Consider the following 56438-nt stretch of genomic DNA (forward strand, 5'->3'; position numbering starts at 1 on the left):
GTGCTGGGTTCGGGCCGCACGATGATCCACAAGACAGGCCCTAGACGTGTTCGGATGCGTGCGCTCCGTCGGTGGAGGGGCTGGGGTCGCGCTGTTCGTCGTCGAGTTCGCGCAGGTGCTCCAGGGCCGGGATCGCGGCGGCCAGGGCGGCCGCTTCGTCGGGCGGCAGTCTGTCGATGAGGTGCGCGAACGCCTCGATGTTGGCTCGGCGCCGAGCGTGGAGGTACTCCGACCCGGCGGTGGTTATGGCGACCAGTACGACGCGCCTGTCAGCCGGGTCGTTGCGGCGCTCGACGAGGCCGGCCCGCTCCAGGGTGGTGACGAGCGAGGTCACGGACGGCTGGGTGACCCCTTGGGCCATGGCCAGGTCCGTGACGCGGCGGGGACCTGTGCGGTCCAGGGTGGACAGGGTCGACACCGAGGTCAGGCTCAGGTCCCGAGGTGCGTGGCGCACCAGCGAGGAGAGCAGCCCGACCACCGCGCCGGCCGAGCGGGTCGAGCCGTCGGCGCTCCCCGTGGTGCTCCCGGAGGTGGATCGACTCATAGCCAGAAGCATAGCCGCATCTATATGAATCTCCCCCTTACTACATTGACACTCTATATAGATGCTCAATACACTTGTGCTCGCGACAGCAGACCCGCTGACCCCGGGGCCTCGGCCGGACCACTACGGCAACGCCCGCCGGGCGGACGTAGACGGACACGCTGCGGTCCTCGAAGGAGACGCCTCATGAACCGCCCCCTGGACACCCGTGCACATCCCACGCAGGCGACGCCGGAAGCGCCGGGCGTGCAGAGCCCGTTCCGCCAGCCGAAGGCCGTCTGGGCGGTGGCGTTCGCCTGCGTGATCTCCTTCATGGGCATTGGTCTGGTCGATCCCATCCTGCCGTCGCTGGCCTCCAAACTGCAGGCCAGCCCGAGCCAGGTGGAGCTGCTGTTCACCAGCTACCTCGTGGTCACGGCGTTGGCGATGCTGGTGACCGGCTGGGTGTCCAGCCGTCTCGGCGCCAAACGCACGTTGATCGTCGGCCTTGCGCTGATCGTGGTGTTCTCCGCGATCGCCGGCACCAGCGGAAGCATCGGGGAGATCGTCGGCTTCCGAGCCGGCTGGGGCCTGGGCAACGCGCTGTTCATCGCGACCTCCCTGGCGGTGATCGTCGGCTCGGCCAGCGGCGGGTTCAGCGGCGCCATCGTGCTGTACGAGACCGCGCTCGGGGTGGGCATCGCGTGCGGCCCGCTGCTGGGCGGCCTGCTGGGCAACGTCAGTTGGCGCGGACCGTTCTTCGGCGTCGCCGTCCTGATGCTCATCGCCCTGGTGGCCACCGCGATCCTGGTCCCCGCGACCCCCCGACCGGCGCAGCGCTCCTCCCTCAGCGAACCGATCAAGGCGCTCCGGCATCGCCCCCTGGCCGTCACCAGCGTCACCGGTCTGCTCTACAACTGGGCGTTCTTCACGATCCTCGGCTACGCCCCGTTCCTCATGAACCTGTCCCCCCTGAAGCTCGGCGCTGTCTTCTGCGCCTGGGGCGTGCTGGTCGCGCTGTTCGCGGTCTTCGGTGCCCCGATGCTCAAGGCCCGCTTCGGCACTGCCCGCACGCTGTACGGGAGCATGGTGCTGATGGCCCTCGACTCGCTGGTGATCGGCATATTCCCCGATCACCCGGGGGTCGTCATCGGGGCGACGATCGCCTCCGGCATCGTCATCGGCACCAACAACACCCTCGTCACCACTGCTGTCATGAGCATCGCTCCGGTTCCGCGCCCCGTCGCATCGGCCACCTACGGATTCGTACGGTTCATCGGCGGCGGACTCGCCCCGTATGCGGCGGGCAAACTGGTCGAGCACTACAACACGCACGTCCCGTTCATCCTGGGGGCGGTGACGGTCGCGGCGGCCGCCGCGGTATTGAGCACGGTGCACCGCGCGTTGAGCGAGGCCGACCGGGAGGAAGCCCACGTGGGGACCTCGCACGAGCGGATGGACGCCGAGCAGGCGGTCCGGGACGTGCCCGGCGTGCCCGAGGAGGCCATCCTCGCCGAGGTGGCGCTGACCGAGGACCGTACCCTGAGCGGCGACGCCCCGGACGGCCGCGCCGCCCATGACAGCCGGCGACCGTGAGCCGGGAGAGGCGTGGACACCAAGGGCTTCGAACTCGGCGGTGACGGGCCGTCGGTGCTCGTCGTCGGCATCGACGGTTCGGACACCTCCTGGCGCGCGATGTACTACGCGTTCGGGTTGGCCCGCCGGCAGCACAGCACCGTCATCGCCGTTTTCGTGGTCACCACCGCGGTGGCATTCGACGGCATGCCGCTGGACACCTACCAGGACGGCATCGACCTGGCCGGCGAACTCGGGCGCACCATCCGGGCCCTGGCCGGCGAGTACCGCGTCACCACCCACTTCATGTGCCTCACGGGCGACCCGGTACTCACCCTCAGTGGAATCGCCGCCGAACACCGCGCGGACGCCATCATCGTCGGAGCCAGCCAGGCGTTCGGTCACCGACTCTTCGGATCCAAAGCACTACGCGCCGTACGACGCCGCCAATGCCCGGTGACCGTCGTCCCCTAGTGCACCTCTGCACGCAGCCGAGTCCAAGGGGAGACCTTCATGGGCGAGTTGGCCACCCGCTTCGAGCGTGACGCCCTGCCACTGCTCGGTGAGCTGTACCCGGCCGCGATGAGGATGACGCGCAACCCCGCAGACGCGGAGGACCTGTTGCAGGAGACCTTCCTGAGGGCGTTCGTCGGATTCGCGTCGTTCGCCGAAGGAACGAACCTCAAGGCCTGGCTGTACAGGGTCCTGGTCAACACCCACATCAACGCTTGTCGCAAGCGAATGCGTCAGCCGCAGCAGACATCCATCGAGGGGATGACCCACCGGCAGTTGGGGCGAGCGGAAAGCCGCATGACCGGTGGCCCACGGTCGGCCGAGGCGGAGGCTCTGGGCCGGCTCCTCGACCATGACGTGAAGGCCGCACTGCAGCAGCTCCCAGCGGCGTTGCGGACCGCCGTCTACCTGGCTGACGTCGAAGGACTCACGTACCGGGAGATCACGGAGATCGTGGAGGCGCCGATGGGCACCGTGACATCCCGGTTGCACCGAGGGCGTCGGCAGCTGCGGCAGCTCCTGGGAGGCTCTAGTCGATCAGCTTCTCGAAGAGGAACTCGTGCTTGAGGAAGGACGTGTCGTACTCGTGCCCCGGGTACGGCGGGATCAGCTGGGCGGCCTGGAAGAGCCGCCAGCCGTCCTCCAGTGCGTCCAGGCCTGTCCCGTACGGCGGTTCGTCGCTGTCCCCGGTGGTGGGGCGGGAGGCGCCGGTGCCGTCGTAGCGGGACCAGCCGACCACGTCCGAGTCGAGGGCGGAGGTGGCGAGGTAGAGGACCAGGACCTGCTGCTTCATACGTGGCTCCGGAGCTTCGGGCGGTTGGTCACGCGGGTCACCCAGTACTCGACGTCGAAGGAGTCGTCGCCGGTCAGCGCCCGCCAAAGGCGGACCCGGTTGTGGACCTCGAGGCGGCCCGTGGCGGGCTCGTACCAGGGGAAGACGGCGCTGAGCTCGGCGGCGACGGCCGGGTCGGCGAGGTCGGTGGTGTCCCAGAGCCGGACCTGCGGCACGGTGGGATTGAGGCGGATCTTGAACATGTAACGGGGGATGTCGCTGTCGTTGCGCCGCCCGCCGTGCCACAGGCCGTGGTGGAGGATGACCACGGTGCCGGCCGGGCAGGTCAGCCGGGTCTGTCCGCGCAGATTCTGGTAGCGCCCGGTGTCGCTCTCGTTGGTGCGGCGCAGATGGCTGCCCGGCACGCTCAGGGTGCCGCCCATCTCGGCGGTCACCTCCTGCGGGTAGTACATGAGCTGGACGTCGAAGGCGTCGGGGCGTACGTCGATGATCGCGTCGCCGTGCAGCGGCTGCGCGTTGCCCTCGTGCGGCTCGCGGATGTGCACGAAGTGGTGGTCGACGGTCGGCCCCGGCCCGACCAGGCTCTCCAGGGCTCCGGCGACCGGCGGCAGCCCGACGAGCCGGCGGGCGAACGACCCCTCCGGATAGGCCTCGTCGACGGGCGTGCCGTACGGCACGGCGGGGATACCGGCGGACAGGACGTCGATCGCGCTCTCATTCATCTCCGGCGGCACGACCGCGTCCATACGCAGGTATCCCTGCGCGACGAAGCGGGCCATCTGGACGGATGTCAGCGGCTGTTTGCTGGTAGGCATACGACGACCGTAAAGGCGGGATCGGGCCTTGTCGTGGGTCGCATTCATCCTCTACTGGTAATTTCTCACCATGGACCGAGTAGCGCTCCGGCTCGACGAGCCGCCGCGGGTGGCCAACATCGGCGTGGGAGTGCACGGCGTCACCGGGCTGGACGACGTCTTCCGCCTCCCCGACCTGTGGCAGCTCCACCTGTACGGCTACGCGGGCGAGCTGTCCGTCGGCGGCACCACCCACCCCATCCGGCCCGGCCACGTCAGCCTCATCCCGCCGGCCACCGAGGTCCGCTACCGGTACCGCGGCCGCTCCGAGCACCTGTACGCCCACCTGTGGCTGCCCGGCACCGGCGAGCCGCGCACCGTACCGGTGATGCAGGACGCCGGCGACGAGGCACCGCTGCTGTCCGGGCTGCTGCGGCACGCCCTCACCGCGGCGCCGGGCACCCCGGCCAGGGCCGCCGCCGAGGTGTGGACGGTCCTGTGGCACGTGGCCGGCCTGGCGGCCCTCGGCCGTCCCGGACAGCCGCACGCCGTGGTGGCCGCCGCGATGGCCCACATCGAGGCCAACCTCGCCGTGCCGGTCACCGTGCCCGCCATCGCCCGCGCGGCCGGGGTCTCCCACAACCACCTCACCCGGCTCTTCCGGGCCGAGACCGGCGACACCGTGGTCGCCTACATCCGCCGCCGGCGCCTGGAACGCGCCCGCCACCTGCTGCGGGCCTCCACCCTCCCCATCCCGGCCATCGCGGCGGCGGTGGGCATCCCCGACCTGCAGGCCTTCAACAAAGCCTGCCGCCGCGAGCTGGGCGCCGCGCCCCGCCTCATCCGGGCGGCAGGCGTGCACACGGCGGAGGACGCCGCCCCTCAGCCGGGTGCCCTCATCCGTCGCAGTGCAGCACCCCGGCGGCCAGCTTCGCGGTGAGGACGCGGCGAGCGCTGTCCCGTGTCCTGTTCCGCAGCGCCGGATCGTGGCGGACGGCATCGCGCACGGCGCCGACCATCGCGGGGATGTCCGCCGTGTTCGCGGTGAGCACCAGGTCTCCGCCCGCACCGATGAACCGCAGGGCCCGTTGGGCGGGCGGCACGGAGCGGACCGCGACCGCGTCGCCCAGGTCGTCCGACACGATGACGCCCTTGAAGCCCAGATCGTTCCGGAGCATGGCGTTGAGCACGGTGGGGGAGAAGACGGCCCGTCGGTCCGGGTCGATACGGGTGTAGGTCGCCGACGAGACCATGACGAAGCCGGCGCCGGCCGCGATGCCGGATCCGAAGGCGCGGACATCGCGGTCGTAGCGGGTGAGAGTGGTGTCGGTGACCTTCGCCGTGGTGTCGGTGTTGCCGCTCACGCGCCCGAGCCCCGGGAAGTGCTTGAGGGTCGTCAACACCCCGGCCTTGCCGAACCCCTTGACGTACGCGGCGTTCTGACGGGCCACCACATCCGCCGAATAACCGAACTGACGCCCGTACTGGCCGATCGGGCCGTTGCCGGTCCCGATCTCGGGGGGTACGACATCGGCGATGGGAGCGAGGTTCAGATTGACGCCCGCCGCGTGCAGCTCGGCCGCCCACTGCGCTGCGTGGGTCTGCAGCTCGGACGCCGTCCACCTGCCCTGCGTGAGAGCCTCCGGGATGGCCGAGAAGCCGGGGCCCTTCAGGGCCTGTACCTGACCGCCCTCCTGGTCCGCGGAGACCAGCAGGCCGACGACGCCGGCCCGGTCGGTCTGCCGCAGGCCCTGCAGCCGGTCGGTAAGGCCGCGGGTCCGCCACACGCCGACCTGGCTGCGGCCCAAAAGGATCACCGACCCGACCTGGTACCGGCGCAGCACGGCCATGTCGGCGTCGGTGGTCGTGGGAACGCGCGCCGCGCCCATGAAGAGCTGGCCCACCACCTGCGTGTCCGACATGGCCGACAGGACGCGGTCGACGCATGACGGGGTGGGTACGGCCCTGCTCGCGCTCGGCGATGCGGAAGCTGAAGGGGTGCTGGTGGTGCGTGTGCCGGTGCCGCGATCCGGGGCCGGTGATCCGCCGCACCCGCCGAGGGCGAGCGCGGTGCACAGCACGGCGGCGGAAAGGCGGAGGGTGCCGGGGAGACCGGACGGCAGGACGTTCATCATCAGGCCCCCGCAGTGCTCGCCGAGGCGCCGGCCGGGTGCTGTGGCGGACGGCAGAGGGTCTTCCTGGACTCGGGCAGCGTATATACGTCCCCGAGGATGCGGGAGATCGACGCGCCGTGGCCGGGGGCGGCCTCACGGTAGGGCGCGAAGCGCCTGCGTGACGTGGTGCTCATGATCTTCCCCAGGTGCTTGAAGTCCGTTCGTGCGGTCATCCGGTTTCGATGTACGCCTGTCCACGAAAGATCGCGGGAACCGGATCCTGTTACGGCTTCACGACAAACCCCGCCGGCCTGCGGTGCGGGCGGCGGGGCGGGGCGGGACGCACGGCTTCTCAGCCGGCGCGGCGGCGCTTCTCGGGGGGCAGGACGTCGACGTCGGCGGGAGGCCCCGGCAGCTGATGCGTTCCGTGGAGCCGGCGCAGCCCCAGCGCCATGTGCAGCAGCAGCCGGTCGCGGCCGTCGTGCAGGCTCATCCCGGAGATGTGCTCGGCGCGCTCCAGCCGGTAGTCGAGCGTGGTGCGGTGCACTCGCAGTTCGCGCGCGGCGCGCTGCAGGTCCCCGGCGCAGTCGAGATATGTCTCCAGGGTGGGGACCAGCACCGCGGCCGAGGGGTCCGCCAGCAGGGCGGCCAGGCCCTCCGGCAGCAGCGCGCTCTCCCAGGCCTGCGGGACGAGTTGGGCCAGCAGCGCGTCGGCGCTCAGCGCCGGCCAGGAGGCCGCGCCGCCTTCGCCGGCCGCCGACAGCGCGACCTCGGCCTGCCGCTGGGCTTGCGGCAGGCCGTCCAGGCCCCGGACCGGGCCACTGGTACCGACCCGCCAGCACCCGGCGAGCCCCGAGCGGTCGGTGAGCTCCGCCAGCAGCGCCGCGGCGGCCTCGGCGAGCCGGCCGTCCCCGAAGCCCTGCCGGCGGGCCAGGACGACCGTCGCGCGCCGGGACCCCACGGCGGCGAGCGCGGCCTCGCCGGGGGCGGTGCGGCACAGGCGGCCCATGGACTCCGCCAGCACCGCCCGGGTGTCGGCCGGTGTGCCGTCGCCCTTGCCGGGGCGGCAGCTCACCAGCAGGACGGCCACCTGCCCGACGCTGTCGAGCAGGCCCCGGTCGAGCGCCTCTTCCCACGCCTCGCGCCGTACCACCGGGTCATGGCTGAGCAGTTGCTCAACGAGCCGCCGGCGCAGCTCCGTCTCCTCGCCGGTGGCGACCAGCCCGCGCTGCAGTGCCCGCCCCATCACCTCGGCGGCGCGGGCGGCCTCGGCGACCTGCGCTTCCGTCAGGTCACCGTACCGGTCGGTGACCCACAGGAAGCCGAGCAGCAGGCCACGGCAGCGAACCGGGACACACAGCCGCCGCCACAGCTCCAGCGCCGCGTTCTCCGGGATGTGCCCCGGGCCGGTCCAGCGCCTGATCTCCTCGTAGCGGACGTCCTCCGGCCGCGTCCTGCGGTGCAGCAGCGACCACATGCGCGCGGGATCCGCGTTCCCGTAGTCCTTGCTCGCGGCGATCAGGCGGAGGTCCTGGTCGTCCACCACGACCGCCCGCCCCAGCCGGGTGGCCAGGGCATCCACCAGAGTCTGGATCTGCTCGACGCTCATGCCTCACTGTCGGAGGCCCGTGTTACACGGGCGGCGGAAAAGTGTTACGGGTGGCGTTCCGGTCCCTGAGGAGCGGTACGCGCTCAGCTGGGGAACATCCCCGCCGTCGCGTTGACCCACGTGCCGGTGATGGTCACGCCGGCGTCCGAGGCGAGGAAGGTCGCCAGTGCGGCGATGTCGGCGATGCGCGGCGAGCGCTTGGTCATCCGCATGCTGTCGAGTTGGCCGACGAGGCCCTGCACGGCAGCCTCGTCCATGCCCGGGGCGCCGGCGGCGGCCAGTTTCTCCGGCGTCAGGGTGTCGGCGACGCCGGCGGTCCAGATCCCGCACACGCGGACGCCGGCCGGGCCGACTTCCTGGGCGAACTGGCGGATCAGCGCGTCGATCGCGCCGTCGGCGGCGGCCGTGCCGCCCAACATCGGGCTGCCGTTGCCGGACGCGCTGTCCAGGGAAAGGATCACGCCCGAGCCCTGCGCGGTCATCCGGCGCGCTGCGGCCCGGGCGGTGATGAACTGGCAGGTGATGCCCTGGACGACCGGCCGGGTGTAGTCCTCGACCGACATCTCGGTGAGCGGTACGCCCTGGAAGTCTCCTCGTGGCACCAGGTTGAACGAGATGTCGATCCGGCCGGCCCGCTCGACGACCGAGGTGGCATGGGCCTCTACGGCCGCTTCGTCACGGGCGTCGAGCACGTCGTACTCGGTGCCGATCGCGTCGGCGGCCTCCTTGAGCGTGGCCTCCGTACGGCCGGTCAGGAACACGCGGGCCCCGGCCTCGGCGTACGCCTTCGCGATACCGGCGCCCAGCGAGCCCGCGCCGCCGTAGATGACCGCGACCTTGTCCTTCAGCATGACTGCCGTCCCCTCGAGTCGGGCGCCGGGTGCGCCCGCCACCTCATAAGACGAGCCTGCCGCGGAAACTCATCGGCCACCACCGGTCACGGCCCGTGGGAAGTTGACGAGGGTACAGGTCGAGTGTCGGGGACACGGCAGCGCAGTGCGGCCCAGAGGTCGAGCCGGTCGTAGGGGCGGGGAAACCGCCGACGCCATACGCCCACTCGGCGCGCCCTGGATTACGCGTCAGGCCGTGGCCAGTGAGATCTCCGTCGACTTGATGAGGGCGACCACCTCGTCGCCGGTGGCCAGGCCGAGGTCGGTCACGGCGTCCTTGGTGATCGCGGCGGTCAGCTCCCCGCCCGGCACGGTCACCCGCACCCCGGCCATGGCGCCGCCGGTGGTGATATTGGCGACGGTGCCGGGGAGCTGGTTGCGGATGCTGAGCCCCCGCACGGGGCCGGGGCCGTTGGCCAGGGCGACCTCGGTGGACTTCGCCAGGGCTCGTACGGCGGAGCCCTCGGCGATGCCCAGGTCCTTGACGGCGTCGAGGGTGACGGCGGCGGTGATCTCCTGGCCGCCGTCGAGGAGGACCCTGACGATCGCCATGACCTCGCCGGTCGCCACGGAGACGACGGTGCCGGGGAGCTGGTTGCGGATGCTCAAGCCCATGACGGAACACTTCCTACCAGGAATGAGGTATTTGTCCTGCTGTCTCCCCGCACTTTAGCCACACTCTGCGCATCCGTTCGGCGACGCATCGCAGACGCCACGACCGGGGTCATATCGCCTGGCAAACGCTGACGGGGTTCGGTCAGTCGGCGAGTTCGGCCATGGCGGCGCCCAGCAGCCGCGCTCGCTGTACGGCGTCGGGGATGTCCCCGACGGGGAAGAGGACATGGCGTACGGTCCGCTCGGCGTCGACGATCAGGATGAGCCGTTTGAGCCGCAGCTGGCCCGCGCCCCGGAACGTCGGGAGCCGCAGTGCCGCGGCCAGCCGCAGCTCCGTGTCCGAGAGCAGGGGGTACGGCACGGCCTCCGCCCGGGCGAACGCCGCCTGCTCGTGCGTCAGTTGGGTGCTGACTCCGTGCACGGCCACGCCGGCGTCACGGAAGGACGGCCAGGCGTCCCGGAACAGCCGGCTCTCCAGGGTGCAGCCGGCCGCCCCGTCGATCGCGTCCTCCCACTGGACCCCGGTGGCCGGGTAGGTGAACAGCACGGTCGCGGAGGTGTCGGGGGCGACGACGTCGCGTACGGTGCCGTCCGCGCCCGGCAGCCGTAGATCCGGCGGGACGCGGGTGCCGACCAGAGCGTGGACGCGGGCGTGTTCGGCGCCGTCGTCCGGTGCGGTGGCGGTGGGGGTGCCGTCGCCCAGGACCCATCGGTCCGCCCAGTCCTGCATGGCCACGAGCAGCGGCAGCAGTCCGAGCCCGGAGTCGGTGAGCAGGTACTCGTAGCGCATCGGGCGGCGCTGGTAGAGGCTGCGGCGCAGTACGCCCTGTGCGACGAGCCGTCCCAGGCGTTCGGTGAGCACCTTGCGGGACAGGCCGAGCTCGCCGGCCAGCTCGTCGAACCGGACGTGACCGCGGGCGACTTCGCGCAGGATCAGCACGTTCCACCAGTCGCCCACGACCACGGCGGCCTGGGCGATGCCGCAGGTCTCGTCGGCGTTGTGCATTCTCATCCGGCCATAGTAGGTTCCCTTTCGGAACTTAGTCAGTTCCTGGTGGGAACTGACTCTCCGGACGGACCAGAATTGGGGGCACCATGACCGCCATCACCCGGATCATCGGACGCGAGATCATCGACAGCCGGGGCAATCCCACCGTCGAGGTCGACGTCGAGCTGTCGGACGGCTCGACCGGCCGCGCCGCCGTGCCGTCCGGTGCCTCCACCGGCGCCCGCGAGGCCGTGGAACTGCGGGACGACGACCCGGCCCGCTTCCACGGGAAGGGCGTCCGCCGCGCCGTCGACGCCGTGAACGACGCCATCGCGGACACCGTCGTCGGCCTCGACGCCGAGGACCAGGCCTCCGTCGACGCGGCACTCGTCGACCTGGACGGCACCGCGGACAAGGCGCGCCTCGGCGCCAACGCGATCCTGGGCGTCTCGCTCGCCACCGCCAAGGCCGCCGCTGCCGCCCACCGGCTGCCGCTGTACCGGTACATCGGCGGCGTCGACGCACGCCGGCTGCCGGTCCCGATGATGAACATCATCAACGGCGGCGCGCACGCCGACAATCCACTGGACTTCCAGGAGTTCATGATCGCCCCGATCGGCGCGGCCACCTTCGCCGAGGCCGTACGGATGGGCTCCGAGGTCTTCCACACCCTCCGCCGGGACCTCATCGCCGCCGGGCACAACACCGCTGTCGGCGACGAGGGCGGCTTCGCCCCGAATCTGCGGACCGCCGACGAGGCCCTGGACTTCGTCGTACGCGCCGTCGAGCGGACCGGCTACAAGCCCGGCGAGGACATCACCCTCGTCATGGACCCCGCCACCTCCGAGTTCTTCCACGACGGTGTCTACGACTACACGGGCGAGGGCCGCCGCCGCAGCGTCCAGGAACACGTCGACTACCTCGCGGAACTCGTCGACCGCCACCCCGTCGCCTCCATCGAGGACCCGATGGCCGAGGACGACCTCGAGGGCTGGCGGCTGCTCATGACGCGACTCGGCGACCGCTGCCAGCTCACCGGCGACGACGTCTTCTGCACCAACGAGACCCTGCTGCGGGCCGGCATCCGCGACGGCGTCGCCAACTCGATCCTGGTGAAGGTCAATCAGATCGGCACCCTCACCGAGACCCTGGCCACCATCGGCACCGCCCACCGCGCCGGCTACACCGTCGTGATGTCCCACCGCTCCGGCGAGACGGAGGACACCACCATCGCCGACCTCGCCGTGGCCACCGGCTGCGGTCAGATCAAAACCGGCTCGCTTTCCCGCTCGGACCGCACCGCCAAGTACAACCAGCTCATCCGCATCGAAGAGGAACTCGGCACCCAGGCCCGGTACGCGGGCCGGGACGCCCTCGGCCTGCGCAGGTAGGACCGTGTCAGGACCGGGAGCCCGGGACCCGGGAGCCCCGGGCGGGTTCCGCGCGCCGGCGGCCGGTTCCGGGGCAGGATGGAAGGGCCGCGCACGCACCACGGCGCACCGACACCTCACGATCGACGGAGTACCGGTATGCAGTACGTGAAACTCGGATCCACCGGCCTGGACGTCTCCCGCATCTGCCTGGGTTGCATGAGTTACGGAGACCCGAGCCGCGGAAACCACGAATGGACCCTCGACCGGGACCGGGCCCGCCCCCTGATCCGCCGTGCCGTCGAGGCCGGGGTGAACTTCTTCGACACCGCCAACGTCTACTCCGACGGCAGCAGCGAGGAGATCGTCGGCGAGGCCCTGACGGACTTCACCCGCCGCGACGAGATCGTGCTCGCCACCAAGGTCCACGGCACCATGCGCCCCGGACCCAACGGCGGAGGCCTGTCCCGCAAGGCGATCCTCAGCGAGATCGACCACAGCCTGCGGCGGCTCGGCACCGACTACGTCGACCTCTACCAGATCCACCGCTGGGACCCGAGCACGCCCATCGAGGAGACCCTCGAAGCCCTGCACGACGTGGTCAAGGCCGGCAAGGCCCGCTACATCGGGGCGAGTTCGATGTACGCCTGGCAGTTCTCCAAGGCCCTCCACACCTCCGAACGGCACGGCTGGACGAAGTTCGCCACCATGCAGAACCACTACAACCTCCTCTACCGCGAGGAGGAGCGCGAGATGCTTCCGCTCTGCGCCGATCAGGGCATCGGCGTCCTGCCCTGGAGCCCGCTGGCCCGCGGCCGCCTCACCCGCGACTGGGGCACCGACACCGCCCGCAGCCGCACCGACGAGTTCGGCAGGACGCTCTACGAGGACGCCGACCGCGAGATCGCCGACGCGGTCGCCCGCATCGCCGCCGACCGCGGCGTCTCCCGGGCCCAGGTCGCACTGGCCTGGCTGCTGCACCAGCCGACCGTCACCGCGCCCATCGTGGGTGCCACCAAGGACGTTCACCTGGACGACGCCGTCGCCGCCGTCTCGCTCCAGCTCACCGAGAAGGAGATCGACCAGCTCCAGGAGCCCTACACCCCGCACCCGATCAGCGGTCACTGAACGGAGAGGGGCCGGCGCGGCGGCGGTCCCGTGGAGCCGCGGGGGGTGAGGGCGGGAGTCGGGACCGGATGGGACGCCGGTTCGTTGCCGTCGATCACCTCGAAGAGGGTGCGGGCCACCTCGGCGCCGAAGCCGTGGACGTCGTGGCTCATCGCGGACAGGGTGGGGTGGGTGAGCCGGCACAGCTGGGAGTCGTCCCAGGCCAGGATGGAGATGTCGTCCGGTACCGAGAGCCCCATCTCGGCGGCGACGGCGGCTCCGGCGACGGCCATGATGTCGTTGTCGTAGACGATGGCGGTCGGGCGCCGGTCGGACAGCAGCAGCGAGCGGGTGGCCCGGGCGCCCTCCTCCCCGGCGAAGCCGGTGGCGACCTGCCGCCCCTCCTCCAGGCCGAGTTCGCGCAGGGTCGCCTCGAAGGCGGCGGTACGGATCGCGCTGTGTCCCAGCGTCGCCGGTCCGCCGACCCGTACGATCCGCCGGTGGCCGAGCGCCGCCAGATAGCGCACCGCTTCGCCGACCGCCGTGGCGTCGTCCGTCCACACCGAGGTGAAACCGCCGGTCAGGGAGGGATGCCCGACGGCCACCGCCGGCACGCCGAGCTCCCTGAGCGCGGGGACGCGGGGGTCGTCCTGGTGGAAGTCCACCAGGATCGAACCGCTGATCTGCCGCCCCTTCCACCAGCTCGCCTGCAGCGCGACCTCCTCCCGGGGGTCGCGTACCAGCCGCAGCAGCAGTGAGCAGGACCGCTCGGTCAGCACGCTCTCGATGCCGGAGATGAACTCCATGTAGAACGGTTCGAGCCCGAGCAGCCGCGCCGGCCGGCAGATGGCGAGCCCGACCGTGTCCACCCGCTGGTTGGACAGGCTGCGGGCGGACAGGTTGGGCTCCCAGCCCAGGTCCCGGGCGGCGGCGAAGATACGGTCGCGGGTGGCCTCGGAGACGCCCGGCTTGTTGTTGAAGGCCATGGAGACCGCGCCCTTGGAAACCCCGGCCCGGGCGGCGACGTCCTTGATGGTGACGTGCGAACGGGAGGGCGGGGACGGCGGGTTCACGGGGCCTCCACGCAGTACAGCGCGGCCCGGGCGCCGTCCGCGGCCCCATCCTCGGGTCGCCAGCCGCGTACGCCGATGCGGACGCTCTCGCCGGGCAGCAGCGTGACCAGCCCCCGGTCGGCGGAGGCGTCCGGTCCGAGCCGGTCGGCCTGCAGCAGCAGATCCCGTACCAGCGTGTACGCCGTCACCACGACGCCGACGGTGTCCTTCCCGGCGTCCTTCCCGGGGTCCGGCGGCTCCACGGTGACCTCGAAGCGCGGCGGCGGGTAGGCGAACTCCCGGTCCGGCACCGCGAAGTGGAAGGACCGCAGGCCGTCGGCCTCGGCGACCAGGAACTCCTTCGGCGAACCGGCGGGCGGCACCAGCTCTTCGGGGACGCCGACGTGGGCCACCTCGCGCGGCCCGGCGATGAGTGCGACGGACGCCTCGCGGATCACCGTGCCGTCGCTCGCCGTCCGGCGCAGGGTGAGCGTGGTCCGCCAGGCGGTGGCGCTCTGGTTGACGGCGGCGGCGACCACGCCGGAGCCCTGGGGCCGGAGGGTGAGCAGCCGGTCCGCGTAGACCCGCTTCAGCTCGTGGTAGAGCGGCTTGAGGCGGCCGTCGCCGTCGATCGCGGACCAGGAGGTGACCGGCCAGCAGTCGTTGAGCTGCCAGACGACCGTGCCGGCGCACAGCGGCCAGTGCGAGCGCCAGTGCTCGATGCCGGTGGCGACGGCGCGGGCCTGGTTGACCTGCGTCAGATAGTGCCAGCGGTCGAAGTCGCCCTCGGGCACCGCGAAGTGGGGGGCGAGTCCGCGCTCCAGCTTGCCGTTGCCGTCCTCGGCCTTCTGGTGGTGGAGCATCGCGGGGGAGTCCGGCGCGAGCTGGTCCTCGCCGATGGCGCGGCGGAGGGTGGCGTACGCGGGCGGAGCCTGCCAGCCGAACTCCGCGACGAAGCGCGGCACACTGGCGCGGTAGTCCGCGTAGTCGGTGCGGTTCCACACGTCCCAGGAGTGGTGGGTGCCGTGCGCCGGGTCGTTGGGGTGGTGGTCCCAGGAGCCCGACCAGGGACTGCCGGCCGTGTAGGGCCGGGTAGGGTCGAGCTCGGCGACGATGCGGGGGAGCAGGCCGAGGTAGTAGCCCTCGCCCCAGGAGGCGCCGGCCAGCTCCGGCTCCCAGCCCCAGTCGCGGAAGCCCCAGAGGTTCTCGTTGTTGCCGTTCCACAGCACGAGGCTGGGATGCGGCATCAGGCGTACGACGTTCTGGCGGGCCTCGGCGTCGACCTCGCCGCGCAGTGGCTGCTCCTCGGGGTAGGCGGCGCAGGCGAACAGGAAGTCCTGCCAGACCATCAGGCCCAGCTCGTCGCAGGTGTCGTAGAAGGCGTCGGCCTCGTAGATACCGCCGCCCCAGACCCGTACGAGGTCGATGTTCGCCTCGGCCGCCTGGGCGAGGCGGGCACCGTAGCGCTCGGGCGTGACCCGGGAGACGAGGGGGTCGTCGGGGATCCAGTTGATGCCCCGGGCGAAGATCCGCTCCCCGTTGACGACGAGGGTGAAGCCGGTGCCGTGCGCGTCGGGGGCACGGTCCAGCTCGACGGTACGGAAGCCGATCCGGCGCTGCCAGGCGTCGAGGGCCTGCTCACCGTCGCCCGCGGCCCCGGCGTCGTACAGCGTCACCTCGACGTCGTACAGCGGCTGCTGCCCGTAGCCGCGCGGCCACCACAGTTCGGGGTCCGCGACCTCCAGCACGACGGTGGCCTCGGCGTCCTCGAACTCCACCTCCGCCCGCGCTCCGGCGACCTCGGCCCGTGCGACGAGCCGGCGGCCGGCGCCGCTGTCGGTGCGCTGCACGTCGAGCCGCAGCTCCACGCGGCCGGCGCCCTGATCGACCGTCACCAGCGGGCGGACCCGGTCCAGTCGGGCGGTGGACCAGTGCTCCAGCCGGACCGGCTTCCAGATGCCGGCGGTGACCAGGGTCGGCCCCCAGTCCCAGCCGAAGTTGCAGGCCATCTTGCGGATGTACTGGGCGGGTTCGGGATAGGCGTTGGGGCGTTCGCCGACCCGTTCGCGTACGGCTTCCGCCTCGGTGTAGGCGGAGGTGAAGTGCACCAGCAGCTCGCCGGCCAGGCCGGTGACGTCGAAGCGGTAACCGCGGTGCATGTTGCGGGTGCTGCCGAGCGGCTGCCCCGCCAGCGTGATCCCGGCGGCGGTGTCGAGGCCGTCGAAGACCAGGTCGGTGCGCTCGTGTTCGCCCGCGTACGGGGTGAGGGCGGTGCCGTACATCCAGTCGCGGCGGCCGATCCAGGCCACGTCGGTCTCGTTCGTGCCGAGGAAGGGGTCGGGGATGAGCCCGGCGGCCAGCAGGTCGGTATGGACGCAGCCCGGGACCCGGGCGGGCAGCGGAGTCCCGTCGTGACGCAGGCTCCAGCCCTCGGCGAGCGGGGTGACGTCCTTCATGTGCGGCTCCCATCGCGCATCAAGCCCAGACCAACGGCGACGTTCAACCTAGCGGCGACGGCGTGCCGCTGTCCATAAACCGGTTAAGGCAGGCGAGTTGAACGCGTCGAGCATTGCTCACATGCTGTGAACAGGAACGATCCAGAGCTGGGGTCGAGTGCGGGTAACGATTGCGCATCGTAGCTGAAATCAGAGCTTTACCGGTTCACCAGCTCCTGACATAGTGCCGACCGACCCACCCGAAGCTTGAGCCGCTTGAAGGGAGTTGGGCACATGAGGATGCAGGCGCTGGCTGGAGCGCTGCTCACCGCCGGGATGCTGACCGTCGCGGGGTGCAGCGGCGGAAGTACGCCGTCGAACGAGACCGCGACCGCTCCCGGAAAGCCGGGAGACGTCTCCGGTGAGATCAAGGTCCTGACGCACCGGACCGACCTCGTGCAGAACGGGACGATGAACCAGTACGCCGCCGAGTTCAACAAGATCTACCCCAAGGTGAAGGTCAAGTTCGAGGCCATCACCGACTACGAGGGCGAAGTCAAGATCCGTATGAACACGGCGAACTACGGCGATGTGCTGATGATCCCCGCCGCGATCGCCAAGAACGACTACCCGAAGTTCTTCGCCCCCCTCGGCAGCGCAAAGGAACTCGGCGCCACCTACCGGTTCGCCGACAAGACCACGGTCGCCGGGAAGGTCTACGGCATCGCCACCTTCGGGACCGCCAACGGCTTCGTCTACAACAAGGCGGTGTGGAAGCAGGCCGGCATCACCGACTGGCCCACCACACCCGCCCAGTTCCTCGACGACCTCAAGGCGATCAAGTCCAAAACCGGCGCCACGCCCTACTACACCAACTTCAAGGACGGCTGGCCGCTCACCGCCTGGACCAGCGTCATCGGCTCCGTATCGTGCGACACCAAGGCCAACGACAAACTCGTCACCTCACCCAACCCCTGGGCCAAGGGCAGCGATCTGAACGTGGCCGACACCCTGCTCTACGACATCGTCCACGGCGGCCTCGCGGAGAAGGACCCGACCACCACGAACTGGGAGAACTCCAAGGGCCTGATCGCCAAGGGCGACATCGCCACGATGCAGCTCGGCTCCTGGGCGATCACGCAGATGCAGGACGCCGCGAAGAAGGCGGGCAAGGACCCGGCCGACATCGGCTTCATGCCCTTCCCCGCCCAGGTCGGCGGCAGCTACTGCTCCGTGCTGGCGTCCGACTACCAGCAGGCCGTGAACATCCACTCCAAGAACAAGACGGCGGCCCGCGCCTGGATCGACTGGTTCACCGACAAGTCCGGCGAGGCGCTGAAGGAGGGCGCGGTGTCCCCGCTGAAGGACAGCCCGCTGCCCACCACCCTCAAGCCGTACACGGACGCCGGCGTCAAGCTCATCGAGCTGTCACAGGCCAAGAACGCCCAGGTCAACATCATCGACAACGCCGCCGAGATCGGCCTGCAGAAGCCGGACTACCGGCAGAAGCTCGTCGACCTCGCCCGCGGCGCCCAAAAGGGCACCCTCCAGGGCTACTTCACGGATCTCGGCAAGCGCTGGGACGAGGCGGCGAAGACCGCCGGATGAGCGAGACGACGAGCAAGGCGCACACGCCGCGCGGGTCGGCCGCCGTCGGAAGGACGCCCTCGCGCTCCCGGGTCACCTCCGCGTCCGCCCGCCCCCGCCGGACGGCGCAGCGGCTGCGGAGGCTCACCCCCTGGCTGTTCCTCGCGGCCCCGCTGGCGCTGCTGATCACGTTCACGTACGTCCCGGTCGGGAACATGGTCTTCTACAGCTTCACCGACTGGGACGGCGTGAGCCCGGACCGGAACTTCACCGGCCTCGACAACTACGTTCAGCTGTTCACCCGTCCCGAGCTCTTCCGGGTGTTCTTCGTCAGCTTCTACTACCTGGCGGCCTCGGTCGTGCAGATTGTCGTGGCCCTCTACTTCGCGACCCTGCTCAGCTTCGACGTACGGTTCAGGAACCTCTTCAAGGGGATCCTCTTCTTCCCGTACCTGATCAACGGAGTCGCCATCGGCTTCGTCTTCCTCTACTTCTTCCAGGACGGCGGCACGCTGGATTCCGTCCTCTCCTGGTTCGGCGCCGACAGCGGCCACGCCTGGCTCGGCACACCGGGGTCGGCGAACACCTCGCTGGCGGGGGTGTCGGTATGGCGCTACATGGGCCTGAACTTCGTGCTCTTCCTCGGCGCGATCCAGTCCATCCCCGCCGAGCTGTACGAGGCCGCGCAGATCGACGGTGCCACGCGTTGGCAGCAGTTCCGGCACATCATCGCGCCGGGGATCAAGCCGGTCATCAGCCTGAGCATCATTCTGGCGATCTCCGGATCGCTGTCGGTCTTCGAGATCCCCTACATCATGACCGGCGGCGCGACGGGAACGGGGACCTTCGTCATCCAGACGGTGAAGCTCGCCTTCCAGTTCAACAAGACCGGCCTGGCCTCGGCGGCGGCCGTCGTCCTACTGCTGATCATCCTGCTCGTCACCTGGATCCAGCGCCGCCTCGTCCCCGATGAGAGGGTGGACATCGTATGAGCACCGTCACGGCTGTTCACGGCCGCCGCACGGTCAGCGCCGTCCTGACCTATCTGTCGCTCGTCGTCGCCTCCCTGGTGGTGCTTCTGCCGCTCGCCGTCGTCTTCCTGACCTCCCTGAAGACCTCGCGCGAGGTGTCGGACGGCGGTGGCGCTCTCTCCCTTCCGCACGACTGGCTCAACCTCGACAACTACGTCACGGCCTTCCGGGACGGCCGGATGCTCACCGCGTTCGGCAACACGGCCTTCATCCTGCTCTTCTCGATCACCGGCACCGTCCTGATCGGCTCCATGACCGCGTACGCCATCGACCGCTTCGCCTTCCGGGGCAGGAGGCTGGTGCTCGCGCTCTTCCTGGTGGCCACGCTGGTGCCGGGGGTGACCACACAGGTGGCGACCTTCCAGGTGATCAACAGCTTCGGGCTGTTCGACACCCGCTGGGCGCCGATCCTGCTCTACATGGGGACGGACATCGTCTCGATCTACATCTTCCTGCAGTTCATCCGGGGCATTCCGGTCTCGCTGGACGAGGCGGCCCGGCTGGACGGGGCCAACGCCTTCACCATCTATCGCAGAATCATCTTCCCGCTGCTCAAGCCCGCCGTCGCGACCGTCGTCATCATCAAGGGCATCACCGTCTACAACGACTTCTACATCCCCTTCCTCTACATGCCCTCCGAGGAGAACGGGGTCATCTCGACCGCCCTCTTCCGCTTCAAGGGCCCCTTCGGCGCGCACTGGGAGGACATCTCGGCGGGGGCGATCCTGGTCATCGTCCCCACCCTGATCGTCTTTCTGTTCCTCCAGCGGTTCATCTACAACGGCTTCGCCCAGGGCGCGACCAAGTGAGCGTGCACAGCGGATCCCTCGCGGGCCGCCACGACGGCTGGTGAAGTAGCCAGGACTCCCCGTTCATCGTTGGCCTTTCCGGCCGTCCGAGGTACTCGTGGGATGCGGGGGCACGGCGGAGCGCGATGCGGCCACCTGCACCGGTGTGCCGGCCGCGTCCGAGGCGATCGGCTCCCATTCGGGCGAGGCCTCCGAGGCGACGGTCTGCCAGCGCTGGGAGGTCGCGTCGTCACGCAGTTTGAGGACCAGGGCCGCACCGTCGCTCGGCGAGACGGGCACCACGGCCAGCCCCTGGTTCCAGCGGGGCACCAGTTCGCCCTGGACGGTGAAGTCGTACCGGACGTCGTCGGCACCCGGCCGGGAGGCGCCCGTGCACGGACCGAGCCGGATCGAGAAGCTGCTGCGTGAGTCGAGGCAGAACGCGGGGTCGGCGAGGCTGCGCAGCAGACCGTCGGTCGCGTACGACCACTGCTGGGTGGCGGCGGAGGTGCAGGATGCGAGCACCGATTCCGTGCCCTTGGCCGCCTTTCCGCCGGCGATGTCGACGCACAGCCCGGTCGCCGTGTCGCGGAGTGGGCCGCGCAGTTCCTCGGTCGGGATGCCGTTGGCCGCGGCCCAGGAGGCATGCGTACCGGACACGGTTGTGTCGGAGGAGAGGCCGGCGGCGCCGCCGTTCGGCGCGCTGTCGTCGTCGGCCGGCGAGGTGGCGATCCACAGGGCCAGCGGGACCAGGGCGCATCCGCACACCGCCAGCAGCGCCAGGGCGAGCTGCCGGCCGCTGGCGAACCGGGGACGATCGCGGTCCGCCGGCGGGCGGGAACCGGCGTGCGAGTGCCTCCTCGCCGAATGGTGAGGGCCGGGGCGGAGGCCGGGGAGTGGGCTGTCGGTCGGGTCCGGTTCTCCGTGCGTGTGCGTGTGCGGGTGCGTGTCCATGTCCGCGACCGGGGCACGGCGGCCCGGCCTGGATTCGAGGTAGGCCTGCGCCCCCCAGCCGATGACGGCCTCGGCCAGGAGGAGGGCCAACCGGCCGCCGGAGTGATCCAACTGGTAGGCCGTGTAGCGGCAGTGCTCGCACCTCGCCATGTGCCGCCGCAGGTCGGGGTCGAGATCGGTGCCACCGCGCTGGACCGAGACGTCCAGCAGACGGCTGTAGCCGCGGCACAACTCCTCGGGCGCGAGTTCGCCGTGGGCCCGCAGACAGCTCTCGCGCAGCAGCCCACGCGCCCGCTCCAGCTCAGCGGCGGCGTCGTTGGCGGTCAGGCCCAGCAGACCGGCCGGTATCTCCAGCGCCTCGGCCTCGACCTCCGTGTGCCACAGGATGCAGCGGATGGATTCCGGAAGCCGGTGGAACGCCCGCAATATCAGGCGCCTGTCGCGTGGCGGAAGGAGCCGCGCCTCGGCGCGCTCCCGGCTGTTCGACCGGGACCGCAACGCGGGGTGGAGAAGCGTTTTTCGCTGGTCCAAGTCCCATTCCTCGGCGATGCGGCGCACCGTGGCCAGTAGTTGCGGCCGCCACGCAGCCGTCGGCCCGGTCTGCCGCAGGGATTCCCCGAACAGTCTCGTGAATGCGGCAGTGGTGAGCATTCCACCGGCCTGCGCACCTTTTGTGCACAGGCTCGCGTAGTCGAAGACCGCTCCCCAGTGCCGGACCAGAAGTTCCCCGACGGGATGGTGCGCGGGCCTCTTCCCTGAGCACTTCTTCAGTTCGGATGCGAGCTGTTCATCCGTCATGTCGAAGCTCTGAGCGGGAGTTGGGGAATTCGTCGGGCCTGAATCGTTCATGTCCACGCTCCAATCAGAGATCGTGCAGGTAAAAGTCCGTACCATTGGACGCCTGGGCGTGCTGAACGTGTGTGCGAGGAATGGGAATTTTCCTTGTGTGCACTTGTCTGCACGCTGACAAGTGCACACCTTTGCATACGGCGCCGATCCGCAACAAGGGAATGCGGCTGTTTTCTATTTCGCCCGGCAGGTGAGGGGTGAATAAGCGTCGGCCCGGCCCGTTTGGTCGCAAATTCTTTCGAGGCTTCGTAATTCAGAATTCGTAGGTTACCTGGCGTACGCGCTCGATTTGCCCTGCGGTGAGGCGGTCCGCTCCCGGGTTGGCGCGGACGCTGAATGGCGCGAAAGGTGGTCCTGACGTCCTGTGTCGGCCGTGCTCCCGGCGGGCGTGGGGCGGAGCACATTGCCTCCCTGGGGTGTTACGTATAACGTGGTCAGATCGCCGCCCGCCCGACCCCCGGAGACCGCCCCAATGCCCCGCATCGCCCTGGTGACCCTCGTGGTCGACGACTACGACGAGGCGATCGCCTTCTACACCGGCGCTCTCGGCTTCGAGCTCGTCGACGACGAGCCCCGCCCCGACGGCTCCCGCTGGGTCGTCGTCCGCCCGCCCGGCGACGCCGGGAGTGGCCTGCTGCTGGCCCGCGCCAAGGACGATGCCCAGCGCGGCCGCGTGGGCGACCAGACCGGGGGCCGCGTGGGCTTCTTCCTGCACACCGAGGACTTCGCCGGCGCCTACGCCCGCATGCGCGCGGCCGGCGTCACCTTCCTCGAAGAGCCGCGCCACGAGACGTACGGCTCGGTCGTCGTCTTCCAGGACCTGTACGGCAACCGCTGGGACCTGCTGGAACCGCGGCTGTAGCCCAGGCCGTAAGGGCTCGGCCGGCTCGCCGGGCTCGTCGGGCTCGGCCGACCGTTGCGGTACCGGATTTCCCCTTTTTTGTGGGCTCGGTTCGCCTCCGCTGCGCTCAGTCATTGTCGACAGTCGATCGTGCTCGCCCGCTCGTTCCTCGCGAACTGCGCGCGTTCTCCTTTTCGACAGCGACCGCTCCGCTTCGGCTCACTCGCCCCGTGGGCGCCCTCGATCGTTGGGGCGCCCGCCCCGACTACCCCCAACTATTGCTAGGAGCAGACCGCATGACCGCCCCCGACCTCGACGCCATCCGCCGCCTGCCGAAGGCCGTGCTGCACGACCACCTGGACGGCGGGCTGCGCCCCGCGACCCTGGTCGAGCTGGCGGAGACGGTCGGCCACACCCTGCCCACCACCGATGCGGACGCGCTGGCCGCCTGGTACTTCGAGGCCGCCAACTCCGGTGACCTGGTCCGCTATATCGCGACCTTCGAGCACACCCTCGCCGTCATGCAGACCCGCGAGGGGCTGCTGCGCACCGCCGAGGAGTACGTCCTCGACCTGGCCGCCGACGGCGTCGTCTACGGCGAGGTCCGCTACGCGCCCGAGCTGATGCTCAGCGGCGGCCTGACCCTCCCCGAGGTCGTGGAGACCGTCCAGGAAGGCCTCGCCGCCGGCATGGCCAAGGCCGCGGCGGGCACCCCGGTGCGGGTCGGCACGCTGCTGTGCGCGATGCGGATGGCGGACCGCGCCCGTGAGATAGCCGACCTGGCGGTGGCCTTCCGTGACGGGGGCGTCGTGGGCTTCGACATCGCCGGCGCCGAGGACGGCTTTCCGCCCGCCGACCACCTCGAGGCCTTCGAGTACCTGCGCCGGGAGAACGTCCCCTTCACCATCCACGCCGGTGAGGCTCACGGCCTGCCCAGCATTCACCAGGCGCTCCAGGTGTGCGGCGCCCAGCGCATCGGCCACGGCGTACGCATCGCCGACGACATCGCCGATGGCAAGCTGGGCCGCCTCGCGGGCTGGGTCCGCGACCGGCGTGTCGCGCTGGAGATGTGTCCGACCTCCAATCTGCAGACCGGCGCCGCGACCTCCATCGCCGACCACCCGATCACCGCGCTGCGCGACCTCGGTTTCCGCGTCACCCTCAACACCGACAATCGGCTCGTCTCCGGCACCACGATGACCCGCGAGATGTCCCTCCTCGTCACCGAGGCCGGCTGGACGCTCGACGACCTGCGGACGGTCACCGTCAACGCCCTCAAGAGCGCCTTCATCCCCTACGACGAGCGCAACGCGATCATCCGCGACATCGTCCTGCCGGGTTACCAGGCCTGACCCCGCCGGCCCATGCGCGAGGATGGCCGGGTGCGACTCACCGCGATCACCTGGCCCCGGCTCACCGAAGTCCTCGCCGATCGCATTGTCGACCTCAAGCCCGCCGACGGCAGCCCCTGGCCGCGGATCGCGATCGACGGCGCCCCCGCCGCCCGGCCGGGGGCGCTGGCGCAGGCCCTCGCCGAGAGCCTGCGCACGCTGGGCCGCCCTGTGCTGCACGTCAGGGCGGAGACGTACTGGCGGCCCGCGTCGATCCGCTACGAGCACGGACGGCACGACCCGGACGCGTACTACGACCTGTGGCTGGACACCGGCGCCCTGTGGCGCGAGGTGTTCGGCCCGCTGGGCCCCGGCGGTGACGGCCGCGTACTGCCGTCGCTGTGGGACCCGGTGACCGACCGGGCGACCCGGGCTCCGTACGAGCAGCTGCCGCCCGGCGGGGTGCTGCTGCTGGAGGGCGCGCTGTTGCAGGGTCACGGCTTCTCGGTCGACCTGAGCGTGCATCTGCGGTTGTCGCCGGCGGCGCTGGCGCGCCGGACGCCGGAGGAGGAGCGGTGGACGCTGCCGGCCTTCGCGCGTTACGAGGACGAGATGCGGCCGGGGGAGGCAGCGGACATTCTCGTCCATACCGACGACCCGAACCGGCCTGCCTGGACGGCGCGTGGCCCGGACCGTTAGCGTCGCGGAGCACCATGACTCTCGCCACAGCGCCGCTGACCGCCGAACACATACCCGAGGCCGCCGCCCTGCTCGACCGGTGGTACAACCGGGCCCGACCCCGGCCGGCCGCGCCGCCCATCGGCGAGGAACTCATCGGCAAGATCCTCGCCGAGCCGTACGTCGAAGCGGCGTCCGCGCGCGCCGGCGGCGGCGACTTCGCGGGTTATCTGGCCGCGCTCCCGCTCGACGTCGCCGAGGACGAACCGTCGGCGCTCGACACCCACCCCCGCTCCGCCGTCGTGCCCTTCGGCGGCCACGCCCTGCGCAGCGGCCGTGAAGCGGAGGCGCTGCTCTCGCTGTACACGGCGGTCGCCGCCCGCCTGGTCGAGCAGCGCCGCCTCGTCCACTACGTCGACCTCCCGGCGGGGGAGTCGGCGGCGATGGTCTGGTTCCGCCTCGGCTTCGGCCTGGCACAGGTCCGCGGGCTCATGCCGGTCAGGCCGCGCGGCCGCCAGCCCCGGGGCGTGGACGCTCTGACCATCCGTCGCGCCGGCCCCGGCGACCTGGACCGGATCGGCCGCATGGCCGCGGAGTCCGCCCGCCAGCAGCAGCGCTCCGCCGTCTTCCTCCCCCAGCCCGACCCCGCCCTCGCCGCCCTGCGTACGCACTACTCGGGCACCCTCACCGACCCGCGCAGCGCCTCCTGGGTAGCCGCACGGCGCGGCGAGGAAATCGGCATGGTCCTGCTCACCCCGGCCCAGCCAAGCCCCGTCCTCCCCGAGCCCTGTGTCGAGCTGGCCGAGGCCTACGTCGCCCCCTCCGCCCGGGGTGAGGGGGTCAGCCGCATCCTCCTCGCCACCGCCCTGGCCTGGGCGTACGACAACGGTTACCGGCACATCACCGCCCGCTGGCACGCCGCGTCGCCCGTGGCGGCCGGGCACTGGCCGGCGGTCGGCTTCAAGCCCGTCGCGTACCGTCTCCAGCGGGTGCTCGATCCCCGGCTGCACTGATCGTTAGTTGGTGTGGTCAACAGCACAGCTGCGCACGGCCGTTGTGGTCAAGACCATTCCCGTTGCCGCCTAAACTTGAAACCGGGCTGCTGCGCTTCACGCGCCGGCCCGAACGCCCCGGCCAGATCCCCCCGTCCTGGCCGGGGCGCCTTATGTCCAGCGCTGCCCCCCCGGCTCCGGGTCGGCGGGGGCTGGGAAGCCGTTCGGGCCAGGCGCCACGTCAGCGCCTGCTTTTCGTTCCGTGCCGTTTCGGGTGGGCTCATCCAATTTCGGTGCCTGGTTATGTCGTGCTTTGGCGAACCGTTCCATGGCGTATGAGCAGCCGCCGCCGAGCGACCCCGTGTGCGTTCTGGGTGCGTCGTGAAGAGTCGGCTTCATTTGCCGTAGGTGATGGCATGTATCTTAGTCTTCCGGGGCAAGGAATGGGGAGTCCTGTCCCGTTTTGCACCCTTTGCGTGTGAAAGCGTCGGCCCATTCATAGATTTGATGCAGGTCTTCCCTTCGCAACACGCAAGTGTCATAGTGACGCGCTGTGTCAGCCAAAGAGCCTATGAATCAGATTCATTTGCCGAAGGGGACTCTCGATGTGGCACGGCGCCATCACCGGTGCCATGTCCTGTGGATGACCGTCCCGAGCATCCTCCGCTGCGAGTTGCCGGTGACGTCGGCCTCCGTGGCGCGCGGGCGCAAGGCCCTCATCCCCCCAGTTCGGTGACACGAAATGCCGTGCCGCACCGGCAGACCTCTCCACCAACGACGTCTGGAGAATCCATGCATCGACGTTCGCATCGCCCGGCCGCACTCCGAATGACCATCGGCGTACTGTCAACGCTCCTCGTAGGTACCGCCCTTGGTGTCGGCGCGGCACCCGCATCGGCCGCAGCGGCCCCCGTCGTCTACTCCGTCGCCCCCAACGGGCAGGGATCCACCTGCTCGGCCCAGGCCCCGTGCGCGCTGCTGACGGCGCAGTCCAAGGTCCGACAGGCGACCAGCACGATGACCACGGACATCGACGTCGTGCTGGCCGACGGGACGTACCGGCTCGACGGCCCCCTCTCGTTCGGCTCCGCGGCGGGCGACTCGGCGACCGGCGGCCACACCGTCAGCTACCAGGCGGCTCCCGGCGCCCATCCGGTGCTCAGCGGCGGGCAGCAGGTCACCGGGTGGACCCAGGGTTCCAGCGGCGTGTGGAGCGCGACGGTCCCGGCGGGCACCGACACCCGGCAGCTCTACGTCGACGGCGTGCGCGCGAACCGTGCGTCCGGGCCGGCGCCGACCACCTTCACCCGTACCGCCACGGGCTACACGACCTCCAACACCACCCTGGCCGGCTGGCAGAACATCTCCAACATCGAGTTCGTCTACGGCGTCGAGTGGACGCAGATGCGCTGCGGCGTCGCGTCGGTGTCGGGGACCACGGTCACGATGCAGCAGCCGTGCTTCGACAACTCCACGAAGAAGCAGTACGGCGTGAACGCCGACGTGCCGAGCTTCATCGAGAACGCCAAGGAACTGCTCAACGCCCCGGGCGAGTTCTACCTCGACAAGCCGGGCCACACCATCTACTACCTGCCGCGCGCGGGCCAGCAGATGAGCACCGCCGACGTCGAGATGGCGAGCCTGCAGAATCTGATCACCGGCAACGGCACCGCGACGAATCCGCTGCGCGGCCTGGCCATCAGCGGTATCACTGTCGCGTACGGGGGCTGGACCACCCCGAACTCGTCCGACGGCTTCTCCGAGGTGCAGGCGAACATGCGCCTCACCGGTGCGAACGCCTGGCAGAAGCAGGGCTCGTGCGACCGCTTCTCCACCACTGATCCGGGCACCTGCCCGTACGGCAACTGGACGATGACTCCGGGCAACGTGACGTTCAGCTACACCGACGGGCTGAAGCTCAGCGGCAACACGTTCCAGCATCTCGGCGCCGCCGGCCTCCAGTTGGGGCAGGGCGTCACCAACTCCTCGATCACCGGCAACGTCTTCACCGACATATCCGGCAACGGCATCGAGATCGGCAACGGCACCGACGCGAACCCCACCGACCTCTCCGTCCTGCCCACCGGCAACACCATCGCCGACAACTGGATCCACAACATCGCCGTCGAGTACACCGGCGGCGTCGGCATCTTCCAGGGCTACACCCGCAACGACACCATCACGCACAACCAGGTCAACAACGTCCCCTACAGCGGTATCAGTTCGAACTGGGGCTGGGGACGCACCGCCACCAAGACCTCGGGCAACAAGATCACCAACAACCTCGTCTACGACTACATGCAGCAGCGCTCCGACGGCGGCGGCATCTACGTCCTCGGCCAGGAAGGCACCTCGCTCGCCGACGGCCTGCAGATCAGCGGCAACGTCGTGCGCGGCGCCGGGGGTGGCGGGTTCGCCATCTACACCGACGGCGGCAGCCAGTACGTGACCATGACCGGCAACGCCGCGTACAACGCCAACAACGCTTCCATGGGCGGCTGCAAGGAGGGGACCACCACCCCCTACGGCGACTTCTCCTTCACCGGCAACTACTTCGAGAACCTCACACCCAACTGGGTCTGCGGCAACCCGAGCAACGTCAACGTCAGCGGCAACACCCAGGTCTCCGCTGCCGGCGTCGGCGTACCGGCGACCCTGCTGGCCAACGCCGGCCTCGAGTCTGCATACGCGGGCATCGCGGCACCGCCGACGGGCGTGGCGCCGACCAACCTCGCGGCCCACAAGCCGGCCACGGCGCAGTACATCGACGGCAGCACCGCGCAGCTTCAGCCGGAGTCACAGCTGACGTACGCGACGGACGGCGACCCCGCCACGTACGTGCAGGCCAGCGGACAGTTCCGGTGGCAGCTCGTCGTCGACCTGCAGCAGGCTCAGAGTCTGGGATACGTCACCGTCGGCATGCCCCAGGCCCACTTCGCCACCGACTTCCACGTGGACGCCTCGACCGACGGCACCACCTGGACCACCGTCGGCACCGTCAACAACAGCGGATGGGGGAGCATCCCCGTCGCGTTCGCCACGCCGGTGACCGCCCGGTACCTGCGCGTCGTCGCTGACAAGCCGGACAACTCCGGCCAGCGCGGGGACCAGATGGCGATCGGCGAGATCGGTGCGTACGCCGCTGCCTCAGGCGGCAGCAACATCGCGCTGAAGAGCCCGGCCCAGGCGCTGTTCATCGACGGAACCCAGGCCGACATGCAGCCGAACTCCACGCCGGCGCTCGCCGACGACGGCGACACGTCGACGTTCGCGCAGGCTTCGGGACGCTACCGCTGGTCGCTGCAGGTGGACCTCCAGCAACCGCAGTCGGTCAACGTGGTGTCCGTCCTGATGCCCGCCGACAAGTACGCGACCGCCTTCCACGTCGACGTCTCCCTCGACGGCTCGACCTTCTGGACGGTCGCGCACCGCCTTGACAGCGCCGGCGGCACGACCGGCGTCCAACTGGACGCGCCCGTCAGCGCTCGCTATGTGCGGGTCGTTGCCGACCGCCCGAACGGCGGAGGGCAGACCGGCGGGCAGATGGCGATCAGCGAACTCGCCGTGTACGGCGCCAGATAGCGGCGAGCACCCGGATGCGCGGCCCAGCCTGGCCACGCATCCGGGTGTGACCCGACCCGGGCGTTGCCGGTGCCGAAGGACCACGACTGGTCCAGGTCAACTTCCGCGAGCGGCCCGCACCCGCGTGCCACCGTCGACCAGCAGCTCCGCGCCGGTGATCCAGGCCGCCTCGTCCGACGCGAGCCACACCACGGCCCGCGCGACGTCGACAGGCTCGCCGATGCGGCCGAGCGGCAGGCCCGCGGCGATGGCCGGCTCCCCGGCCTCCCACATGAAGCGCGCCATTTCCGTGCGGACCAGGCCGGGGGAGACCGCGTTCACCCGCACCGCGGGGCCGAGTTCGCCCGCGAGTTGCTGGGTGAGGTGGAGGAGGGCGGCCTTGCTGGTGCCGTACGCGCCGACGTTGGGGCCGACGTGGCCCGCGCCCTCGGTGCAGATGTTGACGACCGCGCCGCCGTGCTCGCGCATCCAGGCGTGCCAGGCGGCCTGGACCAGCCGAAGGGGCGCCTCGACATTCACGGTGAACGCCTCCCGCCAGATCTGCGGATCCGCCTCCATGAGGGGCCCGTAAGGCCGGTTCGTGGCGGCGTTGTTGACCAGGATGTCCAGGCCGCCGAGCTCTTCCACCGCGTACGCCACGCAGGCGGCCACGTGGTCGGGATCGGCGACGGTGCCGGGCAGCGCGGCCGCCGTGTGCCCGGCGGCCCGCAGCCCCGCCGCAGCCACGCCCAGGGGGCCGGGATCCCGCGCGGTGAGCAGGACCCGGGCCCCGGCGACGGCCAGGGCTTCAGCGGTCGCGAGGCCGATGCCGCTGGAGGCTCCGGTGACCAGTGCGGTGCGGCCGTCGAGGCGCGGGGTGGTCGCCGTCATGGCCGAACGGTCTCATGGCGGACCGTCAGGAATCCAGGGCCGCGCGGACGATGCGTACCGCCTCCAGTGTGTCCGTACGCGACACCCCGAGGTGGAAGACGAACCGCATCCGCCCTCCGCCCGAGCACAGCACTCCGCCCCGCGCCAGCCGCTCCGTGAAGTCCGGCGGGGTGCGGCCCGTGACGGCGTCGGCGAAGACCATGTTCGTCCGCGCCGGACCGACCACCAGCCCCGGCAGGTCCCGCAGCCCTTCGACGAACAGCGCCGCGTTCTCGTGGTCCTCGGCCAGGCGCTGCACATGGTGGTCCAGCGCGTACAGCGCGGCCGCCGCCAGCACCCCCGCCTGCCGCAGCCCGCCGCCCAGCGCCTTGCGCCACCGCAGTGCCTGTCCCACCAACTCCCGCGATCCCAGCAGCACCGAGCCGACCGGGGCGCCGAGCCCCTTGCTGAAGCACACCGACACGCTGTCGAAGGGCTCCGCGATCCTCCGCGCCTCCCGGTACGGATCGCCGCCCGCCGCCACCGCCGCGTTGAACAGCCGCGCCCCGTCCAGATGCGTCGCGAGACCCAGCCCGCGCGCCAGCTTCACCGTCGACTCCAGATACTCGACCGGGACGACCCTGCCCTCGGTGGTGTTCTCCAGACACAGCAGCCGCGTCCGCGCGAAGTGCGGATCGTCCGGCTTGACCGCCGCTTCGATCTCGGCCGGATCCAGTGTCCCGTCCGCCCGCGCCACCAGCGGATGCGGCTGTATCCCGCCCAGCACCGCGGCCCCGCCGCCCTCCCACCGGTAGGTGTGGGCGGACATCCCCGCGATGTACTCGTCGCCGCGCCCGCAGTGGCTGAGCAGCGCGCACAGATTGCTCTGCGTCCCGGAGGTCACGAACAGCGCGGCTTCGAAGCCGAGGGTGCCGGCCATCCGCTCCTGGAGCGCGTTGACGGTCGGGTCGTCGCCGAAGACGTCGTCGCCGACCTCCGCCTCGGCCATCGCCCGCCGCATCTGGCTGCCGGGACGGGTCACGGTGTCGCTGCGGAGGTCGATGACCCGCTCCGCGTCCCGGTTCAGGTGTTCCGCCGCGTGCTCGTACTCGTGTGTTCGCATGCGGTCCATTGTCGACGCCCCCCGCGTGCGTCACGCGGGGGGCGGTCGATCACTCTCCGGAGAAGGCGGCGGCCATGCGCAGCCAGGGTGCGGCCTCGTCGGAACGGCCCTCGCGTTGCAGGGTGCGGCCCAGCATCAGGTGGGCGTAGTGCTCGACCGGGTCGCGGTCGATGACTTCGCGCAGCTGCTCCTCGGCGCGCCGGAGCTGCGCCGAGTGGTAGTAGGCGCGGGCCAGTAGCAGCCGGGGTGCGGTCTGCTCCGGGACCTGCTCGACGATGCCGGTGAGCAGCCGGGCGGCCTCGGTGTAGTCCTTGGCCTCGAAGAACATCCCGGCCCGCTCCCAGCGCTCGGCGGTGGTCTCCTCGTGGGGCGTGCCCACCTCGTCGTCGAAGAGGTGCAGCGCCGTCGCCCAGCGGTCGGCTGCGGGCTCTCCGTCGGGGCGGTAGTTGTTGAAGTTGTCGGTCACGAGAGCTCCTCTCTCGGCATCGTGTGCGGTGTGCGGCTCACGCCGACCGGAGCGCGGCCAGCTGCTGCTCGAAGGGGACGAAGGTCTCGGCGGGCTCGGTGGTGGCCGCGCGGCCATCCATCAGGCCGGCCAGCTCCCCGGCGGCCCGGGTGATCCGGGAGGCGAGGCCGTCGGTGCGGTCGTCCCCGGCTGTGCCCCAGTCCTCGGAGGCCGCGAACACGGCGGTGGGTACGACGATCGAACGCAGGTAGCCGAACAGTGGGCGGACGGCGTGCTCAAGGGCGAGCGAGTGCCGGGCGGTGCCGCCGGTGGCGGCGATGAGCACGGGCTTGCCGATCAGCGCGGTGTTGTCGATCACGTCGAAGAACGACTTGAACAACCCGCTGTAGGAGGCGGTGAAGATCGGTGTCACGGCGATGACACCGTCCGCCTCCGTGACCGCCGCCAGTGCTTCACGCAGGGCCGCGCTCGGGAACCCGGTCACCATGTTGTTGGCGATGTCGGTGGCCAGATCACGCAGTTCGACCACGCGGACGTCCACCGGGCGCCCGTCGCCGCCCAGGCTCTGCCCGGTGGCCCCGGCGAGCCGGTCCGCCAGCAGCCGGGTGGAGGACGGCTGGCTCAGGCCCGCCGAGACGACCACGAGCTTCAGAGTGTTCATCTTGTCCTTCCCTTCAGGCCGACAGGTCGGCGGTTACGGTCCCGGTGTCGCGCGCGGCGACCAGCGAGGCGTGCGTGGGGGCGTCCGGTACCTCGGCCGGGCGGCCGGAGGCGAACTCCTTGCGCAGCACGGGGACCACTTCCTCGCCCAGGAGGTCGAGCTGTTCCAGGACGGCCTTGAGGGGCAGTCCGGCGTGGTCCACCAGGAAGAGCTGGCGCTGGTAGTCGCCGAAGGTCTCGCGGAAGGTCAGCGTCTTGTCGATGACCTCCTGCGGGCTGCCGACGGTGAGCGGGGTCTCCTTCGTGAACTCCTCCAGCGACGGGCCGTGTCCGTAGACCGGCGCGTTGTCGAAGTACGGGCGGAACTCGCGTACCGCGTCCTGCGAGTTCCTGCGCAGGAACACCTGGCCGCCCAGCCCCACGATGGCCTGCTCGGGCGTGCCGTGGCCGTAGTGGGCGTAACGCTCGCGGTAGAGGTTGATCAGCTTCTGGAAGTGCTCCTTGGGCCAGAAGATGTGGTTGGCGAAGAACCCGTCTCCGTAGTACGCGGCCTGCTCGGCGATCTCCGGCGAGCGGATGGAGCCGTGCCAGACGAAGGGCGGTACGCCGTCGAGGGGGCGCGGGGTGGAGGTGAAGCCTTGCAGGGGGGTGCGGAAGCGGCCGGCCCAGTCGACGACGTCCTCGCGCCACAGCTTGTGGAGCAGGGCGTAGTTCTCGACGGCGAGCGGGATGCCCTGGCGGATGTCCTGGCCGAACCACGGGTACACCGGTCCGGTGTTTCCGCGGCCCATCATGAGGTCGACGCGGCCGTCGGCCAGGTGCTGGAGCATCGCGTAGTCCTCGGCGATCTTCACCGGGTCGTTGGTGGTGATCAGCGTGGTGGAGGTGGAGAGGATGATCCGCTCGGTGCGGGCCGCGATGTGGCCGAGCATGGTGGTGGGGGAGGAGGGCACGAAGGGCGGGTTGTGGTGCTCGCCGGTCGCGAAGACGTCCAGGCCGACCTCCTCGGCCTTGAGCGCGATGGCGACCATCGCCTTGATCCGCTCGTGCTCGGTCGGGGTCCGGCCGTTCGTGGGGTCGGTGGTGACATCGCCGACGGTGAAGATCCCGAACTGCATCGTGCCGCCCATCCTCATTTGGTTGACGCTTCAACTGTTTACTCGAACATGGGACCCGGTGCCGCTATTCCCCGGGCTCGATGCCTATGGTTGATGCATCAACTATACTTCGGGATGGTTGAATAGTAAACTTCATCTGGGAAGGGCAACGACGATGGCGCAGCGAGACTCCTCAGGAGGAGCGATGGAACCCCGAGTGGCCGACAACCCCGACCGGTCGCGCTTCGAGATCTTCGACGACAACGAACTCGCCGGCTTCGCCGAGTACCACCGGTACCAGGACGAGATCGCCTTCATCCACACCGAGATCGACCCCCGCTTCGGCGGCCGCGGCCTCGGCGGCGCACTCGCCCGCGCGGCCCTCGACTCCGCCAGGGACCAGGGACTCGCCGTACTGCCCTACTGCCCCTTCATCCGCGGGTGGATCTCCAAGCACCCCGACTACACCGAGCTCGTACCGCAGGACCAGCGCCACCGGTTCGGACTGTGAGCCCGACGGACGCGGCGGCCACCGCCGCCCCCGCGTACGTCCGGTCCGCGGCGGCGGTCGCCACCAGTACCGGCGCCGACTACCGCGTCGACATACGCGCCGGCCGGCACCCGCTCGCCGCCGACGAGCCGGAGTCCGCCGGCGGTGCCGACACCGCGCCCACTCCGATCGGCCTGCTGCTGTCCGCCCTGGGCTCCTGCACCGCGATCACCCTCCGTATGTACGCCCAGCGCAAGCAGTGGCCGCTGGACGGCGTCCGGGTGCACCTGGCGTACGAAAAGGGTCCCGACAAGACAGCCCGGATCACCCGGCGCATCGAGCTCATGGGCGACCTCGACGACACCCGGCGTGCCCGCCTGCTGGAGATCGCCGACCGCACCCCCGTCACCCGCGCCGTCAGTGGCGGAACGCCCATCGTGCCCGAACCCGCCCGCCTCCCCCCTGCCGCCGAAAGGGCGTGACAGCTATGAGCGACCTCGACCTCCACCCCTCGCCCCACCTGTGCGGCGGGCGCGCCGACGTCTCCGCTCAGCCCGTCCGGGAACTCCTTTCCCCACGGGAGGCCAACCTCGGCGGCAGCACCGTCGTGCGCAGGCTGCTGCCCAACCTCGGCCGCCGCATGGTGGGCGCCTGGGCGTTCGTCGACCACTACGGTCCCGACGACATCGCCGACGAATCCGGCATGCAGGTGCCCCCGCATCCGCACATGGGCCTGCAGACCGTCAGCTGGCTCCACGACGGCGAAGTGCTGCACCGCGACAGCCTCGGCAGCGTGCAGACCCTCCACCCCCGCGAACTCGGCCTCATGACCTCCGGCCGCGCCATCACCCACTCCGAGCAGAGCCCCGCACCGCACGCCCGCCTCCTGCACGGCGCCCAACTCTGGGTCGCCCTCCCCGACGCCCACCGCCACACCGCCCCCGCCTTCGAACACCACGCCGCCCTGCCCCTCGTCACCGCCCCCGGCCTCACCGCCACCGTCATCCTCGGCGAGCTCGACGGCGCCGCCTCGCCAGGAACCACCTACTCGCCCCTGGTCGGCGCCGACCTCGCCCTCGCGGCCGGCACCGACGTACGACTGCCGGTCAACCCGGACTTCGAGTACGCCGTCCTCACCATGTCCGGCGCCACCGACGTCGACGGCGTGCGCCTCGACCCCGGATCGATGCTCTACCTCGGCTGCGGGCGCACCGAGCTGCCCCTGCACGCGACGAGCGACAGCGGCCTGCTCCTGCTCGGCGGCGAGCCCTTCGACGAGAAGATCGTCATGTGGTGGAACTTCATCGGCCGCTCCCAGGACGACATCGCAGGGGCCCGCGAGGAATGGATGACCGGATCCCGCTTCGGCGCCGTCACCGGCTACGACGGCGCCCCTCTGCCCGCCCCGGAACTGCCCCCCGTCCCCTTGAAACCGCGGGGACGGGTGCGCTGACCTGGCGTTTTTGGCCTCGGTTGAGGACTCGCCGGTGGGCTACCGCAGGGCCGCGTATGCGGTCGCGACCTGTGCGCCGAGGCGGGCGTTGTTCTTGACCAGGGCGATGTTGGTCCGGAGGCTTTCGCCGTTGGTGAGTTCGACGATGCGGCCCAGCAGGTACGGGGTGGCTTCCTTGCCTGTGATGCCGGCCTTGTCCATCTCGGCGAGGGCCTGCTCGATGATGCCGGAGATCTGGTCCGCCGGAACTTCGTCCTCCTCGGGGACGGGGTTGGCGACGCTGATGCCGCCGGAGATGCCCAGGTCCCAGCGGGCGTGCATGACGGCGGCGATCTCGCGTGCCGAATCGACGCGCATGGGGGAGGGGAAGCCGCTGCTGCGTGAGTAGAAGGCGGGGAACTCATCGGTGCCGTAACCGAGCACGGGCACGCCCAGGGTTTCCAGCGTCTCCAGGGTGAGCCCGATGTCGAGGATGCTTTTCACGCCGGCGCTGATGACCGCGACGCTGGTGGCCGCGAGTTCCGTGAGGTCCGCACTGACGTCGAAGGTCACCTGTGCCCCGCGGTGGACCCCGCCGATGCCGCCGGTCACGAAGACGTCGATCCCGGCCAGGGCCGCGAGCCGCATGGTGCCGGCAACGGTGGTCGCGCCGTGCCCGCCGCGTGCCATGACGTAGGCCAGGTCACGCACGCTGGCCTTCGTCACGTCCGTGCTGGTCGCGAGCAGTTCGAGATTCGCCCGGGTCAGGCCGACGCAGGGCCGGCCGTGCAGGATGGCGATCGTCGCCGGGACCGCTCCGCCCTCGCGGATGATGTCCTCGACCTGGGTGGCCATCTCCACGTTCTGCGGATACGGCATGCCGTGGCTGATGATGGTGGATTCGAGGGCCACGACGGGACGACCGTCGTGCAGTGCCTCGCGGACCTCCTCGGTCAGGGTCAGCTTGTGGTGCGGGACGGTCATGTCTGGCTCCAGGTGGGCTCGTTCAGTACGTCCTCGATGAGACGCGGGGTCAGGTCCGGGCGCACCGTGGCGGCGCTGGCGACCGTCAGAGCCGCGGCGGCGTGGCCGTAGCGGGCCGCGTCGACCGGGTCGCCACCGGTCAGCAGCGCGTGGACGAAGGCGGCGAGCATGGCGTCGCCGGCGCCGGTGACGTCGCGTACGTCGGCGGGCGGCGCGGTGAGGAACGTATGGCCGTCGTCGGCGGTGCTCAGCAGGCTGCCGCGCTCGCCGAGCCGTACCCAGGCGTGCTGAACGCCCCGTCGGTGCAGGAGGGCGGCGGCTGCGATGACATCTTCCTCGTCGGTGCCGACGGGCCGGCCGGTGATCGCCGCCAGCTCCTCCAGGTTCGGGGTGATGGCGAAGATCGGCCGCTCGCTGTCGAGCAGCGGGGCGAGGAGCCTGGCCTTGGGTGCGCTGACCGGGTCGATCACGGTGGGGACGTCGGCCGCGTGGGCGATGTCCAACGTGTATGCCAGCACCTGTGCCGAGAGATTGCCGTCGAGCACCAGCAGGCTCGCGTTCGTGATGAGCTCCCGCCCGTACTGGAGGTCCTGGGGTGTCAGGGCGTCCGTGGCCGCCATGTCCGCGATGGCCACGACCAGGTCCCCGTCGGCGTCGAGCACCGCGGTGTAGGTGCCGGTCGGATGGGTGCTGCGGTGCACGCGGTCCACGCGGACCCCCGCTGCCTGGGTGTCGCTCAGCAGCCGCTCGCCCGCGGCGTCGCGTCCGACTGCCGCGATGAGGTGGGTCGGGGTGCCCAGCCGCGCCAGATTCTCCGCGATATTGCGTCCGACACCGCCCGGGGTGGTGTTCGACCGGCCGGGATTGCTCGTGCGGTGCTGGACGGGTGCGAGGCTGCGGACCTTGATGTCGACGTTCGCGCCACCGATGACCACCACCGCGTTCTCCTGGCGCAGGATGTAGCCGCGCCCCAGGATCGCGCCCTTCTTGCCCAGGTTCGACAGGTGCACGTTCACCGCGGAGCGAGTGCTGTCGAGCGCGTCGGCGATCGCCTGCGGCCCGGCGAGCGGATCGCGGCGCAAGAGCGCGATGATCTCGCGTTCCCGTTGGGTCAGCATCATGCTAAGTAACTTAAAGAGTCTTTATTCAAACAAGCAAGCCCCTTCGGGTGTCCGGAAAGCGATCAGAACGTCGCGACGTGCAAACGTCAGGGTTCCTGACAATGGACACTCCTCCTGCGTCGTGCGACGGTGAGCGCACGTCCCGAACGGGGGTGCGGGGCGATGGGCGAACCCCCGGATTGAGGTGGTGGGCATGGCCGCGTCGGTTCATGACGGATGGGCGGACGCCATCGACGGTGCGCTCACGCAACTGGTCGATGTCGCGGGCCTGGACATCGCGTTCGGGGCGCGCGTGCAGCCTGATGGGCAGCGGTTGGTGATCAGCCGGCTGCGTGGGGCGCGCACGACCGGGTTGCGGGACCTGGTGGTGCTGAAGGGCACGGGCCTGGGCGGCAAGGCGATGGCGCTGGGCCGGCCGGTGACGGTGACGGACTATGTGCGGGCCGATGGGATCAGCCATCAGTACGACCTGCAGGTGGCGCACGAGGGACTGCACGCGATGCTGGCCGTGCCGCTGGTGATCGGGGGGCGGGTGAGCGGGGTGTGCTACGCCGCGCTGCGGCAGCGGCTGGACATCGGGGAGCGGGCACAGCGCCTGGCGGTGGCCGTCGCGCGCAGGACCGAAGAACGCCTCACCGCCGACCTGCGGGCGCGGCAGCCGCGTCCGGCGCCCGCGGACAGCCGGCTGCGCGACACCTACCGCGACCTGGGTTCGCTCCTGGCCCGCATTCACGACCCCGCGATCCGCGGCGAACTGGAGGGAATCCGCCACCGGATGGTGCCAGACGCCGAGGGGGTGACCCAGCCTCCGGCGTCGCTGTCCCGGCGCGAGCAAGAAGCCCTGCACTGCGCCGCGCAGGGCCTGGCCAACGCGGAGATCGCCGAACTGATGGGGCTGTCGGCCGGCACCGTGAAGGCCTATCTGCGCAACGTCATGCGCAAGCTCGGCAGCCGCAACCGCATGGAGGCCGTCAACACCGCCCGGGCCATGGGCTACCAGCTCTGATCCGGCCGCGGACTACCCCCGAAAGGCAGTAGCGGCCCGGTCTCCCCGTCGGCGACGCTGACGGACAACGTACGGAATCAGGCCCTAGGTCTCAATGGGGAGGCGTTCGCAACATGGTTGCCGAATCGAGTTACGCGGCGGGCGCGTCGCAGACACCACTCCTGACGGACACCATCGGTGAGAACTTCGCCGCCACCGTGCGCCGTTTCGCGGACCGCGACGCCCTGGTGGACCGCACGGCCGGCCGTCGGTGGACCTACCGCGAACTGGCCGCCGAGGTCGACGTCCTCGCCCTGGGCCTGCTGGAGCTGGGGATCCGCAAGGGCGACCGCGTGGGCATCTGGTCGCCCAACCGCGCGGAGTGGGTGCTCACGCAGTACGCCACCGCCAGGATCGGCGCGATCCTGGTGACCATCAACCCCGCCTACCGCAGCCACGAGGTGGAGTACGTACTGAACCAGGCCGGGATCCGGCTGCTGGTCGCGGCCGCCACGCACAAGACGTCCGACTACGCCGCGATGATCGACGACGTACGGCCCCGATGCCCCGAGCTGGAGCACGTGGCGCTCCTCGGCGGCCCGGAGTGGGACGCGCTGCTGCGAAGCGGCCGGGATGCCGACCCGGCCGTGCTGGCGGAGATCGCGGGCACCCTGGGCGCGGACGACCCGATCAACATCCAGTACACCTCGGGCACCACCGGCTTCCCCAAGGGCGCCACACTCTCGCACCGCAACATCCTCAACAACGGCTACTTCGTGGGCGAGTTGTGCGGCTACACCGAAGCCGACCGGATCTGCATCCCGGTGCCCTTCTACCACTGCTTCGGCATGGTGATGGGCAACCTCGCGGCCACCACCCACGGCGCCTGCATGGTCATCCCGGCACTGTCCTTCGAGCCAAAGGCGACCCTGGAGGCCGTCCAGGAGGAACGCTGCACGTCCCTGTACGGGGTGCCCACCATGTTCATCGCCGAACTCGCCGAGAAGGACTTCGACTCGTACGACCTGACCAGCCTGCGCACCGGCATCCTCGCGGGCTCGCCCTGCCCGGTCGAGGTGATGAAACAGGTCATCGAGCAGATGGGCATGACCGAAGTGACCATCTGCTACGGCATGACCGAGACCTCCCCGGTCTCCACCCAGACCCGCGCCGACGACCCGGTCGAGCGCCGGGTGTCCACCGTCGGCCGGGTGCACCCACACGTGGAGGTCAAGGTCGTCGAGGCGGGCACCGGGGAGACGGTGCCGAGGGGCACCCCCGGTGAGCTGTGCACCCGCGGCTACTCGGTGATGCTCGGCTACTGGGAGCAGCCGGACAGGACCGCTGAAGCGATCGACCCCGAGGGCTGGATGCACACTGGCGACCTCGCGGTCATGGACGACGAGGGCTACCTCGGGATCACCGGCCGGATCAAGGACCTCGTCATCCGGGGCGGCGAGAACATCTACCCGCGCGAGATCGAGGAGTTCCTCTACTCCCACCCCGACATCCTCGACGTCCAGGTCATCGGTGTGCCCGACGACCGGCTGGGCGAGGAGGTGATGGCCTGGATCCGGATGCGCGAAGGAGCCGTTCCGCTCACCGCCGAGTCGCTGCGCGCGTACTGCGCCGGACGGCTCGCGCACTACAAGATCCCGCGCTACGTGCACATCACCGACGAGTTCCCGATGACCGTCACCGGCAAGATCCGTAAAGTCGCCATGCGTTCGGCCTCCATCGATCTGCTCGGCCTCCAGCAGGGCGACGACGCGACGAAGTAGCGGCGCCCCCGGTTACGACGGCCGTTGCTCGGCGGTTCAGGCGGTCAGGAGGCCGGGGCCCCGGGCCATCCCGGACAGGAGTTGGTCTTCGGGGCCGGACAGACCTCAGAGTGTCCCCGCCGCCGCGACGACGATGGCGCGGGCCTGGCCGATGATCGCGAGCCGGTTGGCCACGAAGGTGGGGTCGGTGACCGTGCCGGTGGCCGGGTCGGTGTTGCCGTCGCCGAACTGCAGTACAGGGGTGTGGACGTGGCCGCCGGGGACGTCGAGGCCGAGTTCGTCGCGCAGCAGGGTGGCCCGGTAGGCGATCTCGTTGGAGAGGTAGTCGCCGCCGCCGCCGGCGCGGGCGGTGGAGCCGGGGGTGGGGCCGGTGGCGCTGGTGACGGGGTCGGTGGCGCCGGCCGGGATCTCGGTGACGGAGGTGTGGTCGTACACGGGGAAGGGGCCGGTGCCGACGGCCAGGATGGCCTGGTAGGGGAGGGTGGTCGTGGTCCACTGCGGCTGTGCGGAGGGGTAAGGGACGGGGACGAGGCCGGTGACGGAGAGGTTCTCGTTGTCCGGATAGCCGCCGCGCCAGGCGCCGTTGAAGCGCTCGACGTCGAAGCGGCCGACCCTGCCCTGGCTGACGGTGGTGAAGAGGTCGACTTGGCGGCGGCCCCGGCGGAAGTGGGGGAGCAGGGTGCGCTCGACGGTGCCGGCGGTGAAGTCGGTCCAGCGGACGGGGAAGACGGCGGTCTCGATGCGGGCGGGTCCCGAGGCGGTCTCCACGGTCACCCCGTCGAGGGCGAGGGCGGTGGCGCCCGAGGGGTTGCTGCGACGGATGTCGATGTCGAGCTGGAAGGGGTCGAAGCCGGTGAGGAGGATCCGCTTGACGTCCTCGCCGGCGGGCAGGCCGATGGAGCCCTCGCCGCGCGCGGTGCGTTCGAGGCGGTCGAGGAGGGCTGATCGCGCCGCGTCGGAGAGGTCGAAGGAGGGCTGCCACAGACGCAGTTCACGGGTCATCCCGAGCCGCGCCCAGTAAAGCGGCCGGTCGTCGTCCCGGCTCAGGTCGCCGCCCGCCGGGCCGCGCCCCTGCGCCCGGTCGACGGCCTTGCGCCACAGCCCGCTGCCGGAGCGGCCCACGACCCGCTCCGCGGCGACCCGGGACCGAACGCCCGACAGGGCGGCGGCGAAGTCCGGCGCGGCGGTGTCGAAGCCGCTGCGGCGCAGGATCTCCTGGGGAGCGGCCTGGTCGAGGCGCTGTTCCTCGACGGTGGGGGTGGTCGTGGCGGCCCATGCGGGGGCGGACAGGAAAAGACCGGTGAGCGGCAGGGCGGCGAGCGGCAGGGCGGCGAATGACCGACGTGTCATGGGCATGGGGGATCCTTCCGTCGCCGGAAAGGATCTCCCATGTGACGCGAGTGGCGCCAGAGTGCCTGGCGCTTACGGCGCCGCTGTGCCCCGTGCAACCGTCCTGGCCGGCACCGGCGACTGGGGGCGTGACGCCCCGCCACGCCCCCCACCTTCGCGCCGACCACACAGCCGGCAGCCGCTCGCTGACCCGGGACGACTATCCCATCAGCGGGGATGCCGCCGGCGCGATTGCGGGCTTGGCGGCCGGCGCCCTGGCGTGGCGCAATGCGCTGCTCAGCGCCGGAGCAGCGCCGGAGCAGCGCCGACGCAGCGCCGACGCAGCGCCGACGCAGCGCCGACGCAGCGCCGACGCAGCGCTGACGCAGCGCTGACGCTCCTCCACCGCGTGCGTCCCGCGCGATCTCAGGGGCGGCGCAGCCGCAGCGTGAGGATCTGGAAGGGCCGCAGCTCCAGTGCCAGCGCGCCGTCGGCCGCTGGTGGCAGCTGTTCACCGGGGTTCTCCAGCAGGTCGGTGAGGTGTGCGGCGGTCACCGGGAAGTCGGCGCGCAGGGCGCCGCGGGCCGAGCCGCCGCGGGACTCGTAGATCCGGACCACCACGTCGCCGGAGCGGTCGTCGGCGAGTTTGACGGTCTCCACGGTGATGTCCGGGTTGTCCACGGTGATCAGGGAGGGACCGCCCGCGGGGGCCGAACCGGCGGGCCGCAGGGGCAGGTTGAGGGCGTAGCCGGCGGCGATCGCGTCGTCGATGCCTGCGCCCACGACGAGGCCGTACGTGAAGGAGTGCCGGCCGCGGTCGGCCTGGGGGTCGGGGCTGTGGGGGGAACGGAGCAGGGAGAGCCGGAGGGTGGTGGTGGAGCCGCCGTCGTCGCGGGTCAGGCGGGAGACGTCGTGGCCGTATGTCGAGTCGTTGACGACTGCCGCGCCCCAGCCGTGTTCGCCGACGTGCACCCAGCGGTGGGCCCAGAGTTCGAAGCGGGCGGCGTCCCAGCTGGTGTTCTCGTGGGTGGGGCGCTGGACATGGCCGAACTGGATCTCGGCGCTTTCGGTTTCCGCGTGCACGTTCAGCGGCCAGGCGGCCTTGAGCAGGGTGTCCCGCTCCTGCCAGTCGATGTCGGTGCGGACGGTCAACTGGGCGCTGCCAGCGGTCAGTTCGAGATGCTGCACCAGATGTGAGGCGCCGAAGGACCGCTCGACGCGGACGCTTGCCAGCAGTGGACCGGCCTCGGTGACCTCCACGGCGGTGGCGTCGGTGAGGTCGCGGGCGGTGTCGCGGTAGTAGTGGTCGATGTTCCACGCGCTCCACAGGTTCGGGTCGTCCGGGTGGAGTTGGAGCAGATTGCCGGGCCGGTCCGGGGCGAGGGCCTCGCGGTTCGCCCGCAGGTCGTACACCGACCGCACCAGGCCGTCGGCGTCGATCCGGACGCGTACGACCGCGTTGTCGAGGGTGATGCCGTCCTCGTCCTGCCGCACCACGACGGGCGGCAGCTGCGAGAGGACCGCGCGGCCGGCGCCGAGCGGGGGTGCCTCGACCAGGACGGCGCGCCGCCCGTCGGACAGGGGCTGTCCCTCCTGCGTGGACCCCTCCTGCGTGGACCCCTCGGGCAGGACGGTCACCTCGCGGCGCGCGTAGGGACCGGCGTTGTAGAAGGCGAGGCCTTCCCCGCCGCGCAGCGCGGTGCCGATCACCTCGGCCAGCTCCGCCTGGAGTTCGCGGTGCACGGCCTCCGCTTCCTGGTGGACCCAGGCGATGGAGGAGCCCGGCAGGATGTCGTGGAACTGGTGCAGCAGTACCCGCCGCCAGATCGACTCGAGCTGCTCGTACGGATAGGGCGTCTGGTTGCGTACGGTCGCGGCGACCGACCACAGTTCGGCCTCGCGCAGCAGTGCCTCGGCCCGCCGGTTGCCCCGTTTGGTGCGGGCCTGGCTGGTGTAGGTGCCGCGGTGGTTCTCCAGATACAGCTCGCCGCGCCACACCGGCAGCCGTGCGTACTCCGAGCGGGCGGCGTCGAAGAAGGCGGACGGGCCGGCGACTTCGACCTTGACCGAGCCCTCCAGGTCGCGCAGCCGCCGGGCGCGTTCCAGCATGTCGCGGATGGGACCGCCGCCGCCGTCGCCGAAGCCGAAGGGGGCCAGGGAGCGGGTCGCGGCGCCCTTGTCGGCGAAATTCCGTTCTGCGTGGGCGAGTTCGGCGCCGGTGATGCTCGCGTTGTAGGTGTCGACCGGCGGGAAGTGCGTGAAGATCCGGGTGCCGTCGATGCCTTCCCAGTGGAAGGTGTGGTGGGGCAGCCGGTTGGTCTCGTTCCACGACAGCTTCTGGGTGAGGAACCAGCTCGCCCCGGCCAGCTTGGCGAGCTGCGGATACGCGGCGGTGTAGCCGAAGGAGTCGGGCAGCCACACCCCGTCCTGCGCGATGCCGAACTCCTCGGCGAAGAACCGCCGTCCGAAGATCAGCTGCCGGGCCAGCGCCTCCCCGCCGGGCAGATTGCCGTCGGCCTCCACCCACATCCCGCCGACCGGGGCCCAGTTGCCCTCGGAGACCGCCTTCTTGATCCGGTCGAAGATCTCCGGCCGGTGCTCCTTCATCCACGCGTACTGCTGCGCGGAGGAGCAGGCGAAGACCAGCTCGGGGTACTCGTGTGCCAGCGTCGTCATATTGGTGAAGGTGCGGGCGCACTTGCGGATCGTCTCCCGGATCGGCCACAGCCACGCGGAGTCGATGTGGGCGTGTCCGACGGCGGTGACGGTGTGCGCCGAGGCGTACGCCGGCCGGGACAGGACGTCCGCGAGCCGGTCGCGGGCGGCCTGCGCGGTGCCGGGCACATCGTGCACGTCGACCGCGCCGATGGCGTGCTGCAGCGCCCGGAGGATCTCGTGCCGCCGCGATCCGCCCTCCGGGAGCTGCCGCATCAGCTGGTCCAGTACCTCGATGTCGTGCAGCAGATGCCACACCGCGTCCTCGCGTACCGCGATGTCCGCCTGCCGCAACCGGTAGAGGTGCGCGGTGCCGGCGGTCTCCCTGGATCCGAAGCGGGTGCCGACCGCGTGGGCGCCCTCGATCATCGGATTGGCGGCCAGCTCCACCAGCAGGTCGACCGGCTCGCCGCCCGCCGCGGACTCGGCGAGCAGCACACTGCGGTGGTGCGGGTGCAGCCCCTGGACGGGGGAGCCGGAGGCGTCGTGGACAAAGCCCTCCGCCTGTCCGCCGGGCCCCTTGGACTGGTCGAAGCCGAGGTCGAAGACCGCCTCGACCCGGCGGCCGGCCCACTCCTGGGGGATCCGCCCGGTCGCCTTCAGCCAGGTGGTCGACCAGGGACCGCCCCAGGTCTCGCCGACCTGCATGGGCTCGTACGTGGCTGCCAGCGCGTCCGCCACCGGCACCGGTTCGCCCGGCACGTGCCAGGCGGCGAGATCGAGGGTCAGGGAGCGGCCGTAGAGAGCGGGACGGACCACGTGTGAGAGGAACTTGGTGATCCGCTGTTCGACGATGAGCCGGTCGTCATGCACAGAAGAGCTCTTTCTGCGAGGTGTCTGCCGGTGGCCGGACGGGTTGAGCGATCAACGCTGTGCGATCAGAGGCGTGCGATCAGAGGCGTGCGGTGCGCGGTCAGCGGTGCGCGGCGAGGGCCGCCTCGAAGCGGGCCGCCCACTGGGCCGTGCGGTCGAGATACGCGGTCTCGGCGCGTCTGCCGGTGCGGCCGTACGCGCCCTCGAAGTTCAGGTACTCCAGGGTGCCGGGGGTGCGGGCGGTGGCCGGCTCGATCATGGTGCCCTCGTGCCACTCGTTGAAGGAGGTGATGCTCACCCAGTCGGGCGGCGCGTCGCCGTTGCCGCTGTCGAGCGCGTACGCCCACTCCTGGTCGTAGGTGCTGCCGTCGGCGCGGTCCAGGGTCGGGGTGGTGTTGCCGGGCACCGCACGGTCGTCGATGTAGCCGGGGCCGAGCGACGGCGCCCACACCATGCCGCGGTCCGCGCAGAAGGCGGCGACTCCCGTCCAGTCCGGCTTGTTCGCGGTGGCTATCGCGTCGTACGTGTAGACGCCGCCGAAGTCGCCGATCCGGCTGAGGTCCCAGGTCTGGGCCATGACGATGGCCTGGTCGTCCACCTGGTGCAGCGCCGACCAGTCGACGGTGAGCAGGCTGTTGAAGACGTAGTACGCGGTACGGTTCCCACGCTCGGGGTCGCGGTGGAAGGCGGGGTGGTCGCCGTACTTCTGGGTGAGGTAGCGGATGTCGGCGACGACCGAGTCGGCGTCCCGGCCGCCGTAGGGCTCGATGTGCCAGGCGACCTGGATGCCCTGCTTCGCGGCCGCCTCCAGCACGACCTCGGCCTGCTGGTCCTCGTAACTGCCCTGCCCCCACCAGCTGCTGACCAGCACGCCGGTGCCCGCCTGCCGCAGCCAGCGCATGTGCTGCGCTACGGCGCCGTGCAGGTCTCCGGAGTCGTACGGGCCGAGTACCGGGTAGTAGTTGGCGCTGATGTCGTCCGGCGGGGTGAGCGAGCCCTGCGGCCAGTGCCGCCACTGGCCGTAGAAGTCGGGGTTGCCGTACCAGGGGTAGTAGAAGATGTGGGTGTGCCGGGAGACCCGGCCGGGGGAGGCGGCGGGGGCGGCGCCTGCGGCGGGGGCGGCGGCGCCCACCAGCGCTGCCGCGCCGGCGGCAGCGGTGCCTGCGAGGAAGGTGCGGCGGGAAGGCGATGTGCGGGATGTGCGGGGCATCAGCTCTCTCCTTCGGTTTCGGTGGTACGCCAGGTGCGCCGTGGGGTGAACCCCAGAAGACCGGTGCAAGCGGCGGAGTCGAACAGCGTGGCGTGTCCGCGCACTTCGGAGCGCAGCGGCACACCCGGGTGGTGCCGGGCCATCAGTTCGGCGGACGGCACGGTCGAGGTGGTGTCGGGGGCGGTGACGTTGACGACGTGGCAGCCCTGGACCTGCGACTCCAGGGCCAGCCGGATCGCGGTGGCGGCGTCCCGGGTGTGCAGCCAGCCCCACAGGTCGTGCCGCTGGGCGGCGGGGTCGTCCGCGCAGGTCGCCAGGAAGTGGGCCAGCCGCTCCCCGGTGCCGGTGAAGGGGAACCGCAGGCACACCACGTCCAGCCCGAAGCGGCGGTGTGCGGTACGGGCCACCTCCTCCATCACCTGCTTGGACAGTCCGTACGGGTCACGGACCAGGCTCGGGTGGCTCTCGTCCAGCGGTACGTAACGCGGCGAGACGGGCACCGGCGACCAGGCCAGGCCCACGGCGGCCATGCTGGAGGCGGCCGCCACCCGGCGTACTCCGGCCCGGCCCGCCTCCTCGAACACCCGGTGCGCGGTATGGCAGTTGTGGGCGAAAAGCGCGCTCGGGTCGGCCACGTTGGGGTGCGGGATCGCCGCGAGGTGCACCACCGCCTCGACGCCGTCCATCGCCTTGCGGACCAGTTCCGGGTCCTGGAGGTCGCCGGTGTGGACGCGGACCGCGCGGGGTTCGTCCACCGGCAGCAGGTCGGTGAGGACGAGGTCGTGGCCGGCCGCCAGCAGTTCTTCGGTGACGTGGCCGCCGATGTGCCCGGCCGCCCCCGTGACCAGGACCCGCATCAGCCCTTCACCGCCCCGACCAGGCCGTTGACGAAGTAGCGCTGGAGGCAGAGGAAGAGCAGGACCACCGGCACCACGACGATCAGCGCGCCGGCCATCAGGTTGTTGTAGTGCGGCACGTTCTCCGAGGAGAGCGTCTGCAGGCCGAGCGGGAGGGTGTACGTGCTCTCGTTGTTGAGCGAGACCCGGGTCAGCAGGTACTCGTTCCAGGTCGGGATCGCGGTGAGCAGCGCCACCGTGATCAGGGCGGGTTTGGTCAGCGGGAGATAGATCCGGGTGAAGACATGGAACTCGTTGGCGCCGTCCACCCGCGCCGACTCCCGCAGTTCCTTGGGCACGGCCGTGAACGCGCCGGTCATCAGCAGCACCGACAGCGGCGCGCCGCCGTTGACGAAGGGCAGGACCAGCCCCATGTGCGTGCCGAGGATGCCCATCGTGTTCTCCAGCAGCACGATCGGCAGCATCACGGTGATGCCGGGCACGAACAGCAGCGCTACGAAGAGCTTCTGGAGCGCGCCGCGGCCGGGGAAGTCCAGCACCGCGAAGGCGTAGCCGGCGGCCGCGTACACCACCAGCGTCAGCACCACGGTCAGTGCCGAGACTTCGACGCTGTTCATGAAGTACCGGAAGAAGTGCAGCTGACTCCAGGTGTTCGCCAGGGTCTGGAACGTCGGGTCGTGCGGGATGAGATGCCCGCCGCGGACGACCTCGACCTGGTTCTTGAACGCCGCGGAGATCATCCAAAGGAAGGGGTAGACGCTGATCAGGCCGTAGAGCGTCAGCAGGAATCCGACGAGCAGCCGGGCGCTGACCCGGCGGGCGCGCACGGCACCCGGGCGGCCCTGACGCGGACCCGGACGGAGGTCCGGACCGAGGTCCGAACGGAAGGGAATCGTTGTCATGTTCTGCTCCGCAGGACTCGCAGGTTGATCAGGGCAAGCACCAGCGCGGCGGCGAACAGCAGCCAGCCCAGCGCGCTCGCGAGGCCGAGGGTCGGCGCGAGGTCCTTCAGGAACGCCAGCCGGTAGGCCTCGAGACCCAGGACGTTGGTGTGGTCGCCGGGGCCGCCGTTGGTCATCACCAGGAAGGTCTGGAAGCCCTGGAGGGAGTCCCGCAGGTTGAGCAGGACGACGATCGCGGTGATCGGTCTGACCAGCGGCCACACCACCGAGGCGTTCGTCCGCCACCAGCCGGCACCGTCCAGCTGCACGGCCTCCAGAACACTGCGGTCGATGGTCTGCAGCCCGGTCAGGTACAGCAGCATCGCGACCGGCACCGCGCCCCACACCGACACCACGATCATCGTGGGCAGCGCGGTGTTCGGATTGCCGAGCCAGCCCTGCGGCTGGGACAGAGACCCCAGGCCGACGCTGCTGAGCAGGGTGTTGACCGCACCGTCCGGCTGGAGGATGTACTGCCACGCGAAGAACACCGCGATGCCGCTGGTGACGTACGGCACGAAGTACACCGAGCGCAGCAGGGTCTGCATCCGCCTGGCCGAGTTGAGCAGCACCGCCAGCGGGAAGGAGACCAGGACCGTCAGCAGCGGCACGGCGACCATCACGTAGAAGGTCTGGGTGGCCGCGTGCCGGACGCGTGGCGCGTAGGCGGGGTTGGCCCACAGCAGGTCCTTGTAGTTCTGCAGGCCGACCCAGTCCCAGTGGGGTGCGAAACCGTTCCAGCGGGCGAAGCTCAGCGCGAAGCCGTAGCCGACGGTGTACAGGCCCATGACCGCGAAGAGCACCACGGCGGGGGCGACGAACAGATAACCGGAGACCGCCTCGTAGCCGCGGCGCCGCGGGGTGCGGGTCCGGCGGCCGAGCGCGCCCGTACCGGCCGGCCGGGGTGCCGGGTCCCGGCCGGCCGCGGTCGTCTCCGTGAGGGTGGGACGGGGCGCCGTGGTCACTTCGACGTCGCCCAGAAGGAGTTGTTAAGCTTGGCCATCCCGGTGGCGGTCTGGGCCACGCTCTTCTGGTTCAGCGGCGTCAGATCGGCCAGCACCTCACCCATCGAGTCCTGGTCGTAGGTGGGCGGCCGGAAGGTGTTGTCGCTCGGGTCGTAGGTGGTGTCCGGCGTGCCGACGAAGGCCTTGAGCATGTCGGCGATCGTCGGGCCCATCACCGAGGCGGTGTCGGCGCCCAGTTCGGTGGCGGGCACGTCGGTGGCGTCCTTGGCGAACTTCGAGGCGACCTTCTGGCCGGCCAGGAACTTCATCCACTTCTCGGCGTTGTCGGGGTGCCGGCTGGTGGAAGTGACCGTCAGACCGGTGAGCGCCAGCGGGCCGAGCGCGCGCTGCGGGACCGCGCCGTTCTTGGGGGCGGGCAGGCCGAAGGCCATCACGTCGTCGGGGTTCATCCCGTTCTGCTTGAGGAACGCCAGCGTGAAGGTGCCGCCGATGTCCCAGGCGGACTTGCCCTGGGCGAACGCCTGGTCGGCGGTGTCGATGTCGAGCGTCTGCGTGCCGGGCATCCAGTACCGCTGGAGCTGGGCGTACTGGCCGAGCACCTTGGCGCCGTCGGGGGAGGCGAAGTTCTGCGAGGCGTCCTTGCCGAACAGCGCCTGGTACTTCGTCTTGCCCAACTCGGCGAACGCCAGCGGCTGGAGTACCCAGGTCAGGCCGGTCGCCTTGACCTTCAGGCCCAGGCTCATGCCGCCGTTCTTGGGGTCCTTGGCGGTGGTGGCCTTCAGGTCGGCGAGGAACTCCTCCCAGGTGGCGGGGGGTTTGGTGATCCCGGCGGCGGCGAGCATCTTCTTGTTCGCCATCACGATGCCGAAGGTGCCCGAGGTGAAGGGCACGCTGAACCGCTGGCCCTTCTGCACGCCGTGGGTCTTGGAGTCGGCGGGCAGCGACTCGGTGTACTTCGCGTCGGTGACGGTGCCGGAGATCTGAACGCCCTTCTGGTACAGGCCGCTCCAGTCGCTGCCGACGTCCGCCGAGATGTCCTTGGCGATGCCGGTCGCGCCCAGCACGAGGTCCTCGCCGTCGGAGTGGGTCTCCAGCACGTCGGGCAGATCGTGGGTCTTGGCCGCCGCCTGCACCTTGGTGGTGTACGCGTCGTCGGGACCGTACGCCTCGATCTTGACGGTGATGCCGGTCTGCTTCTTGAACTCGGCGGCGGCGTTGCGCAGTCCGGCCACGTGAGACTGCTTGAAGGTCCACATCTGGAGCGAGTTGCTGTCACTCGAGCTGGACGAGCCGCCACACGCGGCCAGCGGCGTCAGCGAGAGGACGGTCGCCACCGCGGCTGCGGTGAGTCTGGTTTTCGAGGTACTCGGGCGAAATCCTGTGAAAGGTATACGCATGGCCCCTACCTACTGTTCGATCGTTCAGAAGACCGAATGACGTTGGAGTACCTGAACTTAGGGTCGCGTTTGATATAGCGTCAAGACGCGCGTTGCGATGAGAGTGGGCACATTGCGGGCCGTCAGATGTCGGCACGGGAGCGGAGGATCAGTGGAATCGGTGGCGGAAGCGGCGCGCGGGCGCAAGCCCGAGGAGGTCAAGTCGGCGGCTCGGGTCCTGGAGGTGCTCGAGCTGCTCGGTGCCGACGGCGCCCGGCTGTCGCTCGCGGAGATGGCCGCGGCGATGGCTGTGCCGAAGAGCAGCCTGCACGCCATCCTGCGGACCATGGAGGCCCGCAGATGGGTGGATCTCGACCCCTCGGGCACCCGGTACAGCCTCGGCCTCAAGGCCCTGCTCACCGGCACGGCCTTCCTGGAGGGCGACGACGTGACGAGCCTGGCGGGACCGGTGCTCGACGCGCTGGCCGAAGAGACCGGCGAGGCCGTCCACTTGGGCAGGCTCGACGGCACCCACGTCGTCTACCTGGCCAAACGCGAGTCGCGGCATGCACTGCGGATGTACTCCGCGGTCGGCCGCAGGCTGCCCGCGCATGCCACGGGACTCGGCAAGGCGGTGCTCTCGCAGTACGATCCGGCCGAGGTGCAGCGCCGGCTCGACTGGCCGCTGGAGCGGCTCACCCCCAACACCGTCACCGATCCGGACGCCTTCCTCGCCCAGCTCGCCGAGGCCCGGCTGCGCGGCTGGGCGGTCGACGACGGCGAGAACTCGGTCGACATCCGTTGTGTCGCGGTGCCGCTCGGCGGCGGCCAGGGCGACGACGCCATCAGCTGTTCCGCGCCGGCGAGCCGGATGGACGACGCCCGCCTGGAGGAGGTCGCGCAGGCGGTGACCGAGGCCGCGCACTCGCTGAGCACCCTGCTCAAACGGCTCGGGCAGCACTGAGGGCGCCTACGGCTGGGGGGAGTTGATCCGCGCCTCTGGGTTTGTCAAAGTGATTGACAAACCCGGCGAGGCCTCTTTACGTTCGTGGATCAGTACGTCATTCCGCTACCTGTACGCCTCGATATGTGCTCCGGCATGTGCCACCCGTACGTGGGGGTTCCGCATGACACTGCATGATGCCCGCCCGGCGCCGCTCGCCCCCGCACCCTGGGTCGATGAGCGCGGCGCCAAGATCCGCATCACGGCCGTCCGTACCTTCCTGACCGCCCCGCATGGCTGTCCGCACCTCATCGTGCGCGTCGAGACCAGCGAACCGGGGCTCTACGGCCTCGGCTGCGCCAGCGACCCGCAGCGCACCCTGGCCGTCCGCTCGGTCCTCGACGAGTACGTCGCCCCCCTGCTGGTCGGCCGCGACCCCGACGACATCGACGACCTCCACCGTCTGCTGCTCAACAGCGCCTACTGGCGGGGCGGTTCGATCACCGGCAACGCCCTCGGCGGCATCGACGTCGCCCTGTGGGACCTCAAGGCCAAACGCCTCGGGGCGCCGCTGTACTCCCTGTTCGGCGGCCGGGTCCGCGCCTACGCGGAGGCCTACACCCACGTCGACGGCCGCGACGCGGCAGAGATCGCCGACAAGGTGCGGGCCGCCCGCGACCGCGGCTACCGGCACGTCCGCATCCAGGCCGCGGTCCCCGGCGCCGACACCTACGGCACCGCCAACGGCGTCGATCCGGCGGCGATACGTGCCCGGCGCGCGCCCTGGGACGGCGCCGGCTATCTGCGGTACGTGCCCGGGGTGCTCACCCGGGTCCGGGAACTGGTCGGCGACGACGTTGAGTTGCTGCACGACGTGCACGAACGGCTCGACCCGCGCCAGGCCAGGGACTTCCTGCGGCGGATCGAGGACGCCGGGCTGTACTTCGTGGAGGACCTGCTCGCGCCCGAGGACGCCGGGCACTTCAAGCGGCTGCACGACGCCTCGCCGGTCCCGCTCGCCGTCGGCGAACTCTTCCACGACCCTGCCCAGTTCACCGCGCTGCTGCTCGGCCCCGACATCGACTTCGCCCGGCTGCGGATCCCCACCCTCGGCGGCCTCACCCCGGCCCGGAAGATCGCCGCGCTGTGCGAACTGCGCGGCGTACGGCTCGCCCCGCACGGCCCCGCCGACGTCAGCCCGATCGCGCAGGCCGCCACCCTGGCCCTGGACATCTCCAGCCACGCCTTCGGAGTCCAGGAGGCCGCGGTCTTCAAGGACCCCGTCCACGAGGTCTACCCCGGCACGATCACCGCCCTGAACGGCGGACTCGTCCCGCCCGAAACCCCCGGCCACGGCGTCGACTTCGACGAGGCCGCCGCCCGCCGCCACCCCGTACCCGAACCCCTGGCCCACGACCGCTGGGCCCTGCTGCGCAACACCGATGGGAGCGTGCAACGCCCATGACCGATCCCCTACGACGGGCCCTCGTCGTCCGCGGCGGCTGGGAGGGCCACTCGCCGGTGGCGATCACGGACACCTTCCTGCCCTTCCTCAAGGACCACGGCTTCACCGTCGAGACCTCCGAGACCCTCGACGTCTACACCGACGCCGAACTGCTCGCCGCCACCGACCTGATCGTCCAGTGCTGGACCCAGGACGAGATCAGCGCCGAGCAGACCCGGGGCCTGACCGCCGCCGTACGGGCCGGCACGGGTTTCGCCGGCTGGCACGGCGGGATCATCGACTCCTTCCGCGGCGACGTGGACTACCAGATCCTCACCGGCGGGCAGTTCCTGATGCACCCGCACGGCTTCGTCGAGTACACCGTCAACCTGGTGCCCGACCGGGCCGGTCACCCGGTGACCGCCGGGCTCGCCGACTTCACCGTCCACACCGAGCAGTACTGGGTCATGACCGACCCGGACATCGACGTACTCGCCACCACCACCTTCGCCACCGGCTTCCCCGCGGGCGAGGACCGCGACCACCCGGTGGTGATGCCCACCGTGTGGACCAGGACCCGCGGACAGGGGCGGGTCTTCGTCTCCGCGATCGGCCACAAGCCCGACGACTTCGATGTACCCGAGGTACGGACGCTCACCGAGAGGGGACTGTTGTGGGCCAGCCGCTGAGGATCGGAATGGTCGGCGCAGGCAAGATCAGCGGCGCCTACCTGGACACCCTGGACCGCCTGCCGGGGCTACGCCTCACCGCCGTCACCGACCTCGACCCGGGCCGCGCCAAGGAGGCGGCGGAACGGGCCGGGGCCGAAGTGGCGGGCAGCGTCGCCGAGTTGGTGGTCCGTGACGACGTGGACGCGGTACTCAACCTGACCATCCCCGCCGCCCACGCCGAGGTCGCGCTCGCCGCGGTCGCCGCCGGCAAGCACGTCTACGGCGAGAAGCCGCTCGCCGCCACCCGCGAGGAGGCCGCCGCCGTCCTGGCCGCCGCGCGGGACGCGGGAGTACGCGTCGGCAGCGCGCCCGACACCGTGCTCGGCACCGGCACCCAGACCGCCCGCAAGGCCGTGGACGACGGGCTGATCGGCACCCCGGTGGCCGCGACCGCCTTCATGACCACCCCCGGCCACGAGGCCTGGCACCCCGACCCGGAGTTCTACTACCGCCCCGGCGGCGGGCCGCTGCTCGACATGGGCCCCTACTACCTCTCGGCACTGGTCCACCTGCTGGGCCCGGTCGTCAAGGTCACCGGCGCCGCCTCCACCCCCCGCGCCGAGCGGGAGATCGGCAGCGGACCACGGGCCGGGCAGCGCTTCCCCGTGGAGGTCGACACCCATGTGACCGGGGTGCTGGAACACGCCGGCGGCGCACTGTCCACGCTGCTCATGAGCTTCGACATTCACGCCGCCCGGCTGCCCCGCATCGAGGTGCACGGGACCGCCGGCTCGCTGTCGGTACCCGACCCCAACGGCTTCGAGGGCCAGGTGGAACTGCATGCGGCCGGCGGCGGCTGGGAAGCCCTTCCGGTATCCGCCGGCTACCCCGGGGCCGGGCGCGGCACCGGCCTCGCCGACCTCGCGGAGGCCCTCGCGGCCGGCCGTCCGCACCTGGCGTCGGCCGAACTCGCCGAACACGTACTGGATGTGATGCTCACCCTGCTGGACGCGGCACACGCCGGGACGTCCCTTCCGGTGACGACGAGCTGCGAGCGGCCGGCCCCCGTACTGCGGTAACAGCGCGAATTCACGGCGGCGGGAAGAGGCGAGAGTCCTCCCGCCGCCTTTCGCCGTTCCGAATGTCAGGCGAATTACCTTACAGGACGGCCCGATTGTGGCTTCGAATTAGCCTGACGTTGATGTTTCAGCAGGTCAGGACCTGCGATAAGGAGGAATTCGCACGAGCCGTTGACTTGATAACACACATGGTTTTACATGGCTGTTACTGGCTGGACAGGAAGGGCTGCCCATGCATGACCGGATTGTCTCCGGCGAAGAACGCATAGCCGCATTCCTCGCCGATCGGCTGCGTCCCGCGCTCTATCCGCAGCGGATCCCCATGGACGTCGGCGCCTGGCACCTCCAGGGCGAGCCGGTCCCCGCGGAGGTGGCGCTGCGCGCCGACTACACCCCGTTCGCGGTGGGCGAGCCCTGGGGCAAGCCATGGGCCACCACCTGGTTCAGCACCGAGGCGACCGTCCCCGAGCGCTGGGCGGGCCGCCGGGTCGAGGCGCTCTTCGACCTCGGCTCCGGTGGTTCCGGATCGGAGGGCCGCGCCGAAGGGCTGGTGCACGACGAGCACGGCATCCCGCTCCAGGGCCTGCATCCGCACCTCGGCGCGGTGCTGGTCGCCGCCTCCGCCACCGGCGGCGAGCCGGTACGGCTGCTGGTGGAGGCCGCCGCCAACCCGTACATCGAGGGCGGCAGCGGCGCCGGCACCCGCTACGGCGACCCCGTCACCGCGGGCGACGTACCGCTGTACAGGCTGCGCCGTGCCGATCTTGCCGTACGGGACGAGGAGGTGTGGCAGCTCATCCACGATGCGGAGACCCTGGACGCCCTGATGCGGGCGCTGCCCATGGACACGCCCCGCAGACACGAGATCCGGGTCGCGCTGGAGCGCGCGGCCGACGCCGTCGACCCCCGGGCCGTCGCCCGTACCGCCGCCCGCGCCCGCGAGGTGCTCGCTCCCGTCCTCGCCCGGCGCGCACACGACTCCGCGCACACCCTCGCCGCCGTCGGTCACGCCCACATCGACTCCGCCTGGCTGTGGCCGGTTCGCGAGACCGTACGCAAATGCGCCCGCACCTTCAGCACCATGGCCGCGCTCGTCGAGGAGTATCCCGAACTCGTCGTCGCCGCCTCTTCCGCGCAGCACTACGCGTGGATGAAGGAGCACCATCCCCATGTCTTCGAGCGGATACGCAAAGCGGTAGCGGACGGCAACTGGGCGCCGGTGGGCGGCATGTGGGTGGAGGCCGACGCCGAACTGCCCGGCGGGGAGGCGCTGGTCCGCCAGTTCGTCCTGGGCCGCCGGTTCTTCCGCGACGAGCTCGGGGCGGACGGCGACGGGGTGTGGCTGCCCGACGCTTCGGGGGCCTCCGCCGCCTTCCCCCAGCTCGCCGTGCTCGCCGGGGCCCGGTGGTTCCTCACCCGGCGGCCGGAGGGCGGTTCCGCACCGGCTCACCACACCTTCCGCTGGGAGGGCATCGACGGCACCACGCTCTTCACCCACCTCGCGCCAGGAGCCCCGCTGGGGTCGTCCCTGACGGGTGGTGAACTCGCCTCCGCCGTGGCCGAGTTCGCCGACAAGGGAGTCGCGACCCGCTCCTTGCTGCCCTTCGGCCGCGCCGACGGCGGCCCCGACCGGTCGATGCTGGAACGTGCCCGTAGGACCGCCGACCTGGAGGGCTCCCCGCGGGTCGCTCTGCGCTCCCCGGCGCGCTTCTTCCGCGAGGCCGAGCAGGAGTACGCCCACGCGCCGGTCTGGCGCGGCGAGTTGGACCTTGCCGCACATTCCGGGTCGTACACCAGCCAGGCCCGCACCAAGCGGGGCAACCGGGCCAGTGAATCGTTTCTGCACGAAGCCGAGCTGTGGTCCGCGACGGCCGCCGTACGGCACGGTGTCCCGTACCCCTACCAGGAGTTGGACAGGCTCTGGAAGAAGGTGCTGCTCCAGCAGTGCCACGACATCCTGCCGGGAACGTCCATCGCCTGGGTGCACGAGGAGGCCGAGCAGACGCATCGCGAGGTACGCCGGCGGCTCGAACGGCTGATCCGCCGGGCGGCCGGCGATCCCGAGGGGGCGACCGTCCTCAACTCCGGGCCGCGGG

Annotated in this window: 50 protein-coding genes (1 of these 50 running past the window's edge); 24 read left to right on the forward strand and 26 right to left on the reverse strand. The window is 70.7% G+C overall.

The annotated features are described in order from the left end of the window. Positions 1–40 precede the first annotated feature (40 nt). Positions 41–544: a MarR family winged helix-turn-helix transcriptional regulator gene (locus tag ACFXJ5_RS19215; protein WP_384631914.1), complete on the reverse strand. Its 504-nt coding sequence runs from the start codon at positions 542–544 to the stop codon at positions 41–43. A 186-nt stretch (positions 545–730) separates the two neighbouring features. Between ACFXJ5_RS19215 and ACFXJ5_RS19220 the strand changes: the two genes are divergently transcribed. The 3 genes from ACFXJ5_RS19220 to ACFXJ5_RS19230 are packed head-to-tail and all read left to right on the forward strand — an operon-like array spanning position 731 to position 3178. Beyond that, positions 731–2119 carry an MFS transporter gene (locus tag ACFXJ5_RS19220; protein ID WP_384631917.1) on the forward strand — a complete coding sequence of 463 codons (1389 nt, stop codon included), beginning with the start codon at positions 731–733 and terminating at the stop codon, positions 2117–2119. A 12-nt stretch (positions 2120–2131) separates the two neighbouring features. After that, positions 2132–2572 carry a universal stress protein gene (locus tag ACFXJ5_RS19225; protein ID WP_384631919.1) on the forward strand — a complete coding sequence of 147 codons (441 nt, stop codon included), beginning with the start codon at positions 2132–2134 and terminating at the stop codon, positions 2570–2572. 39 nt (positions 2573–2611) lie between these two features. Further along, positions 2612–3178, forward strand: a complete 567-nt coding sequence (locus tag ACFXJ5_RS19230; RefSeq protein ID WP_384631922.1) for a sigma-70 family RNA polymerase sigma factor — start codon at positions 2612–2614, stop codon at positions 3176–3178. Here the strand turns inward: ACFXJ5_RS19230 and ACFXJ5_RS19235 are convergent. Both ACFXJ5_RS19235 and ACFXJ5_RS19240 read right to left on the reverse strand, forming a co-directional pair. Further along, entirely contained in the window at positions 3141–3404 is a 264-nt protein-coding gene (locus ACFXJ5_RS19235) for a hypothetical protein (RefSeq protein WP_384631925.1), read from the reverse strand. The two genes, ACFXJ5_RS19230 and ACFXJ5_RS19235, sit on opposite strands and share 38 nt — an antisense overlap. Next, a complete protein-coding gene (locus ACFXJ5_RS19240) occupies positions 3401–4219 on the reverse strand; it encodes a phytanoyl-CoA dioxygenase family protein (RefSeq protein ID WP_384631928.1) in 819 nt (272 codons plus the stop codon). Before ACFXJ5_RS19240 ends, ACFXJ5_RS19235 begins: the two co-directional genes overlap by 4 nt. A 70-nt stretch (positions 4220–4289) precedes the next feature. On the opposite strand from ACFXJ5_RS19240, the gene ACFXJ5_RS19245 reads away from it, so the two are divergent. Continuing rightward, on the forward strand, positions 4290–5138 hold the full coding sequence (locus tag ACFXJ5_RS19245) for a helix-turn-helix domain-containing protein (protein ID WP_384631931.1): 849 nt from the start codon (positions 4290–4292) through the stop codon (positions 5136–5138). Here the strand turns inward: ACFXJ5_RS19245 and ACFXJ5_RS19250 are convergent. From ACFXJ5_RS19250 to ACFXJ5_RS19275, 6 genes are all read right to left on the reverse strand, one after another. Beyond that, complete coding sequence (locus ACFXJ5_RS19250) at positions 5095–6333, reverse strand: glycoside hydrolase family 3 N-terminal domain-containing protein (RefSeq protein ID WP_384631934.1); 1239 nt, start codon at positions 6331–6333, stop codon at positions 5095–5097. The two genes, ACFXJ5_RS19245 and ACFXJ5_RS19250, sit on opposite strands and share 44 nt — an antisense overlap. Then, positions 6333–6545, reverse strand: a complete 213-nt coding sequence (locus ACFXJ5_RS19255; RefSeq protein ID WP_384631937.1) for a hypothetical protein — start codon at positions 6543–6545, stop codon at positions 6333–6335. The genes ACFXJ5_RS19250 and ACFXJ5_RS19255 overlap by 1 nt, the downstream gene beginning before the upstream one ends. A 119-nt stretch (positions 6546–6664) precedes the next feature. After that, positions 6665–7921 (reverse strand): PucR family transcriptional regulator, encoded by a 1257-nt coding sequence (locus ACFXJ5_RS19260; RefSeq protein ID WP_384631940.1) that lies wholly within the window; start codon positions 7919–7921, stop codon positions 6665–6667. Positions 7922–8004: 83 nt separating this feature from the next. Further along, the gene (locus tag ACFXJ5_RS19265; protein WP_384631943.1) at positions 8005–8772 is read right to left on the reverse strand and encodes an SDR family NAD(P)-dependent oxidoreductase; all 768 of its coding nucleotides are present in this window, start codon (positions 8770–8772) and stop codon (positions 8005–8007) included. A gap of 228 nt (positions 8773–9000) precedes the next feature. Then, positions 9001–9426, reverse strand: a complete 426-nt coding sequence (locus ACFXJ5_RS19270; RefSeq protein WP_384631946.1) for a molybdopterin-binding protein — start codon at positions 9424–9426, stop codon at positions 9001–9003. Positions 9427–9568: 142 nt separating this feature from the next. After that, positions 9569–10438: a winged helix-turn-helix transcriptional regulator gene (locus tag ACFXJ5_RS19275; RefSeq protein ID WP_384631949.1), complete on the reverse strand. Its 870-nt coding sequence runs from the start codon at positions 10436–10438 to the stop codon at positions 9569–9571. 83 nt (positions 10439–10521) lie between these two features. On the opposite strand from ACFXJ5_RS19275, the gene eno reads away from it, so the two are divergent. Together eno and ACFXJ5_RS19285 are read left to right on the forward strand one after the other, a co-directional pair. Beyond that, positions 10522–11805, forward strand: coding sequence for a phosphopyruvate hydratase (eno, locus tag ACFXJ5_RS19280; RefSeq protein WP_384631951.1), 1284 nt, complete (start codon positions 10522–10524; stop codon positions 11803–11805). A 138-nt stretch (positions 11806–11943) separates the two neighbouring features. Beyond that, positions 11944–12912 (forward strand): aldo/keto reductase, encoded by a 969-nt coding sequence (locus ACFXJ5_RS19285; RefSeq protein WP_384631953.1) that lies wholly within the window; start codon positions 11944–11946, stop codon positions 12910–12912. Here ACFXJ5_RS19285 and ACFXJ5_RS19290 read toward each other — a convergent pair. Then, positions 12906–13964: a LacI family DNA-binding transcriptional regulator gene (locus ACFXJ5_RS19290; RefSeq protein WP_384631955.1), complete on the reverse strand. Its 1059-nt coding sequence runs from the start codon at positions 13962–13964 to the stop codon at positions 12906–12908. The two genes, ACFXJ5_RS19285 and ACFXJ5_RS19290, sit on opposite strands and share 7 nt — an antisense overlap. Then, positions 13961–16399: a glycoside hydrolase family 2 protein gene (locus ACFXJ5_RS19295; protein ID WP_384631957.1), complete on the reverse strand. Its 2439-nt coding sequence runs from the start codon at positions 16397–16399 to the stop codon at positions 13961–13963. The genes ACFXJ5_RS19290 and ACFXJ5_RS19295 overlap by 4 nt, the downstream gene beginning before the upstream one ends. A gap of 273 nt (positions 16400–16672) precedes the next feature. On the opposite strand from ACFXJ5_RS19295, the gene ACFXJ5_RS19300 reads away from it, so the two are divergent. From ACFXJ5_RS19300 to ACFXJ5_RS19310, 3 genes are read left to right on the forward strand one after another with little or no spacing between them, the layout of a single operon-like run. After that, positions 16673–17986, forward strand: coding sequence for an ABC transporter substrate-binding protein (locus ACFXJ5_RS19300; RefSeq protein WP_384631959.1), 1314 nt, complete (start codon positions 16673–16675; stop codon positions 17984–17986). Beyond that, positions 17983–18957 carry a carbohydrate ABC transporter permease gene (locus ACFXJ5_RS19305; protein ID WP_384631961.1) on the forward strand — a complete coding sequence of 325 codons (975 nt, stop codon included), beginning with the start codon at positions 17983–17985 and terminating at the stop codon, positions 18955–18957. The genes ACFXJ5_RS19300 and ACFXJ5_RS19305 overlap by 4 nt, the downstream gene beginning before the upstream one ends. Continuing rightward, positions 18954–19805, forward strand: a complete 852-nt coding sequence (locus ACFXJ5_RS19310; RefSeq protein ID WP_384631964.1) for a carbohydrate ABC transporter permease — start codon at positions 18954–18956, stop codon at positions 19803–19805. The genes ACFXJ5_RS19305 and ACFXJ5_RS19310 overlap by 4 nt, the downstream gene beginning before the upstream one ends. Positions 19806–19868: 63 nt before the next feature. On the opposite strand, the gene ACFXJ5_RS19315 is transcribed toward ACFXJ5_RS19310, so the two are convergent. Continuing rightward, a complete protein-coding gene (locus tag ACFXJ5_RS19315; RefSeq protein ID WP_384631966.1) occupies positions 19869–21536 on the reverse strand; it encodes a ricin-type beta-trefoil lectin domain protein in 1668 nt (555 codons plus the stop codon). 523 nt (positions 21537–22059) lie between these two features. Here ACFXJ5_RS19315 and ACFXJ5_RS19320 point away from each other — a divergent pair. The 5 genes from ACFXJ5_RS19320 (at position 22060) to ACFXJ5_RS19340 (ending at position 29011) form a co-directional block, all read left to right on the forward strand. Further along, positions 22060–22449 (forward strand): VOC family protein, encoded by a 390-nt coding sequence (locus ACFXJ5_RS19320; RefSeq protein ID WP_384631969.1) that lies wholly within the window; start codon positions 22060–22062, stop codon positions 22447–22449. A gap of 275 nt (positions 22450–22724) precedes the next feature. Continuing rightward, the gene (locus ACFXJ5_RS19325; protein WP_384631972.1) at positions 22725–23780 is read left to right on the forward strand and encodes an adenosine deaminase; all 1056 of its coding nucleotides are present in this window, start codon (positions 22725–22727) and stop codon (positions 23778–23780) included. Positions 23781–23810: 30 nt separating this feature from the next. Beyond that, entirely contained in the window at positions 23811–24458 is a 648-nt protein-coding gene (locus ACFXJ5_RS19330; RefSeq protein ID WP_384631975.1) for a uridine kinase, read from the forward strand. Positions 24459–24472: 14 nt separating this feature from the next. Continuing rightward, a complete protein-coding gene (locus ACFXJ5_RS19335; protein WP_384631978.1) occupies positions 24473–25450 on the forward strand; it encodes a GNAT family N-acetyltransferase in 978 nt (325 codons plus the stop codon). An 807-nt stretch (positions 25451–26257) separates the two neighbouring features. Beyond that, entirely contained in the window at positions 26258–29011 is a 2754-nt protein-coding gene (locus ACFXJ5_RS19340; RefSeq protein WP_384631981.1) for a discoidin domain-containing protein, read from the forward strand. Positions 29012–29107: 96 nt separating this feature from the next. Here the strand turns inward: ACFXJ5_RS19340 and ACFXJ5_RS19345 are convergent, their stop codons facing one another. The 5 genes from ACFXJ5_RS19345 to ACFXJ5_RS19365 are packed head-to-tail and all read right to left on the reverse strand — an operon-like array spanning position 29108 to position 33227. After that, entirely contained in the window at positions 29108–29881 is a 774-nt protein-coding gene (locus ACFXJ5_RS19345; protein ID WP_384631984.1) for an SDR family oxidoreductase, read from the reverse strand. A gap of 25 nt (positions 29882–29906) precedes the next feature. After that, positions 29907–30983: a low-specificity L-threonine aldolase gene (ltaE, locus tag ACFXJ5_RS19350; protein ID WP_384631986.1), complete on the reverse strand. Its 1077-nt coding sequence runs from the start codon at positions 30981–30983 to the stop codon at positions 29907–29909. 49 nt (positions 30984–31032) lie between these two features. After that, on the reverse strand, positions 31033–31449 hold the full coding sequence (locus ACFXJ5_RS19355) for a tetratricopeptide repeat protein (RefSeq protein ID WP_384631989.1): 417 nt from the start codon (positions 31447–31449) through the stop codon (positions 31033–31035). Positions 31450–31486: 37 nt separating this feature from the next. Then, positions 31487–32110: an FMN reductase gene (locus tag ACFXJ5_RS19360; protein ID WP_384631992.1), complete on the reverse strand. Its 624-nt coding sequence runs from the start codon at positions 32108–32110 to the stop codon at positions 31487–31489. Positions 32111–32123: 13 nt separating this feature from the next. Then, entirely contained in the window at positions 32124–33227 is a 1104-nt protein-coding gene (locus ACFXJ5_RS19365; protein ID WP_384631995.1) for an LLM class flavin-dependent oxidoreductase, read from the reverse strand. A 184-nt stretch (positions 33228–33411) separates the two neighbouring features. Between ACFXJ5_RS19365 and ACFXJ5_RS19370 the strand changes: the two genes are divergently transcribed. The 3 genes from ACFXJ5_RS19370 to ACFXJ5_RS19380 are packed head-to-tail and all read left to right on the forward strand — an operon-like array spanning position 33412 to position 35149. Next, positions 33412–33717 (forward strand): GNAT family N-acetyltransferase, encoded by a 306-nt coding sequence (locus ACFXJ5_RS19370; protein ID WP_384631998.1) that lies wholly within the window; start codon positions 33412–33414, stop codon positions 33715–33717. Then, positions 33714–34178 carry an OsmC family protein gene (locus ACFXJ5_RS19375; RefSeq protein ID WP_384632001.1) on the forward strand — a complete coding sequence of 155 codons (465 nt, stop codon included), beginning with the start codon at positions 33714–33716 and terminating at the stop codon, positions 34176–34178. Before ACFXJ5_RS19370 ends, ACFXJ5_RS19375 begins: the two co-directional genes overlap by 4 nt. A gap of 5 nt (positions 34179–34183) precedes the next feature. Next, entirely contained in the window at positions 34184–35149 is a 966-nt protein-coding gene (locus ACFXJ5_RS19380) for a pirin family protein (RefSeq protein WP_384632004.1), read from the forward strand. A gap of 39 nt (positions 35150–35188) precedes the next feature. Here ACFXJ5_RS19380 and ACFXJ5_RS19385 read toward each other — a convergent pair whose 3' ends face one another. Next, entirely contained in the window at positions 35189–36112 is a 924-nt protein-coding gene (locus tag ACFXJ5_RS19385) for a pseudouridine-5'-phosphate glycosidase (protein WP_384632007.1), read from the reverse strand. Then, positions 36109–37233: a PfkB family carbohydrate kinase gene (locus tag ACFXJ5_RS19390; RefSeq protein ID WP_384632010.1), complete on the reverse strand. Its 1125-nt coding sequence runs from the start codon at positions 37231–37233 to the stop codon at positions 36109–36111. Before ACFXJ5_RS19390 ends, ACFXJ5_RS19385 begins: the two co-directional genes overlap by 4 nt. A 193-nt stretch (positions 37234–37426) precedes the next feature. Between ACFXJ5_RS19390 and ACFXJ5_RS19395 the strand changes: the two genes are divergently transcribed. Together ACFXJ5_RS19395 and ACFXJ5_RS19400 are read left to right on the forward strand one after the other, a co-directional pair. Next, on the forward strand, positions 37427–38239 hold the full coding sequence (locus ACFXJ5_RS19395) for a LuxR C-terminal-related transcriptional regulator (protein WP_384632012.1): 813 nt from the start codon (positions 37427–37429) through the stop codon (positions 38237–38239). Positions 38240–38352: 113 nt separating this feature from the next. Further along, the gene (locus ACFXJ5_RS19400) at positions 38353–39999 is read left to right on the forward strand and encodes an AMP-binding protein (RefSeq protein WP_384632014.1); all 1647 of its coding nucleotides are present in this window, start codon (positions 38353–38355) and stop codon (positions 39997–39999) included. Positions 40000–40104: 105 nt separating this feature from the next. Here the strand turns inward: ACFXJ5_RS19400 and ACFXJ5_RS19405 are convergent, their stop codons facing one another. The 7 genes from ACFXJ5_RS19405 to ACFXJ5_RS19435 form a co-directional block, all read right to left on the reverse strand. Beyond that, positions 40105–41349 (reverse strand): pyroglutamyl peptidase, encoded by a 1245-nt coding sequence (locus ACFXJ5_RS19405; RefSeq protein WP_384632017.1) that lies wholly within the window; start codon positions 41347–41349, stop codon positions 40105–40107. 405 nt (positions 41350–41754) lie between these two features. After that, positions 41755–44856 carry an alpha-mannosidase gene (locus ACFXJ5_RS19410; RefSeq protein ID WP_384632020.1) on the reverse strand — a complete coding sequence of 1034 codons (3102 nt, stop codon included), beginning with the start codon at positions 44854–44856 and terminating at the stop codon, positions 41755–41757. A gap of 100 nt (positions 44857–44956) precedes the next feature. After that, on the reverse strand, positions 44957–46066 hold the full coding sequence (locus ACFXJ5_RS19415; RefSeq protein ID WP_384632023.1) for a glycoside hydrolase family 99 protein: 1110 nt from the start codon (positions 46064–46066) through the stop codon (positions 44957–44959). Beyond that, a complete protein-coding gene (locus tag ACFXJ5_RS19420) occupies positions 46066–46923 on the reverse strand; it encodes an NAD-dependent epimerase/dehydratase family protein (RefSeq protein ID WP_384632026.1) in 858 nt (285 codons plus the stop codon). Before ACFXJ5_RS19420 ends, ACFXJ5_RS19415 begins: the two co-directional genes overlap by 1 nt. Then, positions 46923–47825: a carbohydrate ABC transporter permease gene (locus tag ACFXJ5_RS19425; RefSeq protein ID WP_384632028.1), complete on the reverse strand. Its 903-nt coding sequence runs from the start codon at positions 47823–47825 to the stop codon at positions 46923–46925. Before ACFXJ5_RS19425 ends, ACFXJ5_RS19420 begins: the two co-directional genes overlap by 1 nt. Continuing rightward, on the reverse strand, positions 47822–48829 hold the full coding sequence (locus ACFXJ5_RS19430) for a carbohydrate ABC transporter permease (protein WP_384632031.1): 1008 nt from the start codon (positions 48827–48829) through the stop codon (positions 47822–47824). Before ACFXJ5_RS19430 ends, ACFXJ5_RS19425 begins: the two co-directional genes overlap by 4 nt. Continuing rightward, positions 48826–50163 carry an ABC transporter substrate-binding protein gene (locus ACFXJ5_RS19435; RefSeq protein ID WP_384632034.1) on the reverse strand — a complete coding sequence of 446 codons (1338 nt, stop codon included), beginning with the start codon at positions 50161–50163 and terminating at the stop codon, positions 48826–48828. Before ACFXJ5_RS19435 ends, ACFXJ5_RS19430 begins: the two co-directional genes overlap by 4 nt. A 223-nt stretch (positions 50164–50386) precedes the next feature. Between ACFXJ5_RS19435 and ACFXJ5_RS19440 the strand changes: the two genes are divergently transcribed. The 5 genes from ACFXJ5_RS19440 to ACFXJ5_RS19460 all read left to right on the forward strand — a co-directional run. Then, positions 50387–51169 (forward strand): IclR family transcriptional regulator, encoded by a 783-nt coding sequence (locus ACFXJ5_RS19440; RefSeq protein ID WP_384632037.1) that lies wholly within the window; start codon positions 50387–50389, stop codon positions 51167–51169. Positions 51170–51332: 163 nt separating this feature from the next. Then, a complete protein-coding gene (locus ACFXJ5_RS19445) occupies positions 51333–52613 on the forward strand; it encodes an enolase C-terminal domain-like protein (protein ID WP_384632040.1) in 1281 nt (426 codons plus the stop codon). Then, the gene (locus ACFXJ5_RS19450) at positions 52610–53281 is read left to right on the forward strand and encodes a ThuA domain-containing protein (protein WP_384632043.1); all 672 of its coding nucleotides are present in this window, start codon (positions 52610–52612) and stop codon (positions 53279–53281) included. The genes ACFXJ5_RS19445 and ACFXJ5_RS19450 overlap by 4 nt, the downstream gene beginning before the upstream one ends. A gap of 8 nt (positions 53282–53289) precedes the next feature. Beyond that, on the forward strand, positions 53290–54342 hold the full coding sequence (locus ACFXJ5_RS19455) for a Gfo/Idh/MocA family protein (RefSeq protein WP_384632045.1): 1053 nt from the start codon (positions 53290–53292) through the stop codon (positions 54340–54342). A gap of 232 nt (positions 54343–54574) precedes the next feature. Continuing rightward, positions 54575–56438, forward strand: partial view of an alpha-mannosidase gene (locus ACFXJ5_RS19460; protein ID WP_384632047.1) — the 5' portion only. It continues 1220 nt past the right edge of the window; 1864 of the gene's 3084 nt are visible here — the first part of the coding sequence; it begins with the start codon at positions 54575–54577; the stop codon falls past the right edge of the window.

This window comes from Streptomyces sp. NPDC059373, assembly GCF_042751495.1.
GTDB lineage: Bacteria > Actinomycetota > Actinomycetes > Streptomycetales > Streptomycetaceae > Actinacidiphila.

Coding starts and splice junctions, on each gene's coding strand:
- ACFXJ5_RS19215 (WP_384631914.1), bottom strand. CDS start 544: ATGAGTCGATCCACCTCCGGGAGCACCACGGGGAGCGCCGACGGCTCG.
- ACFXJ5_RS19220 (WP_384631917.1), top strand. CDS start 731: ATGAACCGCCCCCTGGACACCCGTGCACATCCCACGCAGGCGACGCCG.
- ACFXJ5_RS19230 (WP_384631922.1), top strand. CDS start 2,612: ATGGGCGAGTTGGCCACCCGCTTCGAGCGTGACGCCCTGCCACTGCTC.
- ACFXJ5_RS19235 (WP_384631925.1), bottom strand. CDS start 3,404: ATGAAGCAGCAGGTCCTGGTCCTCTACCTCGCCACCTCCGCCCTCGAC.
- ACFXJ5_RS19240 (WP_384631928.1), bottom strand. CDS start 4,219: ATGCCTACCAGCAAACAGCCGCTGACATCCGTCCAGATGGCCCGCTTC.
- ACFXJ5_RS19245 (WP_384631931.1), top strand. CDS start 4,290: ATGGACCGAGTAGCGCTCCGGCTCGACGAGCCGCCGCGGGTGGCCAAC.
- ACFXJ5_RS19250 (WP_384631934.1), bottom strand. CDS start 6,333: ATGATGAACGTCCTGCCGTCCGGTCTCCCCGGCACCCTCCGCCTTTCC.
- ACFXJ5_RS19255 (WP_384631937.1), bottom strand. CDS start 6,545: ATGACCGCACGAACGGACTTCAAGCACCTGGGGAAGATCATGAGCACC.
- ACFXJ5_RS19260 (WP_384631940.1), bottom strand. CDS start 7,921: ATGAGCGTCGAGCAGATCCAGACTCTGGTGGATGCCCTGGCCACCCGG.
- ACFXJ5_RS19265 (WP_384631943.1), bottom strand. CDS start 8,772: ATGCTGAAGGACAAGGTCGCGGTCATCTACGGCGGCGCGGGCTCGCTG.
- ACFXJ5_RS19270 (WP_384631946.1), bottom strand. CDS start 9,426: ATGGGCTTGAGCATCCGCAACCAGCTCCCCGGCACCGTCGTCTCCGTG.
- ACFXJ5_RS19275 (WP_384631949.1), bottom strand. CDS start 10,438: ATGAGAATGCACAACGCCGACGAGACCTGCGGCATCGCCCAGGCCGCC.
- eno (WP_384631951.1), top strand. CDS start 10,522: ATGACCGCCATCACCCGGATCATCGGACGCGAGATCATCGACAGCCGG.
- ACFXJ5_RS19285 (WP_384631953.1), top strand. CDS start 11,944: ATGCAGTACGTGAAACTCGGATCCACCGGCCTGGACGTCTCCCGCATC.
- ACFXJ5_RS19295 (WP_384631957.1), bottom strand. CDS start 16,399: ATGAAGGACGTCACCCCGCTCGCCGAGGGCTGGAGCCTGCGTCACGAC.
- ACFXJ5_RS19300 (WP_384631959.1), top strand. CDS start 16,673: ATGAGGATGCAGGCGCTGGCTGGAGCGCTGCTCACCGCCGGGATGCTG.
- ACFXJ5_RS19305 (WP_384631961.1), top strand. CDS start 17,983: ATGAGCGAGACGACGAGCAAGGCGCACACGCCGCGCGGGTCGGCCGCC.
- ACFXJ5_RS19310 (WP_384631964.1), top strand. CDS start 18,954: ATGAGCACCGTCACGGCTGTTCACGGCCGCCGCACGGTCAGCGCCGTC.
- ACFXJ5_RS19315 (WP_384631966.1), bottom strand. CDS start 21,536: ATGACGGATGAACAGCTCGCATCCGAACTGAAGAAGTGCTCAGGGAAG.
- ACFXJ5_RS19320 (WP_384631969.1), top strand. CDS start 22,060: ATGCCCCGCATCGCCCTGGTGACCCTCGTGGTCGACGACTACGACGAG.
- ACFXJ5_RS19325 (WP_384631972.1), top strand. CDS start 22,725: ATGACCGCCCCCGACCTCGACGCCATCCGCCGCCTGCCGAAGGCCGTG.
- ACFXJ5_RS19335 (WP_384631978.1), top strand. CDS start 24,473: ATGACTCTCGCCACAGCGCCGCTGACCGCCGAACACATACCCGAGGCC.
- ACFXJ5_RS19340 (WP_384631981.1), top strand. CDS start 26,258: ATGACCATCGGCGTACTGTCAACGCTCCTCGTAGGTACCGCCCTTGGT.
- ACFXJ5_RS19345 (WP_384631984.1), bottom strand. CDS start 29,881: ATGACGGCGACCACCCCGCGCCTCGACGGCCGCACCGCACTGGTCACC.
- ltaE (WP_384631986.1), bottom strand. CDS start 30,983: ATGCGAACACACGAGTACGAGCACGCGGCGGAACACCTGAACCGGGAC.
- ACFXJ5_RS19360 (WP_384631992.1), bottom strand. CDS start 32,110: ATGAACACTCTGAAGCTCGTGGTCGTCTCGGCGGGCCTGAGCCAGCCG.
- ACFXJ5_RS19365 (WP_384631995.1), bottom strand. CDS start 33,227: ATGCAGTTCGGGATCTTCACCGTCGGCGATGTCACCACCGACCCCACG.
- ACFXJ5_RS19370 (WP_384631998.1), top strand. CDS start 33,412: ATGGAACCCCGAGTGGCCGACAACCCCGACCGGTCGCGCTTCGAGATC.
- ACFXJ5_RS19380 (WP_384632004.1), top strand. CDS start 34,184: ATGAGCGACCTCGACCTCCACCCCTCGCCCCACCTGTGCGGCGGGCGC.
- ACFXJ5_RS19385 (WP_384632007.1), bottom strand. CDS start 36,112: ATGACCGTCCCGCACCACAAGCTGACCCTGACCGAGGAGGTCCGCGAG.
- ACFXJ5_RS19390 (WP_384632010.1), bottom strand. CDS start 37,233: ATGATGCTGACCCAACGGGAACGCGAGATCATCGCGCTCTTGCGCCGC.
- ACFXJ5_RS19395 (WP_384632012.1), top strand. CDS start 37,427: ATGGCCGCGTCGGTTCATGACGGATGGGCGGACGCCATCGACGGTGCG.
- ACFXJ5_RS19400 (WP_384632014.1), top strand. CDS start 38,353: ATGGTTGCCGAATCGAGTTACGCGGCGGGCGCGTCGCAGACACCACTC.
- ACFXJ5_RS19405 (WP_384632017.1), bottom strand. CDS start 41,349: ATGACACGTCGGTCATTCGCCGCCCTGCCGCTCGCCGCCCTGCCGCTC.
- ACFXJ5_RS19415 (WP_384632023.1), bottom strand. CDS start 46,066: ATGCCCCGCACATCCCGCACATCGCCTTCCCGCCGCACCTTCCTCGCA.
- ACFXJ5_RS19420 (WP_384632026.1), bottom strand. CDS start 46,923: ATGCGGGTCCTGGTCACGGGGGCGGCCGGGCACATCGGCGGCCACGTC.
- ACFXJ5_RS19425 (WP_384632028.1), bottom strand. CDS start 47,825: ATGACAACGATTCCCTTCCGTTCGGACCTCGGTCCGGACCTCCGTCCG.
- ACFXJ5_RS19445 (WP_384632040.1), top strand. CDS start 51,333: ATGACACTGCATGATGCCCGCCCGGCGCCGCTCGCCCCCGCACCCTGG.
- ACFXJ5_RS19450 (WP_384632043.1), top strand. CDS start 52,610: ATGACCGATCCCCTACGACGGGCCCTCGTCGTCCGCGGCGGCTGGGAG.
- ACFXJ5_RS19455 (WP_384632045.1), top strand. CDS start 53,290: ATGGTCGGCGCAGGCAAGATCAGCGGCGCCTACCTGGACACCCTGGAC.